General features: G+C 65.5%; 48 protein-coding genes and 1 pseudogene (2 of these 49 running past the window's edge). 25 read left to right on the top strand and 24 right to left on the bottom strand.

What is annotated here, in order from left to right:
* A protein-coding gene (locus CIT37_RS12485; RefSeq protein WP_028143740.1) for an ATP-binding protein crosses the window boundary here: on the bottom strand, positions 1-2635 show its 5' portion. Its footprint begins 224 nt before the window's first position; 2635 of the gene's 2859 nt are visible here — the first part of the coding sequence; it begins with the start codon at positions 2633-2635; its stop codon lies off the left edge, out of view.
* 327 nt (positions 2636-2962) lie between these two features.
* Here CIT37_RS12485 and CIT37_RS12490 point away from each other — a divergent pair, with 327 nt between their 5' ends.
* The 7 genes from CIT37_RS12490 (at position 2963) to msrA (ending at position 8461) form a co-directional block, all read left to right on the top strand.
* Positions 2963-3634 carry a sensor histidine kinase gene (locus CIT37_RS12490; protein WP_028143739.1) on the top strand — a complete coding sequence of 224 codons (672 nt, stop codon included), beginning with the start codon at positions 2963-2965 and terminating at the stop codon, positions 3632-3634.
* Between the two features lie 145 nt (positions 3635-3779).
* On the top strand, positions 3780-4469 hold the full coding sequence (locus CIT37_RS12495) for a VOC family protein (RefSeq protein ID WP_028143738.1): 690 nt from the start codon (positions 3780-3782) through the stop codon (positions 4467-4469).
* Positions 4470-4713: 244 nt separating this feature from the next.
* Positions 4714-6027, top strand: coding sequence for an epoxide hydrolase family protein (locus tag CIT37_RS12500; RefSeq protein ID WP_095427004.1), 1314 nt, complete (start codon positions 4714-4716; stop codon positions 6025-6027).
* A 31-nt stretch (positions 6028-6058) separates the two neighbouring features.
* A complete protein-coding gene (locus CIT37_RS12505) occupies positions 6059-6907 on the top strand; it encodes an enoyl-CoA hydratase/isomerase family protein (RefSeq protein ID WP_038949638.1) in 849 nt (282 codons plus the stop codon).
* A gap of 109 nt (positions 6908-7016) precedes the next feature.
* Positions 7017-7439, top strand: coding sequence for an OsmC family protein (locus CIT37_RS12510; protein ID WP_028143735.1), 423 nt, complete (start codon positions 7017-7019; stop codon positions 7437-7439).
* A gap of 21 nt (positions 7440-7460) precedes the next feature.
* Positions 7461-7916, top strand: coding sequence for a cupin domain-containing protein (locus CIT37_RS12515; protein ID WP_028143734.1), 456 nt, complete (start codon positions 7461-7463; stop codon positions 7914-7916).
* A 29-nt stretch (positions 7917-7945) separates the two neighbouring features.
* Positions 7946-8461, top strand: a complete 516-nt coding sequence (gene msrA, locus CIT37_RS12520) for a peptide-methionine (S)-S-oxide reductase MsrA (protein WP_038973227.1) — start codon at positions 7946-7948, stop codon at positions 8459-8461.
* Positions 8462-8478: 17 nt separating this feature from the next.
* Here the strand turns inward: msrA and CIT37_RS12525 are convergent, their stop codons facing one another.
* From CIT37_RS12525 to CIT37_RS12555, 7 genes are all read right to left on the bottom strand, one after another.
* Complete coding sequence (locus CIT37_RS12525; protein WP_095427005.1) at positions 8479-11325, bottom strand: ATP-binding protein; 2847 nt, start codon at positions 11323-11325, stop codon at positions 8479-8481.
* Positions 11326-11485: 160 nt separating this feature from the next.
* On the bottom strand, positions 11486-12640 hold the full coding sequence (locus CIT37_RS12530) for an MFS transporter (protein WP_038949633.1): 1155 nt from the start codon (positions 12638-12640) through the stop codon (positions 11486-11488).
* 57 nt (positions 12641-12697) lie between these two features.
* A complete protein-coding gene (locus CIT37_RS12535; RefSeq protein WP_095427006.1) occupies positions 12698-14029 on the bottom strand; it encodes an ATP-binding protein in 1332 nt (443 codons plus the stop codon).
* The gene (locus CIT37_RS12540) at positions 14026-14736 is read right to left on the bottom strand and encodes a response regulator (protein WP_038949631.1); all 711 of its coding nucleotides are present in this window, start codon (positions 14734-14736) and stop codon (positions 14026-14028) included. Before CIT37_RS12540 ends, CIT37_RS12535 begins: the two co-directional genes overlap by 4 nt.
* Positions 14737-14826: 90 nt before the next feature.
* Positions 14827-16788: a MacB family efflux pump subunit gene (locus CIT37_RS12545; protein ID WP_095427039.1), complete on the bottom strand. Its 1962-nt coding sequence runs from the start codon at positions 16786-16788 to the stop codon at positions 14827-14829.
* A 13-nt stretch (positions 16789-16801) separates the two neighbouring features.
* Entirely contained in the window at positions 16802-18037 is a 1236-nt protein-coding gene (locus CIT37_RS12550) for an efflux RND transporter periplasmic adaptor subunit (protein WP_028143727.1), read from the bottom strand.
* Positions 18034-19476, bottom strand: a complete 1443-nt coding sequence (locus CIT37_RS12555; RefSeq protein ID WP_244611231.1) for an efflux transporter outer membrane subunit — start codon at positions 19474-19476, stop codon at positions 18034-18036. Before CIT37_RS12555 ends, CIT37_RS12550 begins: the two co-directional genes overlap by 4 nt.
* Positions 19477-20925: 1449 nt before the next feature.
* Here CIT37_RS12555 and bamA point away from each other — a divergent pair.
* Complete coding sequence (bamA, locus tag CIT37_RS12560; RefSeq protein WP_028142741.1) at positions 20926-23439, top strand: outer membrane protein assembly factor BamA; 2514 nt, start codon at positions 20926-20928, stop codon at positions 23437-23439.
* A 58-nt stretch (positions 23440-23497) separates the two neighbouring features.
* Here bamA and CIT37_RS12565 read toward each other — a convergent pair whose 3' ends face one another.
* From CIT37_RS12565 to CIT37_RS12590, 6 genes are all read right to left on the bottom strand, one after another.
* Positions 23498-24730, bottom strand: coding sequence for a Zn-dependent hydrolase (locus CIT37_RS12565; RefSeq protein WP_028142740.1), 1233 nt, complete (start codon positions 24728-24730; stop codon positions 23498-23500).
* Positions 24723-25508 carry an ABC transporter ATP-binding protein gene (locus tag CIT37_RS12570; RefSeq protein WP_161966381.1) on the bottom strand — a complete coding sequence of 262 codons (786 nt, stop codon included), beginning with the start codon at positions 25506-25508 and terminating at the stop codon, positions 24723-24725. The genes CIT37_RS12565 and CIT37_RS12570 overlap by 8 nt, the downstream gene beginning before the upstream one ends.
* Positions 25505-26278, bottom strand: coding sequence for an ABC transporter permease (locus CIT37_RS12575; RefSeq protein WP_095427009.1), 774 nt, complete (start codon positions 26276-26278; stop codon positions 25505-25507). The genes CIT37_RS12570 and CIT37_RS12575 overlap by 4 nt, the downstream gene beginning before the upstream one ends.
* A 73-nt stretch (positions 26279-26351) precedes the next feature.
* The gene (locus tag CIT37_RS12580; protein ID WP_095427040.1) at positions 26352-27296 is read right to left on the bottom strand and encodes an ABC transporter substrate-binding protein; all 945 of its coding nucleotides are present in this window, start codon (positions 27294-27296) and stop codon (positions 26352-26354) included.
* 105 nt (positions 27297-27401) lie between these two features.
* A complete protein-coding gene (gene hutC / locus CIT37_RS12585) occupies positions 27402-28130 on the bottom strand; it encodes a histidine utilization transcriptional repressor HutC (protein WP_028142736.1) in 729 nt (242 codons plus the stop codon).
* Positions 28127-29485, bottom strand: a complete 1359-nt coding sequence (locus tag CIT37_RS12590) for a formimidoylglutamate deiminase (RefSeq protein ID WP_095427010.1) — start codon at positions 29483-29485, stop codon at positions 28127-28129. The genes hutC and CIT37_RS12590 overlap by 4 nt, the downstream gene beginning before the upstream one ends.
* A gap of 84 nt (positions 29486-29569) precedes the next feature.
* Between CIT37_RS12590 and hutI the strand changes: the two genes are divergently transcribed.
* The 3 genes from hutI to hutU are packed head-to-tail and all read left to right on the top strand — an operon-like array spanning position 29570 to position 34023.
* Positions 29570-30784: an imidazolonepropionase gene (hutI, locus tag CIT37_RS12595; protein WP_095427011.1), complete on the top strand. Its 1215-nt coding sequence runs from the start codon at positions 29570-29572 to the stop codon at positions 30782-30784.
* Positions 30781-32340 (top strand): histidine ammonia-lyase, encoded by a 1560-nt coding sequence (hutH, locus tag CIT37_RS12600; protein ID WP_095427012.1) that lies wholly within the window; start codon positions 30781-30783, stop codon positions 32338-32340. Before hutI ends, hutH begins: the two co-directional genes overlap by 4 nt.
* A gap of 12 nt (positions 32341-32352) precedes the next feature.
* Complete coding sequence (gene hutU / locus CIT37_RS12605) at positions 32353-34023, top strand: urocanate hydratase (RefSeq protein WP_028142732.1); 1671 nt, start codon at positions 32353-32355, stop codon at positions 34021-34023.
* Positions 34024-34190: 167 nt separating this feature from the next.
* On the opposite strand, the gene CIT37_RS12610 is transcribed toward hutU, so the two are convergent.
* Entirely contained in the window at positions 34191-34811 is a 621-nt protein-coding gene (locus tag CIT37_RS12610; protein ID WP_161966382.1) for a TetR/AcrR family transcriptional regulator, read from the bottom strand.
* Between the two features lie 254 nt (positions 34812-35065).
* Between CIT37_RS12610 and CIT37_RS12615 the strand changes: the two genes are divergently transcribed.
* From CIT37_RS12615 to CIT37_RS12650, 8 genes are read left to right on the top strand one after another with little or no spacing between them, the layout of a single operon-like run.
* The gene (locus CIT37_RS12615; protein WP_095427041.1) at positions 35066-35926 is read left to right on the top strand and encodes an FAD binding domain-containing protein; all 861 of its coding nucleotides are present in this window, start codon (positions 35066-35068) and stop codon (positions 35924-35926) included.
* Complete coding sequence (locus CIT37_RS12620) at positions 35923-36447, top strand: (2Fe-2S)-binding protein (RefSeq protein WP_095427014.1); 525 nt, start codon at positions 35923-35925, stop codon at positions 36445-36447. Before CIT37_RS12615 ends, CIT37_RS12620 begins: the two co-directional genes overlap by 4 nt.
* The gene (locus tag CIT37_RS12625; protein ID WP_095427015.1) at positions 36444-38819 is read left to right on the top strand and encodes a xanthine dehydrogenase family protein molybdopterin-binding subunit; all 2376 of its coding nucleotides are present in this window, start codon (positions 36444-36446) and stop codon (positions 38817-38819) included. The genes CIT37_RS12620 and CIT37_RS12625 overlap by 4 nt, the downstream gene beginning before the upstream one ends.
* Before the next feature lie 23 nt (positions 38820-38842).
* Entirely contained in the window at positions 38843-40084 is a 1242-nt protein-coding gene (locus CIT37_RS12630; RefSeq protein WP_038973422.1) for an ABC transporter substrate-binding protein, read from the top strand.
* An 11-nt stretch (positions 40085-40095) separates the two neighbouring features.
* Positions 40096-40971, top strand: coding sequence for a branched-chain amino acid ABC transporter permease (locus tag CIT37_RS12635; RefSeq protein ID WP_161966383.1), 876 nt, complete (start codon positions 40096-40098; stop codon positions 40969-40971).
* The gene (locus CIT37_RS12640; RefSeq protein ID WP_038949238.1) at positions 40968-41966 is read left to right on the top strand and encodes a branched-chain amino acid ABC transporter permease; all 999 of its coding nucleotides are present in this window, start codon (positions 40968-40970) and stop codon (positions 41964-41966) included. Before CIT37_RS12635 ends, CIT37_RS12640 begins: the two co-directional genes overlap by 4 nt.
* Complete coding sequence (locus CIT37_RS12645) at positions 41963-42718, top strand: ABC transporter ATP-binding protein (RefSeq protein ID WP_095427017.1); 756 nt, start codon at positions 41963-41965, stop codon at positions 42716-42718. Before CIT37_RS12640 ends, CIT37_RS12645 begins: the two co-directional genes overlap by 4 nt.
* Positions 42711-43430: an ABC transporter ATP-binding protein gene (locus CIT37_RS12650; RefSeq protein WP_049801795.1), complete on the top strand. Its 720-nt coding sequence runs from the start codon at positions 42711-42713 to the stop codon at positions 43428-43430. The genes CIT37_RS12645 and CIT37_RS12650 overlap by 8 nt, the downstream gene beginning before the upstream one ends.
* 11 nt (positions 43431-43441) lie before the next feature.
* Here the strand turns inward: CIT37_RS12650 and CIT37_RS12655 are convergent.
* The 3 genes and pseudogenes from CIT37_RS12655 to CIT37_RS12670 form a co-directional block, all read right to left on the bottom strand.
* Positions 43442-45444 (bottom strand): annotated as a pseudogene (locus CIT37_RS12655) (putative bifunctional diguanylate cyclase/phosphodiesterase).
* 537 nt (positions 45445-45981) lie between these two features.
* Complete coding sequence (locus CIT37_RS12665) at positions 45982-46254, bottom strand: TonB-dependent receptor plug domain-containing protein (RefSeq protein ID WP_028142721.1); 273 nt, start codon at positions 46252-46254, stop codon at positions 45982-45984.
* Between the two features lie 64 nt (positions 46255-46318).
* The gene (locus CIT37_RS12670; RefSeq protein ID WP_028142720.1) at positions 46319-47563 is read right to left on the bottom strand and encodes a hypothetical protein; all 1245 of its coding nucleotides are present in this window, start codon (positions 47561-47563) and stop codon (positions 46319-46321) included.
* A gap of 168 nt (positions 47564-47731) precedes the next feature.
* On the opposite strand from CIT37_RS12670, the gene CIT37_RS12675 reads away from it, so the two are divergent.
* Positions 47732-48196: a hypothetical protein gene (locus CIT37_RS12675; protein ID WP_152036331.1), complete on the top strand. Its 465-nt coding sequence runs from the start codon at positions 47732-47734 to the stop codon at positions 48194-48196.
* A gap of 61 nt (positions 48197-48257) precedes the next feature.
* Here the strand turns inward: CIT37_RS12675 and CIT37_RS12680 are convergent, their stop codons facing one another.
* Entirely contained in the window at positions 48258-48545 is a 288-nt protein-coding gene (locus CIT37_RS12680) for a hypothetical protein (protein WP_028142718.1), read from the bottom strand.
* 162 nt (positions 48546-48707) lie between these two features.
* On the opposite strand from CIT37_RS12680, the gene CIT37_RS12685 reads away from it, so the two are divergent.
* A complete protein-coding gene (locus tag CIT37_RS12685) occupies positions 48708-49517 on the top strand; it encodes an ABC transporter substrate-binding protein (protein ID WP_028142717.1) in 810 nt (269 codons plus the stop codon).
* Here the strand turns inward: CIT37_RS12685 and CIT37_RS12690 are convergent.
* From CIT37_RS12690 to pstS, 3 genes are all read right to left on the bottom strand, one after another.
* On the bottom strand, positions 49491-50189 hold the full coding sequence (locus tag CIT37_RS12690) for an ABC transporter permease (RefSeq protein WP_028142716.1): 699 nt from the start codon (positions 50187-50189) through the stop codon (positions 49491-49493). The two genes, CIT37_RS12685 and CIT37_RS12690, sit on opposite strands and share 27 nt — an antisense overlap.
* A complete protein-coding gene (gene arsC / locus CIT37_RS12695; RefSeq protein WP_049801793.1) occupies positions 50186-50557 on the bottom strand; it encodes an arsenate reductase (glutaredoxin) in 372 nt (123 codons plus the stop codon). Before arsC ends, CIT37_RS12690 begins: the two co-directional genes overlap by 4 nt.
* A gap of 236 nt (positions 50558-50793) precedes the next feature.
* The gene (pstS, locus tag CIT37_RS12700) at positions 50794-51849 is read right to left on the bottom strand and encodes a phosphate ABC transporter substrate-binding protein PstS (protein WP_038973414.1); all 1056 of its coding nucleotides are present in this window, start codon (positions 51847-51849) and stop codon (positions 50794-50796) included.
* 357 nt (positions 51850-52206) lie between these two features.
* On the opposite strand from pstS, the gene CIT37_RS12705 reads away from it, so the two are divergent.
* From CIT37_RS12705 to CIT37_RS12720, 4 genes are all read left to right on the top strand, one after another.
* On the top strand, positions 52207-53058 hold the full coding sequence (locus CIT37_RS12705) for a 3-hydroxybutyryl-CoA dehydrogenase (protein ID WP_095427042.1): 852 nt from the start codon (positions 52207-52209) through the stop codon (positions 53056-53058).
* A gap of 237 nt (positions 53059-53295) precedes the next feature.
* Positions 53296-53760 carry a group III truncated hemoglobin gene (locus tag CIT37_RS12710; RefSeq protein WP_038973413.1) on the top strand — a complete coding sequence of 155 codons (465 nt, stop codon included), beginning with the start codon at positions 53296-53298 and terminating at the stop codon, positions 53758-53760.
* Between the two features lie 265 nt (positions 53761-54025).
* Entirely contained in the window at positions 54026-54679 is a 654-nt protein-coding gene (locus CIT37_RS12715) for a QcrA and Rieske domain-containing protein (RefSeq protein WP_028142713.1), read from the top strand.
* A 117-nt stretch (positions 54680-54796) separates the two neighbouring features.
* On the top strand, positions 54797-56524 hold the full coding sequence (locus CIT37_RS12720) for a methanol/ethanol family PQQ-dependent dehydrogenase (protein ID WP_028142712.1): 1728 nt from the start codon (positions 54797-54799) through the stop codon (positions 56522-56524).
* Between the two features lie 232 nt (positions 56525-56756).
* On the opposite strand, the gene CIT37_RS12725 is transcribed toward CIT37_RS12720, so the two are convergent.
* Positions 56757-57017, bottom strand: a complete 261-nt coding sequence (locus CIT37_RS12725; RefSeq protein WP_028142711.1) for a hypothetical protein — start codon at positions 57015-57017, stop codon at positions 56757-56759.
* Positions 57018-57071: 54 nt separating this feature from the next.
* Positions 57072-57508 carry the end of a xanthine dehydrogenase family protein molybdopterin-binding subunit gene (locus CIT37_RS12730; protein WP_095427019.1) on the bottom strand. Its footprint extends 1876 nt past the window's final position, so 437 of the gene's 2313 nt are visible here — the last part of the coding sequence; its start codon lies beyond the right edge, outside the window; the stop codon is at positions 57072-57074.

Raw genomic sequence — 57508 nt, forward strand, 5'->3', positions numbered from 1 at the left:
CAGCGTTGCCCGACCCGGCGAGGATGTCACCCTTGATCCTGAGCATCTCTGGCATGTCGAAGGATTCGCCATGATCGGGAATCTGGGCGATCGCCTCGTTGATCGTCTGCAAGGCCTCGTCGGGCTGGTTCTGGGAGGCGAGACCCTCCGCGAGCGCCGTCGCGAACACCGTTGTCATGATGCGGTGCCGTGTGGCGTACAACGTAGCCTGACTGCGGCGGAGGTGCTCGATACCCCCCGCGACGTCGCCCCGGCGCAGCAGCAGCTCGCCCTTCTGGCCGATGCCGACCGCGTGATAGGGGCCGAGGAAGTGCCGCGCGGAATGGTCGATCAGCCGCTCGATCAGGATTTCGGCACTGGCCCAGTCGCCGACCCAGAGGAACACATAGATCGTCCAGATCAGGGAGATGCCGAGGGTGAGCGGCTGCTCGAGCAACTCGGCCTCGCGAACGGTGTATCTGGCCACCTCGACCGCTCGCTCGGGCCGGCCCGTGAGCCAGAGCCCGCGCGCCAGCGCAACCAGCGCGACGATGCGGTCGTCATAGCCGAGATGCCCGATATTCAGCCGTTGCGAGCCGGGATTGTGCACCATCGCGCTTTCGCAGAACCGAACCGCCTTGTCCTGGTTGCCGATCAGATGATGCGCGACGCCGAGCATCCAATCCACGTTCAGCGTGGCGGCGGAATCATTCAGTTTGCGCGCAACGTCCTCGCCCTGTTCGCCGGTCCCGAGCGCACCGTGGAAATCTCCGACCCTGGTCAGGTAGATGTGCAATCCGCGCAGCAGCCAGAGCTGCCAGTGCAGGTCATTGAGCTGCCGGGCGAGCTCGAGACTGCGCGTGAAGGCCGACCGGACCGCTTCCGTATTGCCTCGCGTGAACATCACGGAGACGCCGAGCGCGGCCTGCAAGGTCATTTCCTGACGGCTGTCCACCGCGCTGGTGTCGAGGGACGCCAGCGCCTGCTGGGTCCATCGGTAGCATTCCGTCAGCAATGTCAGTTCGAGGAAGAACTGCGCCGCCGAGGCCGCCAGATCCACGCCGATCGTCCGGTCGCCGCCGTCCGAAAAGCTGAAGGTCAGCGCGGCCCGGACATTGGGCACATGGTCGGCATAGGGAAGGAAGCCGCCCGCGCTCTGCATGCCCGTGGATTTCAGCGCAATGTCGCGCAGGAAATCGCGGAAATATTCGGCGTGGGCGCGCGCGACGCGGTCCGCTTCGCCATTCTCGACGAGCTTGTCCGCCATGAAGGCCCGGGTGGTGTCGAGCAGGCGATAGCGCAACCGCCGCTCCGCCGGCGAGGTCGCGATCAGGGATTTAGAGAGCAGGTTCGAAATGGCTTCCACACCTTCGCCCTCGCTGATGCCCTGGCAGGATGCGACCGCAAGCGCGGCTTCCAGCGTGAACGGCCCGACGAATACCGACAAGCCGCGCAGGGTCGCGCTCTCGGCCGGCGGCAGCAAATCGTAGCTCCAGGCAAGCGCTGCGCTCAGGGTCTGGTGCCGCGGAATCGCGGTGCGCCGTCCCCGCCACAGCAGCGAGAAGCGGCTGTCCAGCAGCGATGCGGTCCCGGCAATGCCATAGGCGTTGACGCGTCCGGCCGCGAGCTCGATTGCCAGGGCAATGCCGTCCAGCCGCCGGCAGATCTCGGCAACGAGCGGCGCATCCTCCTCGGTGAGCTCGAATTCGCTCAGGCTCTCGGCAATGCGTTCCACGAAGAGCTGGCTTGCGGGATAGGCAAGGATGTCGGCGATGCCGAGGCCTTCGCGCTGCGGCGGGCAATCCAGCGGAAACAGCCGGTGGACGCGCTCACCTTCGGTGCGAAAGGATTCGCGGCTGGTGGCCAGAATATGCAGCTTCGGCGCCTCGCGGACCATGCGCTCGGCCAGAGGGGCGAGCTCATCGAGGATATGCTCGCAACTGTCGAACACCAGCAGCATGCGCCGGCTGCGCAGGACCGTCAGCAGGCTCGGCACGGGATCGTCGGCGTTGACGGTCAGGCCCAGTGCGGCCGCAATCGTGCCGGGAACCAGCCGGACATCCGTCAACGCGCCGAAATCGACGAAGCACACCTGGTCATCGAAGCCGGCAAGCTCGCGATGCGCGACGGCAAGTGCCACCGACGTCTTGCCGATCCCGCCCGGGCCGACGATTGTGACGAAGCGATGCTGGGCAAGCTCGGCCGAGATCTTCTCGACCGCATCGTCCCGCCCGATCATCTTCGCGAGCGGCGCGGGCAGCGAGCGGAGCGAAGCGTCGGGCGGGCTGGTCCGGCTCTCCGAAGGCGCAGCCCGGAGCAGCGGGGCCGCGAAGCAATAGCCGCGTCCGGGGACGTTGATCACGTAGCGGGAGCCTTCGCCGGCATCGTTCAAGGCCTTGTCGTTCAAGGCCTTGCGCAACGTCGTGATGTGGAAACGCAGGCTGCCTTCGTCGACATTCACGTCGGCCCAGATGCGCTTGATCAGCTCCCGCTTGTCAACGACCTCACCCGCACGCTCGGCGAGAAAAATGAGGATGTCGAGCGCACGGCCGCCGAGGTGAAGCGGGACGCCGTCCTTCTCGAGCAGCCGCGACTTCGCGAACAAGCGGAATGGTCCGAAGGCAATGACCGAATCTTGCTCGTTAGTGTCCGGCACGGGCCAATAATTCCAGTGAAAATGCTGAAGTGCAGTCTTGGTCTAACAGAACGAGACGTCCAGTAAACTGGCTGAAAGTGGCGAAATCGCGTGGCGATCATCGCAATCGGCCGATGCGCGAGGAGCGTCGCAAATCTAACTTAAACGCGAATGGTCTAGCGAGCGATCGGGACAATCCGGCAATGCGCTGGACCGCGATGGCGGATCTGGATCTCGGTCGTCGCGACGGTGATCATAACAGAATCTTGCAACGTCTAACGAGCAACGGGCGCAAACAGCATCCAGTATGGCCTTCGAGTTAGACGCAATTTTCAACGGGAGGCTATGATGTCCGCGATCGGCGCTCGGCCGAACGACCACGTCGTTCGATCTCAATTTGTACCTGGTCTCGATGATCAGTCGCGTGATTGGGAGCTCGTGCTGCGGGAATCCCACCATCGCATGAAGAACACGCTGACGCTGCTGGGTGCGTCAGTCCGTCGCGATTTCACGCGCGCGGGCAGGGGCGATATGTCGCTGGCGGTGGACCGGCTCGAGCGGCGCATCGTCGCCTTCGGCAGGCTCTATCAACTCTTGTCTGATCATGACGATCTGCCGGTCGTCTCCACAGCGGCCTTCTTCGAAAGCCTGTGCGAGGCGATCTCCGAGGCTGTGCTGGAACCGGCAGGTATCCGCTGCGAGGCTGCGATCGAAAGCGGCTCATTGCCGGCGGCGCAGCGTCATCGGCTCGCGCTGATGCTGACGGAGCTGGTCACGAATGCGGCAAAGCATGCTTTCCCGAGCAAGAATGGTGCGTTGATCCGCATCGGCCTGGCCCGGCGCGGCGGCGCCTGGCTCTGCACGGTGGCCGACAACGGCATCGGCGCGACCGGTCCGCTCCAGGGCACCGGTAGCCGGATTCTCGAAGGGCTCGCACGCAGCATCCATGCGCGGCTGCAGGGCGAGGCGGGGGAGGGCGGCACCCGGGTCACGATCGTGATGCCGATTGCTGCGGCGTGACCGCGGGGGAAGCTTCCCCCTGCCTCACAACGGCTAGCGGACCCTAACACTCCATAACGGGCAAAGGTCTGTCGTTTGCGCGACAGTCCTGACGTTCAGAGCGGGTGTCGATTCCGGGCCCGCGGCTTGAAACAAGGAGTTGGACATGGCTGTGATCGAGATCAATCGCGAAGCTGAAACCAAGCCCTCGACATCTCGCGGCGTCGATATGAAGCTCGAGGTCCTCGTGATCCCGGTGTCCGATGTCGACCGCGCCAAGGCGTTCTATGCGCGACTCGGCTGGCGACTGGATGCCGATTTCACGTCAGGCGACGACTGGCGCGTGATCCAGTTCACGCCGCCGGGCTCGGCCTGTTCGGTGATCTTCGGCAGGAACGTCACGGCGGCAGCGCCCGGCTCGGCGCGCGGCCTGTATCTGGTCGTCTCCGATCTCGAGGCGGCACGACAGGATCTGCTCGACCGCGGCGTCGAAGTCAGCGCGCCGTTCCACGGTGCCGGCGACGTTCATGCCGGGCCTGACGAGCCCTATCTGTTCGGCAGCGTTCGAGTCAGTGGTGCTGACCCGAAGCGCGGCAGCTATGCTTCATTCGCCGCGTTCAGCGATCCCGACGGCAATGGCTGGCTGTTCCAGGAAGTCACGACACGATTGCCCGGACGCATCGCAGGCGACGGTACGGCATTCGCCTCAGCGACCGATCTGGCCGCAGCGCTGCGTCGCGCGGCGCTGGCGCATGGCGAGCATGAGGCGCGGACCGGCGGGCACGACGAGAACTGGGCGGAATGGTACGCCGACTACATCGTCCGCGAGCAGGCCGGCCAGCCGTTGCCGACTTGAGCTGCCGCGAAAGGCATCTCCGACTTTAGCCGACACGGCGCGCGATGACATGGTCATCGCGCGCCGTGTCGCATCGCGCGCATGTCATCGTCCTCTTGCGGTGCGCGGACTCGCAACGGCTAACGCAGGCTAACAATCCATAACGAGCAAATTTCCGGGGCCCGCGCCAATCTCTCTGCACACTAACCGACGCGTTGATTTCGAACTCGGTCAGCGTCACCGACCAAAGCAAGGGAGATCCAACATGACCGCGCAAGCACGAACCGAGAGCCTCAATCCCGATCGCCGTCAATTGCTGAGCCAGGCCGCGATGACCGCGGTTGCCGCCAGCGTATCGAGCCTGTTGCCGCTGCATCCGGCCAGGGCCGCCGCAGGCGGCGCCATCCGCCCCTTCCAGATCAACGTGCCCGAGCAGGATCTGCTCGACCTGCGCCGGCGCCTGGCTGCCACGCGCTGGCCGGATCGCGAGATCGTCAATGATCAGTCGCAGGGCGTGCAGCTGACGACGGTGCAACAGCTCGTGCGCTACTGGCAGAGCGACTACGACTGGCGCAAGCTGGAAGCGCGGTTGAACGCCTTGCCGCAATTCGTCACCGAAATCGACGGCGTCGACATTCACTTCATTCACGTCCGCTCGCGGCACGAGAATGCACTGCCGATGATCGTCACGCATGGCTGGCCCGGCTCGATCATCGAGCAGATGAAGATCGTCGGTCCGCTCACCGATCCGACCGCACACGGTGCCAAGGCCGCGGACGCGTTCGACCTTGTGATTCCCTCGCTCCCCGGCCACGGCTTCTCGGGCAAGCCGGCGGTTCTCGGCTGGGATCCCCAGCGCATCGCGCGGGCCTGGGTCGTGTTGATGAAGCGGCTCGGCTACAGCCGCTACGTCGCGCAAGGCGGCGATTGGGGTAATGCCGTGACGGAGCAGATGGCGCTGATCGCGCCGCCGGAATTGCTCGGCATCCACACCAACATGCCCGCGACCGTCCCCGACGACATCGCCAAGGCGCTTCAACCCGGCGGAACGCGCCCGGCGAACCTTTCGGCCGACGAGCGCCTTGCCTACGACCAGCTCGATGATTTCTACAAGCACGGTCTCGGCTACGCGATCGAGATGTCGAACCGGCCGCAGACGCTCAATGGCCTCGTGGATTCGCCCGCGGGCCTCGCGTCCTGGATGCTCGATCACGATGCGCGCAGCGCCGCGATGATCGCGCGCGTGTTCGACGGTCGGACGGAAGGGCTGTCGCGCGACGACGTGGTCGACAATATCACGCTCTATTGGCTCACCAACACCGCGGTCTCCTCGGCCCGCCTGTACTGGGAGAACAAGCTGGTGTTCTTCGCGCCCAAGCACGTGACGATTCCGGTCGCCGTCAGCGTCTTTCCGGACGAGATCTACGCCGCGCCGCGGAGCTGGGCCGAGAGGGCCTACCCCAAGCTGATCCACTACAACCGTCTCGACAAGGGCGGACACTTCGCGGCCTGGGAGCAGCCGGCGCTGTTCTCCGCGGAAGTGCGCACCGCGTTCCGCCCGCTGCGGCAATCGATCTGAGATGCGAACCCACACATCAGGAGTGCAAGACATGAACCGTCCCGAACCCACCTTCACGACCGAACAGATCCACCTCGAGCGCCGCCTGCCGTCCTACTGGCGTGTCACCTTCGACATGCCGCCGGTGAATATTTTCGGCCCGAAGCAGCTGCCGCTGCTGGGCGACATCGTCACCAGGATCGAGACCGATCCGGACGTGAAGGTCGTGGTGTTCGACAGTGCCGTCGAAGGCTTCTTCATCACCCATTACGACTTCCTCGCGCCGCTGGAGGATTCGCTTCGTATTCCGCCGGGGCCGACCGGCCTCGAGGCGCTGCCCGACATGCTGGTGCGCCTCAGCCGCGCGCCGGTCGTCTCCATCGCCTCGATCCGGGGCCGCGCGACCGGTGTCGGCAGCGAGCTCGCGCTCGCGAGCGACATGCGCTTTGCCAGCCGCGAGAAGGCGATCCTGTCGCAATGGGAGGTCGGGGCGGGCCTCGTGCCCGGTGGCGGGCCGATGGCGCGATTGCCGCGCCTGATGGGCCGCGGCCGTGCGCTCGAAGTGCTGCTCGGCGCCGACGACATCCATGGCGATCTCGCCGAACGCTACGGTTACGTCAACCGGTCGTTGCCGGACGCCGAGCTCGATGGTTTCGTCGAGGCACTCGCCATGCGCATCGCCTCATTCGACAAGGAGGCGATCGCCGAGACCAAGCGTCTTGTCGATGTCGCAAGCCTGCCGCCGGACGCCGAAATCAAGCCGGAGTGGGACGCGTTCCTGGCCTCGCTCGGCCGCCCCGCGAGCCAGACCAGGATCAAGGCGCTGATGGCGCGCGGCTTCCACCGCTCCGGGGACGTCGAGAACCGGCTCGGCTTCCACGTCGGACAGATCGGCAGCTAACGGAACCGTTGCGACGCGCGGCCGGTTGGAGCGGCGGCAGGCGGTCACGCCGATGCCGCCTTCCACCGGTACGGAGTAGCGGTGCTGAAATCAAACAAGGAGAATTGAGATGATCCGCAAGGCAACGGCAGTCTGGAAAGGCACCGGTCGCGATGGGACCGGTCATCTGACGAGCGAATCCGGCGTGCTCGCGCAGACACCCTATTCGTTCAAGACCCGCTTCGAGAACGAGAAGGGTACCAATCCCGAGGAGTTGATCGCGGCGGCCCATGCCGGCTGTTTTACGATGGCGCTGGCCTTTGGCCTTCAGATGGCCGGTTTCACGCCGGACGAGCTCTCGACCGAAGCCGCCGTCACGCTCGAGCCCGAAGGCAAGGGCTTCAAGATCAGCAAGTCCGCGCTGACCTTGCGTGCCAAGGTGCCGAACCTCGACGACGCAGGTTTTGCCAAGATCGCCGGCGAGGCCGAGAAGAACTGCCCGGTCTCGAAGGTGCTCAACGCCGCGATCACGCTCGACGCCAAGCTGGGCTGACTGAACGCAGGGAGTGTTGCCATGTCTCGCCAAAATCCGTCTCGCCAACATCAGCCGGATGAGGACAGGTTCCGGGCAATCCTGCCCGAGGATATCGCATGGCAGCCCTTCCCGGCATTTCCGCCGGGTGCGCGATTGGCCGTCATGGTCGGACATCCCGCCGAGCCCGGACCTTACGTGGTCCGGGTCAAGGTGCCCGGCGGCACGAGGTTGATGCCGCACAAGCATCCGGAGGACCGCATCTACACGGTCATGTCGGGCGTGTTCTACATCGGGCTCGGCGAGAGTTTTGACGGCGATAAAGTCAGCGCCTATCCGCCGGGGAGTGTTATCGTGCTGCCTGGCGAGACCTGGCATTTCCATTGGGCGAAGGCCGGCGAGTATGTCACGCAGGTGAGTGCGATCGGGCCGCTGGGCCTCGAATATCACGACGACAAGGATGACCCGCGCTTGCGTGCAGTTGCAGAGCAAAGGTAAGCATCTCGACGAAACCAAGGGAGCATCAAATGACGACGGAGCGCGCAGTTTTGGCCGGAGGCTGCTTCTGGGGCATGCAGGATCTGATCCGCAAGCAACCGGGCGTGATCTCGACACGCGTCGGCTACACCGGCGGTAAGGTGAAGAACGCGACCTACCGCAACCACGAAGGCCACGCCGAGGCGATCGAGATCATGTTCGATCCCGCCAAGACCAGCTACCGGACCATGCTCGAGTTCTTCTTCCAGATCCACGATCCCACCACGCTCGATCGCCAGGGCAATGATCGGGGCACCAGCTATCGCTCCGCGATCTTCTACGCGAGCGACGAGCAGAAGAAGATCGCCGAAGACACCATTGCCGACGTCGAGGCGTCCGGCCTGTGGCCCGGCAAGGTGGTGACCGAGGTCGCGCCCGCAGGCGAGTTCTGGCAGGCCGAGCCCGAGCATCAGGACTATCTCGAACGTTATCCCGACGGCTACACCTGCCACTTCATCCGGCCCGGCTGGAAGCTGCCGCGCCGCGCTGCTGCCGTCGGAGGCTAGATCAAGACGCCGTGCCGTCAGGCCCGCGATCGCGCGATCAGATCGCGGGCCATGCGCATGTCGGCGATATCGGAGCCTTCGGCAAACGTCCCGCAGACGTTGTCGAGAACCACCCGGGCTTCCGCGCCCCGGCCGGCTCCGATCATGGCCCGCGCGAGGCTGGTCGCGCAGCGGAGCTCCCAGAAGCGCGCGCCCTGCTGGGCGGCAATGTCGATGGCCTCGCGAAAGTGCACCTCGGCCTGCTCCGCATGCCGCGCGCTCCTGAGCATCAATTCTCCCTTGATGCGGAGCAGCTCCGGCAGATACCAGCGCTCCTGCCGGTCGTTGCAACGGGTCAGGACGTCTTCGATCACGTCGAGGCCACGGTCGACCTGGTCGGCTTCGAGGAAGCACGCGGCGAGCTCGCCGAGCAGCGGCAGAAAGCGCGGCAGGAAGCGCGCATCGCCGGCGCGGTTGAGCTCTTCCCGCAAAAGCGGCAGGCCGGTGGCGATGTCGCCGCGCCTGGCCACGACCGCGGCGTTGAAGGCGCGTGCCCATAGGCCCCACAGCCGGATCCCGTGGCGCTCGGTGTGTTCGAGCAGTTCGGTGCCGTGGCGCTCGGCGGCATCGAAATCGCCGGACCAGAACGCGATCGGGCAGGCGGCCTGTCCCAGCACGCTGCAGAAGGTCAGCGCATGGCCGTTGGCGCGGCCTTCCTCGATGTTCGTGGCGGCGAGCGCCTGGGCCTGATCGGCGAGCCCCTGAAGCCACAGGATGCGGGCCCGGAAATATTGCGTCGATATCCTGAGATCGAGCGGGAAGATTTTCGGCTTCGCCACCAGCACATGCAGCGAGGCGTTCACCCGGTCGATGCGTTGCCGCGCGTCGTTCTGATCACCCAGATAATGCAACGCGACGGCCATCAGGCGGTCGCCCAGCATGAGATCGGTGCTGTCAGGCGAATTCGCAGCCGCGTTCGCAAAGCGCTCGGCGAGCACGCGGGCCTTGCCGAACTGCCCGTTGTTGAACTGGTCGATGCACAGGCCCCAGAGCGCCCGCAGCCGGAAGTCCTTGTCGTCGAGGCTCTCGGCCAGCTCCAGCGTCGTCTCGAGGATCGGGCGCGCCTCGCGCGCGCGGCCCTCGCCATACATCAGCGACCAGCCGAGTGCCGACAGGAGCTGCATGCGGACGCGGTCGTTGTCGCCGTCGTCTCCGAGCGCCGCCAGTGCCGTTCTGCTGCGCTCGCGGCATTCGGCGAACAGCGACAGACGCACCCACAGGGTGACCGCGGCCGCCGTCAGCGCAACGCCGAGCCGGGTGTCGCCGTCGGGCGCGAAGGCCCAGTCCAGCGCCGCGCGCACATTGTCGAGCTCCCCACCATAGGTGCTGAGCCATTCGGGCAGCGGCGTCGACGCGTCGGCCCCCGCGCGCTCGAAGAAATCGCGAAAATGCTCCGCATGACGCCGCGCGAACTGCCTGGCTTCGCCGAGCTCGTTCAGTTTCCCGAGCGCGTAGGTGCGCGTGGTGTCGAGCAGGCGATAGCGCAGCGTCCGCGAGCCGGATGGCGAGATCAGCGATTTGGTGACCAGGCTGTCGATCGCCTCCAGCGTCTCCGAGGTGCTGAGGCCATCGCCGGACGCGACCGCGGCAGCCGCCTCCGGCGCGAAGGGTCCTGCGAACACCGACAATCGCCGCAAGGTGGCGCTTTCCGCCGGAGGCAGCAGGTCGTAGCTCCAGTCGAGGGCGGCGGCGAGCGTCTGGTGCCGCGGGACGGCCGTGCGCCGTCCCCGCCATTGCAGCGAGAAGCGGCTGTCGAGCAGGGAGGCGGTGCCGGCGATGCCATACGCATTGACACGGCCTGCCGCAAGCTCGATCGCCAGCGCAATGCCGTCGAGGCGCCGGCAGATGCTGGCGACAAGCGGCGCCTCTTCGGCGCTGAGCTGGAACGGCCCGGAGCTCTGCGCGATGCGCTCGACGAAGAGCTGGGCCGCGGGGTAGGCGAGAACCTCGGCGACGTCGAGGCCGTCGCGCTCGGGCGGACAATCCAGCGGAAACAGCCGGAAGATCCGCTCGCCTTCGCTTCGGAACGACTCGCGGCTGGTGGCGAGAACACGAAGCTGCGGCGCTTCGCGAACGATGCGCTCGACGAGAGGCGCCAGATTATCCAGCACATGCTCGCAGCTGTCGAAGATCAGCAGGGCCGGCCCGGTCTTCAGAAACGTCAGCAGGGCCGGCGTCGGATCCTCCGCGCTGACGGTCAGTCCGAGGACGGCGGCGATGCTGGTTGGGACATGGCTCGCATCCCGCAGCGGACCGAAATCGACGAAGAAGACGCGGCCGTCGAAATCCGCCGAGCGGCGATGCCCGACCGTGACGGCGACGGCGGTCTTGCCGATGCCGCCGGGACCGACCAGGGTCATGAAGCGATAGAGCGTCAGGCCGTTCGAAATCTTCTCGATGACCTCCTCGCGTCCGACCATCTTCGCAAGCTGGGCGGGCAGGGAGCGGGAAGGAATGATTTCGGCGGCGGCTGGCGCGACCTGCGAGGGCGCTTGAGCGAACGGGGCGACAAAGCAATAGCCACGGCCGGGTACATTGAGGACATAACGGGCCGATTTTCCGGTATCGCCGAGCACCTTGCGGAGCGCTGCGACATGGAAGCGCAGACTGCCCTCGTCGACATTCACCTCGGCCCAGATGCGCTTGACCAGCTCTCTCTTGTCGACGACTTCTCCGGGGCGCTCGGCAAGCAGGATGAGAATATCGAGCGCGCGGCCGCCGACGTGAAGCGGCTCCCCTTCCTTTTCCAGGAGCCGGGACTTGGGAAACAGCCGAAATGGTCCGAATGAAATGGCCGAGTCTTGGTTGTTATTGTGAGCTGGCACGTGCCATTGCCCCCCGCAACGGGAGTCAAAAAGTATTTTGTTGTGGTCTAGCAGAACGAGGCGTCCAGTAAACTGGCCGAAAGCAGCATGGCTGGCAGACCGCCGCAGATGGCTTCGGTCGGCTTCGGCCCCGCCTGAATCATGCTGGAAATGGAAGGGGTTAGGTCGCCGTGGTCTTACCCTTGTCCTTTGTGACGATGTGTGCCGACAGCGTGACCAGACCCATCAGCGCAGCCAGCAGCCAGAACGCCATGGGCAATCCGCCAAAACGCGCGACGAAGCCGACGCCGGCGGGGCCGATGAGGATTCCTGCGTAGCCCGCGGTCGTGATCGCCGCAACCGCAAGCCCCGTGGGCATCACCGTCTGCCGCGCCGCCCGACGGAACAGCACCGGCACGAGATTCGACGCGCCGAGCCCGATCAGCAGGAATCCGCCGATGGCGACCGCTGCAATGGGCGCCGTGAGCAGGACCACGAAACCGGCGATCGCAATCAGGCTGCCCCAGAGCAATGTCGTGCGGTCGCCGATCCGCGCGACGACGGCGTCGCCGCCGAGCCGACCCGCAGTCATCGCGATCGAGAACACGATATAGCCGGCGCCGCCTTGCGCCTCGGTGACGAGACCTGCACCGATGACGAGCAGGGCGCCCCAATCGAGCATCGCACCTTCGACCAGGAAGGTGATGGCGCCGAGCAGCGCGAGTAGCAGCACCGATCCGTGCGGCAGCACGAACAGCGGGCCCTCCTGCACCTGCACCGAGCGAAGCAGGCGCGGCGAGGTCAGGGCCATCGCGAGCAGCATCAGGGCGGAGCAGACCAGCGTGCAGGCGAGCGTTCCGAATTGCAGCGAGAGCAGCGCCGTCATCAGCGCGGATCCGGCAAAACCCCCGATGCTGAACAGGGCGTGGAAGCCGGACATCAGCGGGCGGTGCGCGGCGCGCTCCACCTCCACGGCGTGGATGTTCATGGCGACGTCGATCGAGCCGAGCGCGGCGCCGAATGCGAAAAGCGCCAGCGCCAGCGTTGCGGGCGAAGCCGCAATGGCGAGCAGGGGCAGGACCAGCGCCAGGCCGAACCCGCCGGCAATGATGATCGGCCTGCTGCCGTAGCGCGCGCTCACGATTCCGGTCACCAGCATCGCGATGACCGAGCCGATGCCGAGGCTGAGCAGCAGCAGTCCGAGCACGCCGTCATCGACGCCGAGCCGCGTCTTCGCGAACGGCACCAGCGGCGCCCAGCACGAGATGCCGAAACCCGCGACGAGGAAGGCAAGCCGGGTCGCAAGGCGCGTCGCAGGCCGGTCGGCGGAAGACATGGGAACTCCGGAGAAGCAGAGGCAGGGCGATCGACAAGCCCGAGAAATGCCGCGGCTTTATGTCCGAGGCGCTCCCAAATCGTCGCGGGCAGCCCGCGCGAGCTGCAAGCGGACGCGCAGGCCCTGTGGCGCGTTGTCGAGCAGCTGAAGCGTTCCGTCATGCGCGGTCACGATCGCCTGCGCGATCGACAGACCGAGACCAAATCCTGATGTCTCGTCCATGGTGCGGGCTTCCTCTCCGCGCACAAAGGGCTCCAGCATCGCGGCCTTGCTTTCGTCGGGAATGCCCGGCCCGTCGTCGCAGACGTCGATGACGAGCCGGTCCTCGGCGGTCAACAGCGCGACGTCGATTTGGGTTCCGAATCGCGTTGCGTTCTCGATGAGGTTGGTGACCGCGCGAATGATTTCGTCGGGCCGCAGGACGAAGGCGGCCCTGTCGGGGCCGGAATAGGTCACGGCAAATCCGGAATCCGAAAACTGCTCGCAAACCATCTGAAGCAGCGCCGCGACGTCCACCAGCGTCGGCTTGACCGGGCTTTCGCTGCGCAGGAGCGACAGCACCGATTCGAGCATCGACTGCATCTGGTCGAGGTCGCGCACGGTCTGCGTGCGTTGTGCCGGATCCTCGATATATTCCGAACGCAGCCGCAGACGCGTGATCGGCGTGCGCAGGTCATGACTGATGGCCGCGAGCATGCGGGTTCTGTCGTTCATCAGCGTGGTGATGCGATCGCGCATCCGGTTCAGCGCCCTTGCCGCGGACCTGATCTCCTCCGGTCCGTTTTCCGGCAGCGGCGCGGAGGACCGGCTCAGGCTGAAATCCTCCGCCGCGCGCGCGAAGGCCGACAGCGGCGAGGAGAGCGCGCGGCCGGCCCAGACGCCGAGCAGCGTCAGGCTTGCCACGAGGAACAGCAGCGTCGAGGTCCAGAGGCCGCTGACGAAGGCCGGCATCTTGGGCGATCCGATCGTGGCTTCGAGCACGTCGTCGCCCGGAAGGTAGAACCAGACGCGCTCGCCGTCCGCGCCGCTGCCGCGAACGAGCTCGGCCCTGACACCAAGCGCAGAGGGGATGGTCAGTGAGGTCCGCATCGACTGCGGCGTGGCGGCGGCGGATACGCTGTCCCGCAATTGGAGCTTGAGCGGCGGAAAGGTCCGGCTGACGCTGTCGAGGACGATGGCGCGCTCGGCCTTCGGCGTGTTGGCGATGATCCGCACGATCAGCTCGATCTGCTCCAGCGGCGTGTCCGCCAGCAGCTTCGGCTGGTTGAGGAGAAAATAGCCGGCGATCAGGACATGGATCAGGACCAGCGATCCCAGGATCAAGGCGGCGATCTGGCCGCTGATCCGCCTGAAGCTGAAGAGCGCGACGAGGTCGGCGGTGCGGCTCATGCTTCCTCCACCCTTGGGGTGAAGACATACCCGCCGATGCGGACGGTCTTGATCACGGATGCGCCTTCCGCCCGGTCGAGCTTGCGGCGCAGCCGGCTGACCAGCACGTCGATGCTGCGGCCGAAGCTTGCTCCGGCACGACCGCGCGTCATGCTCAGGAGGTTGTCGCGGGTGAGGATGCGGCCGGCCCGCTCGCAGAAGGCCTGCAGCAGATCGAACTCGGCACTGGTCAGGGGCACCTGCGCGCCCTCGGGATCGCGCAATTCGCGCAGGCGAAGATCGATGGTCCAGCCCTGGAACTTGAGACGCGCCGCGGTGGGGCCCGTGAGGCTGCTCGATCGCCGCCGCAGCACGGCGTTGATCCTGGCGAGGAGCTCGCGCGGGTTGAACGGCTTTGGCAGATAGTCGTCGGCGCCCATCTCGAGGCCGAGGATACGGTCGAGATCCTCGCCCTTCGCGGTGAGGATGATGATCGGCGTCGTGGACTCCATCCGCAGCCGGCGGCAGAGGCTGAGGCCGTCCTCGCCCGGCAGCATCAGGTCGAGCACGATCAGGTCGACCCGCTCGCGGGAGAGATGGCGGTCCATCTCCCTGCCGTTCGCGACCGCGTCGACCGAGAAGTTGTGATCAAGCAGATAACGCGAGATGAGGTCGCGGGTCTGCTTGTCGTCCTCGACGATCAGGATGTTCTGGGGGCCGCTGGTCATGATTGAAATCGCATCGGGGTTGCCGATCGTTGGTCGATTTGCGGACGAATGTCTCGCCCGAAGAACTACGGTCATCGTGCAATCCTAAGGTCAGTCGCGGCTCAGTGCCACCACGGGGTCGAGGAAGGCGGCGCGGCGGGCGGGGAAGAAGCCGAAGGCAACCCCGATCCCGGTCGAGGTCAGGAACGCCGCGCCGATCGAGAACGTCGAATAGCTGACCTCGAATCCGGGCACCGCGACGTTGATGGCGACGCCGAGCAGCATCGCGACGAGAATGCCGGCGATGCCGCCGATCGACGAGATCAGGGTCGCTTCCACCAGGAATTGCTGGAGGATGTCGCTGCGCCTGGCGCCGACCGCCATGCGCACGCCGATCTCACTGATCCGCTCCGATACGGACACCAGCATGATGTTCATGACACCGATGCCGCCGACGACCAGCGAGATCACCGCGATCGCCGCCACCAGGAACGCCAGCGTCTGTGTCGTGCTGGTGATGGTGCGGCGGATATCGTCGGTGTTGAGGATGACGAAATCCCGGCTGTTGTGCCGCTGTGTCAGTAGCGTGGTCACCGCGTCCTGCGCCAGCGCAGTCGAAACGTCGTCGCTGATCCGCAGCAGGATGCTGCGCAGCGCGCGATCGCCCGTGAACTGGGCCTGCACGGTGGTGTAGGGCAGGTAGACCGACAGGTTCTGGTTCGAGCCGAACCCGCCCTGCTGCTGGGCGATGACGCCGACGATGCGACAGGGCACCTTGCCGAGCCAGATCACGCGGCCGATCCCGGAGGTCTGGTCGTCGGCGAAGAAGGTCTTGCGGGTATTGTCGTCGATGACGGCCTGCCGCTCGATGTTGCGGATCGCATCGGTATCGAACAGGCGTCCTTTCGCGAGCTTGGCGCCCTTGACCTGGAAATAGCTCTCGCCGACGCCGTTCACCAGCACGTTGGACTCGTTGCCGCGATATCGCACCGTCGTGCTGGTCGACACCGTCGGAGTGACCCCGGCAATGAAATCCTGCCGGCCGAGCGCGCGGGCGTCGCCCAGTACCAGCGTCTTGATCTTGCCGGCGCGGGCGTCGCCAAAGTCCTTGCCCGGAAATACCTCGATCGTGTTGGTGCCGAGGCTCGAAATGTCGGACAGCACCTTGCGCTGGGACGCGTTGCCGAGCGCGACCACCGACGACACCGCGGCGATGCCGATGATGATGCCGAGCATGGTCAGGAAGGCGCGCAGCCGGTGCGCGGCCATCGCAACCAGCGCCATCCGCGAGGCCTCCCGCAGGCGCCGCAAGGCGCCGGACCAGCCGGTGCCGCTGCTCCATGACGTCCGCGACACCGGAACCGCCGGCTCCGACGCGCTTGTCGTCTCCGCGCGGCGATCGGAGGCGATCCTGCCGTCGCGCAGCTCGATGATGCGTTCGGCCCGCGCGGCGACATCGGCATCGTGGGTGACGATGATGATCGTCCGCCCCTCGCGGTGCAGCTCTTTCAGGATCTTCAGGACCTCCTCGCCGCTGCGCCGGTCGAGCGCGCCGGTGGGCTCGTCCGCCAGGATGACCTCGGCGCCGTTGATCAGCGCGCGTGCGATCGAGACACGCTGCTGCTGGCCGCCCGATAGCTGGTTCGGGCGATGGCCGCGCCGGTCGTTGACGCCGAGCCTTGCGAGAAGCTGCTCTGCGCGCGTGCGGCGCTCGCGGGCCTTCATCCCGGCATAGATCGCGGGGATCTCGACATTCTCGCCGGCCGAGAGGTCGCCGAGCAGATGATAGCGCTGGAAGATGAAGCCGAAATGCTCGCGGCGCAGCGCCGCCAGCGCATCGGCATCGAGCTCGGAGACGTTCTTGCCGGCGACGCGATAGGTGCCGGAGGTCGGGCGGTCGAGACAGCCGAGGATGTTGAGCAGCGTCGATTTGCCCGATCCGGACGAGCCGATGATCGCCACCATCTCGCCGGGCTGGATGCTCAGCGAGAAATCGTCGAGCGCGACCACGCTGGTGTCGCCGGCCATGAACTCCCGCCGAACCTTCTCGATCGCGATGATCGGATCGGCCAAATGAGGGATCATGTCAGGGACCTCCGCCTCCCGGCGGGCCGCCGGGCATGCCGCGTGATGCGGTCTGCTCGTTCGCCTCGCCGGTCACGACACGTTCGCCCTCGTCGAGGCCGGACTTGATCTCGACAATGGTGCGATCGTTGAGGCCGGTCTTGACCTCGCGCTCGCGGATGTCACCGGACGCGGCGAGCGTGCGCACCGTGCTGCGGCCGTCGGACTTTCGCATCACCGCGAGCGCCGGGATCACCTTCACGCGCTTGGCCTCGCCGGTGACGATGTGCACCTCCGCGGTCATGTAGGTCCGCAGCGAGAGCTCCTTGTTCGGCACGTTGAAGACGCCGATGTAGTAGATCGCCGTGCTGGTCGAGCTCGACGAGCTCGTGCTCGAAGTCGAGCTGGTGGTGGTCGAGGAGAAGCTGGCGTCGTTCTTGATCGATTCGGGCGCCGGCTCGATCTGCTCGAGCCGGGCCTCATAGCGATGGTCCTGGTCGCCGAGGATGGTGAAGTAGAGCGATTGCCCCGGTCTGACCTTGACGATGTCGGCCTCGGAGATCTCCGCCCGCACCGTCATCGTCGCGAGTTGGCCGAGCACGACGATGGTCGGCGCGGACTGCACCGCGTTGACCGTCTGTCCTTCCTGCACCACGGTGGCGAGGACCGTGCCGTCGATCGGCGCGGTGATGCGGGTGTATTCGAGGTTCACGCGTGACGTCTCGACGCTGGCTTCCGCCCCCACGATCAGGGCTTCGAGGGCGGCGATCTGGGCGCGGGTCTGCCGCACGGTCGAATCCGCGCTGTCGAAGTCGCTTCGCGACGTCGCGCGTTGCGCCAGGGTCGCCTGCTGGCGCGCGAGATTGGCCTCGGCCAGCACCAGCGCGGCCTCCTTCTCGACCTTCTGCGCCCGGTAGTTCTTCAGCGACGCCTCGGAGCTGCGCAGATCGTTCTGCCTGGTGACGGGATCGATCTGAGCGATGACGTCGCCGGCCTTCACCGTGTCGCCGACGCGGACGTTGAGGGCGGTGATCCGGCCTGACACCTGCGCGCCGACCGCGGTCAGCCGCGCCGGCTTCAGCGTGCCGCTGGCGAGCACCTCCTCGCGCAAATCGCTGACGGTGACCGGCGCCGTGATGTAGGACTGCGCCTTGCTCGACGTTCCCGGAAAGCGCGTGGCCGCGACCACGCCGGTCGCCACGACGGCAATAATCGCTGCGGCGATCTTCAGGCGTCTGGCGGTGATGATCTCGGTCACTTCTGCGCCTCCCGGAAGTGAGGTCCCGTGTTGGTGTCCACGATAACAGGCGTCGATACGTCGACCGGATCGGACCAGCCGCCGCCGAGCGCCTTTGCCAGCGCGATGTAATCCTTGGCAGCCGACACCTTGCTCTGGATCAGCGAATCCTCGGCCGAATAGAGCGAACGTTCGGCGTCCAGCACGTCGATGAAGCTGGCGCTGCCGGTCTCGAACAGCGATCGCGACAGCCGTGCGGCTTCGCGGTAGTTCCTGGCCGCCTCCGTCAGCTTGGTGGCGCGCACGCGTTCGCGCGACAACGAGACCAGGGCATTCTCGACGTCCTCGAGCGCGGTGAGCAGGGTCGAATGGAACGTGGCGAACGCCTGGTCGCGTTGCGCCTCCGCAATCCTGACCGTGGCCAGGCGCTTGCCCGCGTCGAACACCGGTACGGTGATCGAGGGGCCGACCGACCAGCTGACGCTCGAATATTTGGCGAGATCGCCGGCCCGCAGCGCAGAGGTGCCGACCGAGCCGGTCAACGACACCGCCGGATAGCGGTCGGCCTCCGCGGCGCCGATCTTGGCGGTCGCCTGCGCCAGCTTGCGCTCGGCACTGGCAATATCGGGACGGCTCATGAGGAGATCGGCGGGCAGTCCCATGGGAAGCGGCATACGCGGCGCCGGCACGGGCGCGGACTGCGCCATCGACGAGGCGACGCCGCCGGGCGGCCGCCCGAGCAGGATTCCGAGCCGGTGAACGTCGGCCGCAAGCGCCGCCTGATAGGTCGGAACGTTGGCTTCTGTGCTTGCGGCCTGCGCGGTGGCCTTGGCGAGATCGACGGCGTTGCCGCTGCCGGCCTCGTATTTGCTGCGGGTGAGCTTTTCGGTGTCGCGCTGCGAGACCGCGGTCCGCTGCGCCAGCGCGATCCGGGCCTGATAGCCGCGCGCCTCGACGTAATAGGCGGCGACGTCGCCGAGCAGCGTGACGAGGCTGTCGCGTAGATCCTCCTCGGCGGATTGCGCACCATGCGCCGCGGCCTCGATGCTCCGCTGCGTGCCGCCGAACAGGTCGAGCTCCCAGCTCGAATCGAAGCTTGCCTGGTGAAGTGAGTAGGGCGCACTGTCGACGAGGACGGACGAGGAGCCGGCACTGGACTTGTTGCTGGTCACCGAGGCCGTGCCGCTCACGGACGGAAACAGGCCTGCCGTCGTCTGTTGCAGCGTGGCGCGCGCCTCGCGCACGGCCGCTTTCGCCTTCGCGACATCAGGGTTGGCTTCGATGGCCTCCTCGATCAGCCGGCTGAGCAGGGGATCGCGCAAGCGCAGCCACCAGCGGTCGAGCTTGCCGGCGTCCCGATGCGGGGCGGTGTTGGTGCTCCAGTGCGAGGGCAAGGCGAGCTTGGGCGGGCCGGCATAATCCGGGCCGACCGCGCAGCCGGCCAGGGCGCTGCCCAGCATCAGCGCAACGCAGGCTGATCCGGCGCGCGACATGGGGCTGCGCAACGGGGCGGGCTTCGGACGATGCGTCTCCTTGGCCGTTGGCAGGGGACTTGCGGCGAACGAGTACGACGGCATCAAATCGGCTGAAATCCACTGACCTCGGCTCGGAGGGAGCTCATGGCCCTCAGGGGCAGGACGAGGCAGCCGCCACTAGCCGGCCGATCGTGGCCTTTCGGCAGCGGGAATGTTGCTGAATGTAAACAGGTATTGCAGGACGTCTCGGCGCTGCCGAAGCGGTGATGTCCCGCAGCCCGGATGGAGCGAAAGCGTAAATCCGGACTGCTCGCCCGGCATTTTGCACCGTCCCGGATTCCGCTAGCGCTCCATCCGGGTTACGCGACCCGCCTGTGTCGCCGCGTGTCAATCCGCTCCGTTAAAAATATTCCACTTTACCGAAATTCGGTTTCGACGTATGTGTCGTCCATCCCGGCTTGACCTTGAGGGGCGATCGCGCGTCGTCACGTTTCGCGAGCCGGGTTGCGGTGGACGCGGCAGCGTCGGCACGAAAAGGTAGCGGGCAGGGCGGGTCGTCCCTGTGAGCCCGAAACCGCGTGCGGACGAGCGACGCTGAACGCGTACGGCAAAACCGTGTGGTCCTGGCCGTCGTTGCTACGGTCAAGCTTCCGCGGAGGTGCGAGCGAGCCCAACCGGGCAGACTGCATCATCCAATTCGCGGGGCGAGGGAGGCCAGAAGGAAAGTTCGGCTCCCGGGAGAGCACGGCATAAGCCGTCCGACCACCGCGCAGGGAAGGCCGAGTGTTCGGCACCACCTGTATGCTGCTGTGCGGTTCTTTCTGCGTGTGCATTTCGCGCAGCGGACCGCGGGTGCGAGCTGGCACCCGGCCTTCCCTGCGCCCTCTTGGATTGGAGGGTGGAGAGTTGAAGCAAAGCTCGGGCGAAATCCGCCGCGAGGCCGCGAAGGTGTGTTTGCGAGCTGAGCTGCGTGCCACAAACTCGATATCGTAGGGTGGGCAAAGCGCAGCGTGCCCACCATCCTCGCACCGCAATTGAATTGGTGGGCACGGCGCTGTGCGCCTTTGCCCACCCTACGACACTGCACGCTGGGATGTGCATTGGAGCATCGCAATGACGGTGGAGAGACCGGGCGCCGCACTCCGCTCTCGTGCCCCGGCTCTGCAGCGCAGCGCTCCCGGCGATGCGAAGCATCGTCCGGTGCGGTGCGCTGCAGAGCCGGGGCCCATCTCGCCGCGTCTCGCCGTGTTGCCCTGGGTCCCGGCGCTGCGCCGCAACGCTGCGCGTTGCAGCTTGTCCGGGACATGAACGCCGCGGCGCGACCGGCCGCCCGCACGAAATTCAACGCGTAGAAACAATGCGGAAATCTCAAAGCCACACCGCGGCCACAGGGCTCCCGTCTTCAGGGCATGTGAAGTGCTGCTGAGGTGTGGAATGCCGTTTTTGCGGACCTGGCTGATCGCCGTGGCGATGAGTGCTGTATCGATTGCGAGTTCGCTTCCGCTTGCACTGCTGCCGCAGCCGGCGGCCGCGCAGGCGGCGGAGACGATCGTCGTCGAAGGCAATCGCCGGGTGGAGGCCGAGACGGTCCGCTCCTACTTCAGGCCGGGCCCCGGCGGGCGTCTCGATCAATCCGCCATCGACGACGGGCTCAAGGCGCTCATCACGACGGGCCTGTTTCAGGATGTGAAGATCAGCCAGGCGGGCGGCCGCATCGTGGTGTCGGTGGTGGAGAATGCCGTGATCGGCCGCATCGCCTTCGAGGGCAACAAGAAGATCAAGGACGAGCAGCTCTCGGCGGAAATCCAGTCCAAGCCGCGCGGGACGTTCTCGCGCGCGCTGGTGCAATCCGACACCCTGCGCATTGCCGAAATCTACCGGCGCTCCGGCCGCTACGACGTCCGCGTTACCCCTGAAATCATCGAGCTGCCGAACAACCGTGTCGATCTCGTCTTCACGGTCGAGGAGGGCGCCAAGACCTCGGTGAAGTCGGTCGAGTTCGTCGGCAACAGCGCCTTCTCGGCCTCCCGCCTGCGCGACGTCATCAAGACGCGCGAGAGCAATTTGCTCAGCTTCCTCGGCAGCAACGACATCTACGACCCCGATCGCGTCGAGGCCGACCGCGACCTGATTCGCCGCTTCTACCTCAAGAACGGATTCGCCGACGTCCAGGTCGTGGCCGCGCTCACCGAATACGATCCGGATAAGAAGGGCTTTCTGGTCACCTTCAAGATCGAGGAAGGTGCCCAATATCGCATCGGCTCCGTCGATTTCCGCTCCGGCATTCCCAATTTCGACGCGGGCTCGCTCCGCAGCTATTCGCGCGTCAGTGCCGGCTCGCTCTACAACGTCGAATTGGTCGAGAAGTCGACCGAAGAGATGCAGATCGAGGCCTCGCGCCGCGGCTATGCCTTTGCCGTGGTCCGGCCCGGCGGCGACCGCAATTTCGAGGCGCACACCGTCTCCGTCGTGTTCAACGTCGACGAAGGCCCGCGGAGCTATATCGAGCGCATCAACCTGCGCGGCAACACCCGCACGCGCGATTACGTGATCCGCCGCGAATTCGATCTCTCCGAGGGCGATGCCTACAACCGCGCGCTGGTCGACCGCGCCGAGCGGCGGCTGAAGAACCTCGACTACTTCAAGAGCGTCAAGATCGTCACCGAGCCCGGCTCCTCCAGCGACCGCGTGGTCCTGATCGTCGACATGGAGGAGAAATCGACCGGCGACTTCTCGATCTCGGGCGGCTACTCCACCACCGACGGAGCACTCGCCGAAGTCTCGATCTCCGAGCGCAACCTGCTCGGCCGCGGTCTCTACGGCAAGGCCTCGGTCAGCTATGGCCAGTATTCACGCGGCATATCGCTGTCCTTCGTCGAGCCCTATCTGCTCGACTACCGGATGGCGCTGGGGTTCGACACATATTGGAAGCAGCAGAAGTCGAACAGCTATACGAGCTACGGCGTGACCACGCTCGGCTTCTCTCCGCGCATTGGCCTTGCATTGCGCGAGGACCTTTCGCTCCAGCTCCGCTATTCGCTCTATCAGCAGAGCATCACGCTCGCCAGCGCCTACAACAATTGCAACAACAACGCGTCCAACGCCTCGCTGGCCTACAACCCGACGCCGTCCTACATCCAGAACGTCCTGGGCGGCGTCGACCCGACCAACTCCACGAGCTCGGGGGTCTATGGCTACGGCTGCTACGGCGACGGCGAGTCGAGCCTGCCGGTCCGGAAAGAACTGGCGAACGGCGCGACCTGGACCTCCGCGCTCGGCTACACGTTGAGCTACAACACACTCGACAACACCAAGAACCCGACGGACGGATTGCTGGTCGACTTCCGGCAGGATTTCGCCGGGGTCGGCGGCGACGTCACCTATTTGAAGACCGCGCTGGACGCCAAATACTACACGCCGCTCGTCTCCGAGATCGTCAGCGTGATCCATCTCCAGGGCGGCCTCCTCGGCAAGCTCGGCGATCAGGACCTGCGCATGCTGGATCACTTCCAGATGGGCCCGAGCCTGGTGCGCGGCTTCGCTTCGAACGGTATCGGTCCACGCGACATCACCTATTGGAGCCTCGGCGCCAGTGGCGATGCGCTCGGTGGCACGAAATATTGGGGCGCGTCCGCGGAATTGCAGATGCCGTTCTGGTTCCTGCCGAAGGAGGTCGGCCTGAAGGGCGCGGTCTATGCCGACGCCGGATCGCTCTGGGGCTATCAGGGGCCGACCTCGTGGTCGGCCACGGGCGAAGTCAACACCAAGGCGTGCCCGACCTGCGGATTGCAATATGACGACGGCAACACGGTGCGGTCGTCGGTCGGCGTCGGCCTGATCTGGGCCTCCCCGTTCGGGCCGCTGCGCTTCGACTACGCCGTGCCGATCACGAAGGGCAAATATGACGTCGTCCAGGAGTTCAGGTTCGGAGGAGGGACGTCGTTCTAGAGCATGATCCGGAAAAGTGTGGCGCGGTTTTCCGAAAGATCATGCCCAAAAAAGGGCGTCAGCCCGCAAGAATCCGCCGGCAGGCTTCGACGTACACCTCCGCGCCGGTGACGATATCGGCGTCGGCGGTGTCTTCAGTCCAGTGATGGCTGATGCCGCCGATCGAAGGCACGAACAGCATGGCGGCGGGCATGACGGTTGCCAGCATCTGCGCGTCGTGGCCGGCGCCGCTGGGCATGCGAATGGATCGTCCACCGGCCAGCGCCTTGCTCGCGGCGTCGATTGCGTCCTGAAAGCTGGGATTCATCATGGCAGGCGCACCGGTGCGAATCTTCTCGACGGTCACGGTGCAGGGACCGTTCGCGCTGGCCTCGTCCGCCATTGTTCGCAGCAACTGCTCCAGCCGGGCAATGACGGCCGGATCGTCATCGCGAATCTGGAACAGCATCTCCGCTCCACCCGGAATGATGCTCGGCGCGCCGGGATCGAGCGTGATGCGCCCGGTGGTCCAGACCGTGCGCGGACCGCAGGTGTCAGGAAAACGCTGGTCGATCGCGACGCAGAATTTGGCCAGCGCCAGCCCGGCATCCTTGCGCACGGCCATGCGCGTGGTCCCGGCGTGATTCTGTTCACCGGTGAAATTGATACGGTATTGCCAGATGCCGACGATGGAGGTGACGACGCCGATCGCGAGCTTGCCGCTTTCGAGCGTGTCGCCCTGTTCGATATGGGCCTCGAGATATCCGACGTGGCGGCCCGGCTCGACGCCGAGGCGCTCGCGACCGGAGAGCCCGATCTCGGCGAGGGCATCGCGCATGGTGCGGCCGCTGGTGCGGTCGCGCGCGGCGTCGATCTCGGCTTCAGTCACCTGGCCGACATAGGAACGCGAGCCGAGGAAGCTGCCGAAATGCCCTTCCTCGTCGCACCAGGCGACGACTTCGACGGCGCCTTTGACGGTCGGATCGGCATTGAGCACGCGCGCCGCCTCGAGCGCATAGACGACGCCGAGCGGGCCATCGAGCCAGCCGGCGTAGTTCTGGCTCTCCAGATGCGAGCCAGCCAGCAGTTTCGGCCCGGACTTGGCGCTGGTGCCGAACACATTGCCGATGCCGTCGATCGCAGCGGTAAGACCGGCGCCGGGCAGCTTCTGAACCAGCCAATCCAGCGACTCCTTATGCGGCTCGGAGAAGGTCGGCTTGTGCACGCCGGTCTTGTAGGTGCCGATGGCACGGAGTGCGTTGAGGTCGGCGAGGACGCGCTGGCCATCGGCGCGCGGCTTGGTGTCAGGCATGCTCAGTAACCTTCAGCGCCTCGGTGCGGATCTCCTCGACCAGCCGTTCCTTGAGCTGGACGAATTCCGGCGTGGTCTTGATCTTGTAGGAGCGCGGATGGGGCAGGTCCACTGTGATCTCGACCTTGATACGGCCGGGGCGCGCGCTCATGACGATGACGCGGCTGCCGAGGAAGATGGCTTCCTCGATGTCGTGGGTCACGAACAACACGGTCTTCTGGTCGCGCTCCCAGATCCCGAGCAGCATCTCCTGCATCAATGCGCGGGTCTGGTTGTCCAGCGCGCCGAAGGGCTCGTCGAGCAGCAGGATCTTGGGATCGTTGGCAAGCGCGCGGGCAATCGCCGTGCGCTGCTGCATGCCGCCGGAGAGTTGCTTGGGCCAGTGATTCTCGAAGCCGGACAATCCGACCTGGCGGATGAAGGCGTCGGCGATCCTGTAGCGTTCGTCCTGCGACACGCCGCGCTCGCGCAGGCCGAAGGCGATGTTCTCGCGCACGGTGAGCCAGGGAAACAGCGTGTAGGATTGGAACACCATGCCCCGATCCGCGCCGGGGCCGGTGACCTCGCGCCCGTCGAGCGTGACGCGGCCGCTGGTCGGACGGTCGAGGCCCGCGACGATGCGCAGCAGCGTGGACTTGCCGCAGCCGGAAGGGCCGAGGATGGTGACGAAATCGTTGTTGCCGATGACGAGATCGGTCGGCTCCAGCGCCCTGGTCGGCGCGTTGCCGTGGCGCGCGGGGAAGGTGCGCGAGACCTGTTCGACCTTGAGGATCGTCATGCGAGCCTCCACGGAAACAGCCAGGCGTTGAACGCCTTGAACATGAAGTCCGAGAGCAGGCCGATCAGCCCGATCACGATGATGCCGAAGATGATCTGTCCGGTGTTGAGCAGCGCCTGGCTGTCGGTGATCATGTGACCGATGCCCGAAGACGAGCCGATCAGCTCGGCGACGATGACATAGGTCCAGGCCCAGCCGAGCACCAGCCGCAGGATCTCTGCGATCTCGGGTGCGGAGGAGGGCAGCAGCACGCGGCGGATGATGCCGCGGTCGCGGGCTCCCAACGTATAGGCCGCCTCGACCAGATCGCGCCGCGTTGCGCCGACGGTCACGGCGACCATCAGGATGACCTGGAATACCGAGCCGATGAAGATGACGAGGAGCTTCTGCAGTTCGCCGATGCCGGCCCACAGGATCAGAAGCGGAATAAACGCGGAGGCGGGCAGATAGCGCGCGAAGGAGACGAACGGTTCGAGGAAGGCTTCGACCGGCTTGTAGGCGCCCATGAGAACGCCGAGCGGCACTGCGATGATCGCTGCGAGCGCAAAGCCGCCGACGACGCGCCAGATCGTCATGCCGATGTCGAACACAAACCCCTGCTTGGCCAAGAGGTCATAGCCTTCCTGCACCATGGTCAGCGGGTTGGCGAGAAAGGTCTTCGACACATAGCCGCCGAAGGTCGCCCACGACCAGAGGGCGACGAACACCACGAAGAACGCAAGGCCGTAGGCCATGCGCTGCTTCGATGTAACAGGGTCCAGGGGACGCATCAAACTGTCTATCCGGGCGATGAAGAGAAATGCCGGCCCCGCCGCAAGACGGGACCGGCAGCGCTAGAAGAAGTTACTTGATGAAGCTGGCGTCGAAGAGATCCTCGACCTTTGGTGCGGCCTTGATGATGCCGATCTCGAGCAGCAGCTCGGCAGCCTCCTTGTTGAAGGTCAGGAAGTCGCCGGCGAAGAACTTCTGGTTCGCGGCCTTGTCCTGCCAGCGCAGATATTTCGCCGAGTTGCCGAATTGCTCGCCGCTCTGCTTCACGTCCGCGCCCATGATCTCGTAGGCCTTGGCCTGGTCCTTGGCGATCATGTCGAGCGCCTCGAAATAGCTGTCGGCGAGCGCCTTGGCGGCCTTGGGATTCTCGGTCAGGAATTTCGGCGTGCAGCCGAAGGTGTCCATGACCATCGGATAGTCCAGCGTGGTGGCGATGATCTTGCCCTTGTCGGGCGCGGCGCGCACGGTCGAGAGGTAAGGCTCATAGGTCATCGCAGCATCGTTCTGGCCGGAGACGAAAGCCTGCGCGGCGGCGGCCGGCTCGAGGTTGACGACGGTGACGTCCTTCACGGTGAGGCCGTTCTTCTTGAGCATCCAGGCCAGCGCGAAATAAGGCGAGGTGCCGGGCGCCGAGGCGGCGACGGTCTTGCCCTTCAGGTCCTTGATCGCGGCGACGTCGTTGCGCACGGCCATGCCGTCGGCGCCAAAGCTCTTGTCGAGCTGGAAGATCTGCTTGGTCGCAACGCCGTTGGCGTTCCAGGAGATCCAGGTCTCGACCGTGGTCGCCGCACACTGGATGTCGCCGGACGCGATCGCGAGGTGGCGGTCCTTCTGCGGAATCTTCTTGATGGTGACGTCGAGACCATTCTTCTTGAAGATGCCAGCCTCCTTCGCCAGCGTCAGCGGCGCGAAGCCGGTCCACCCGGAGATGCCGATTCCGACCTTGACGTCGTCGGCGAGCACGGGAGTGGAGGCCGAAAGAGCAATGATTGTCGCAAATATCGTCGAACTACGCATGATTGTCGTCCTCTTGCCGATCGATGGATTGACGTCCTGTTGATCATTGTCGGTCCAGATGGACCGTTGCCCGAAGCGTTGCACGATTTGTGCCGACATATCCTCTCAGCCTCCCTTGAATCGCGCGACAAGGCGGTGAGAGTCACCGGGATAGAGCAGGCGCACGGCAGTGATGGTGCGAGCGCTGCGCCAAGTGTAGCGGTCGATCACGAGGCAGGGCGCGCCGACGGCGATCGCGAGCGCATCCGCCGTGCGATCGTCGGCGACGATGGCGCTGATGGTGTGCTCGGCCTCCGTCCACGGGACATGGTGAAGCAGCCACGACCCCGGCGGTTCGCGTGCGAAATCCGCGGTTGCGGCCTCCGGCACCGAGGACAGATCAATCAGCCTGTCCTCGACCGCAAAAGGCACTTTGTCGGCGCTGTGCCGGCAGGTAATCGCGACCACCTTGCCGGCCTTTTTCACGCCGAGACGGTCACGGTCGGCGGCAGTCGCAGCCCGCAGCTTGCGACCGATCAACTCGTAGCCGTAGCCGCGCCCCAGTGCGGTGATCTCGGCGCGGATGTCGGCGATCTTGAGCACCGCCGACTGATGCTGCGGCCGGCGCACGAAAGAGCCGGCCCGCCGCCGCCGCTCGATCAAATCGGCCTGCGCGAGCTCCGACAGCGCCTTGTTGACGGTCATGCGCGAGCAGCCGTAACGGGCCACCAGTTCATGCTCGAACGGAATGCGATGCCCCGGCGGCCATTCGCCGGTCAGGATGCGCGTCTCGATGTCGGCGCGGATGCGCTTATAGAGCGTCGGCTTGTCGGCGGCATCGGTCGCAAGGCTCATGCGAGGAGCCTCCGCACCGTCGCGTTGAAGCGTTCGCGCGCCCCCTGACGCAATTTGTGCCGGCCGCCTTCGACGACCTTGTGGCCGCCGGCCCAGACGCAATCGATCGCGCCACTGCTCGCGGCAAAGATCCAGCCGTCGATGGCTGCGTCGCCGGCGCGCCCCGATAGCGAAGGATGCGCCGTGTCGAGCGTGACGATGTCGGCCCGCGCGCCCGCGGCGAGGCCGACTGTCGGCTGTGCCAGCGCTTGCGCGCCGCCCGCAAGAGCATGGTCGAATAATGTGCGACCGGTGGAACGGCCCGCGCCGCTGGAGAGCACGTTGCGCTCGCGATGCTTCAGCCGCTGGCCATATTCGAGCTGGCGCAATTCGTCGGCGACCCCGACCAGGACGTTGGAATCAGTGCCCACGCCGAACGCACCGCCGGCGCCGAGAAATTCGCGCGCCGGGAAGGTGCCATCGCCGAGACTCGCTTCGGTGACAGGGCAGAGGCCCGCCACCGCCCCGGTCTTCGCGAACGCGGCGACTTCCTCGTCCGTCGTGTGAGTCGCGTGGATAAGGCACCAGCGCCGGTCGAGGGGCGCGTGCTCCAGCAGCCATTGCACCGGGCGCCGTCCCGACCAGGCGAGGCAGTCCTCGACTTCCTTCACCTGCTCGGCGGCGTGGATATGCACCGGCCCGCCGTCGGCAAGCGGAATGATCGCCGCAAGCTCGTGTGGCGTCACCGCGCGCAGGCTGTGCGGCGCGATGCCGATATTGGCGTCGGGCAATGCGCTGATCGCCTTGCGCGACGCAGCCATCAATGCCGCGAACTGATCGACCGAGCAGATGAAGCGGCGTTGGCCGTCATGAGGCGCTGCGCCGCCGAAGGAGCCGTGCGCATAGAAACTCGGCAGCAGCGTCAGGGCAATGCCGGAGGCTTCGGCTGCCTGCGCGATGCGCGCGGCCGTCTCGGCGGGATCGGCATAGTGCGAGCCGTCGCGATCGTGGTGCAGATAATGGAATTCGCCGACGCGGGTAAATCCCTGTTCGAGCATCTCGACATAGAGGAGAGTCGCAACGGCGGCGACGTCATCGGGCGTCATTGCGAGGGCGAAGCGATACATCGTCTTGCGCCAGGTCCAGAACGTGTCGGTGGAATTGCCGCGCAGCTCAGCAAGGCCCGCCATGCCGCGCTGGAACGCGTGGCTGTGCAGGCTCGCAAGTCCCGGAAGCGCGATGGCGTGGCGCTCGTCGCCGGCGGCCGGCTGCACACCCGCGGACACCGCCGCGATCGCGCCGGCGGTGATCACCACCTGCACGTCATTGGCCCAGCCCGAGGGCAGGAGCGCGGAGGCGAAATGCAGTCGGGTCATGATTACACGCCGGCTGGACAGAACGGTCCCACGATTATATGTCTAGACATATAAGTCAAGCATCCCACGCGAAGGGACCGTTGCATGGCAGAGCGCTTCGACCGGATCTGGCACAATGCCCGGCTTGCCACGATGCGGGCCGACCGGCCCGATCTCGGCGAGATCCGGCGGGGCCTGATCGCCGCGCGCGGCGGACGTATCGTCTATGCCGGTGCGCAGGCCGATTTTCCGGCGGATGCCGATGCGGCGGAACGGACCGATTGCGAGGGACGCTGGATCACGCCCGGCCTCGTCGACTGCCACACCCATCTCGTCTATGGCGGCAACCGCGCGCACGAGTTCGAGCTGCGCCTGAAGGGCGCGAGCTACGAGGAGATCGCGCGCGCCGGCGGCGGCATCGTCTCCACGGTGGCGGCGACCCGCAAGGCGAGCGAGGCCGATCTCGTCGCGAGTGCGTTGCCGCGGCTCGATGCGCTGATCGGCGAGGGCGCAACCACGGTCGAGGTCAAGTCGGGCTACGGCCTCGACACCGAGACCGAGATGCGACAGCTCGCGGCCGCGCGCAGCATCAGTCGCCAGCGGCCGGTTGCGATCCGCACCTCCTTCCTCGGGGCGCATGCCCTGCCGGTGGAGGCGGAGGGTGACAAGGATCGCTATATCGATCTCGTCTGCAAGGAGATGCTGCCGGCCGTTGCGAAGGCCGGTCTTGCCGACGCCGTCGATGCCTTCATGGAGGGCATCGCGTTCTCGGCGGAGCAGACTGCGCGGGTGTTCGAGACGGCGAGGGAGCTGGGGCTGCCGGTCAAGCTTCATGCCGACCAGCTGTCGAACCTCGGCGGTGCTGCGCTCGCTGCAAGATTCTCGGCGCTGTCGGCCGATCATCTCGAGCATACCGACGAAGCCGGCGCCGCCGCGATGGCGAAGGCCGGCACGGTGGCGGTGCTGCTGCCCGGCGCATTCTACTTCATCCGCGAGACGCAGAAGCCGCCGGTCGAGGCGTTCCGCAGCCACGGCGTTTCCATGGCGCTCGCGACCGATTGCAATCCCGGCAGCTCACCGCTGACCTCGCTCCTGCTCACGATGAACATGGGCGCGACCCTGTTCCGGATGACGGTCGCCGAATGCCTCGCCGGAATCACCCGTGAGGGCGCGCGGGCGCTGGGCGTGCTCGATGAAACCGGCACGCTGGAAGCCGGGAAATGGTGCGACCTCGCGATCTGGGACATCGAGCGTCCCGCCGAGCTTGTTTATCGCATCGGCTTCAATCCGCTGCATCGCCGGGTGTGGAGGGGCCAGTGACGGAGCAGGGCACCGCGATCGTCGTCAAGCCGGGAGCGGTCAGCCTCGACGATCTCGCGCGCGTGCTGGAAGGCGCTTCCGTCGTGCTCGATCCGTCGTTCTGGCCACGCGTCGAGGCGGCAGCCGAAATCGTTGCAAGGGCCGCGCAAGCCGACGCTCCCGTCTATGGCATCAACACCGGCTTCGGGAAGCTCGCCTCGAAGCGCATTCCGCCCGATCAGACCGCGCTGCTCCAGCGCAATCTGATCGTGTCGCATTGCTGCGGCGTCGGCCCGGCCACGCCCGAGCCGATCGTGCGGCTGATGATGGCGTTGAAGATCGTCTCGCTCGGGCGCGGCGCTTCCGGCGTGCGCCGCGCGGTAATCGAGCAGTTGCAGGCCATGCTGGCGCGGGGCGTCACGCCGCTGGTGCCGCAGCAGGGCTCGGTCGGCGCCTCCGGCGATCTTGCGCCGCTCGCGCACATGACGGCGGTGATGATCGGTGAGGGGCAGGCGATCGTCGACGGGAAAACCGTGTCCGGCGGTGAAGCGCTCGCCGCGGCCGGCCTCGCGCCGCTGACGCTCGGCCCCAAGGAGGGGCTCGCGCTGATCAACGGCACGCAATTCTCGACCGCCTACGCGATTGCCGGCGTGCTGCGCGCCTTCGGTCTGGCTCGCGCTGCGCTCGTCACCGGCGCATTGTCGGTCGATGCGGCGATGGCCTCGACGGCGCCGTTCCGTCCCGAAATCCAGGCGCTGCGCGGTCATGCCGGGCAGATCGCCGCGGCCGCAACGTTGATGGCGCTGCTGGATGGCAGCGACATTCGTCTGTCGCATCTCGAAGGCGACGAGCGCGTGCAGGACCCCTATTGCCTGCGCTGCCAGCCGCAGGTTGCAGGCGCCGCACTCGACCTGATCACGCAGGCCGCGCGCACATTGATTGTCGAAGCCAACGCCGTCACCGACAATCCGCTGGTGCTGGTCGAAACCGGCGAGATCGTTTCCGGCGGCAATTTTCACGCCGAGCCTGTGGCCTTTGCCGCCGACGCGCTCGCGCTGGCGCTGTCGGAAATCGGCGCGATCAGCGAGCGGCGCATTGCGACGCTGGTCGATCCCGCCCTGAATTTCGGCCTGCCGCCGTTCCTGACGCCAGATCCCGGCATCAATTCCGGCTTCATGATCGCCGAGGTGACGGCCGCCGCGCTCTATGCCGAGAACAAGCAGCGCGCGGCAGCCTGCTCGATCGATTCGACGCCGACCAGCGCCAACCAGGAAGATCACGTCTCGATGGCCGCACACGCCGCGCGGCGGCTGTGCGACATGGCCGACAATCTCGCCGCCATCCTCGGCATCGAGCTCCTGGTTGCCGCCCAAGGCATCACGCTGCGCGCGCCGCATGCGACCAGCGCGCCGCTCGTTGCCGTCATCGCCGCATTGCGCGAGCAGGTGCCGGCGCTCGGTGCGGACCGCTACATGGCCGGCGATCTCGCCAAGGCCGCTGCGCTGGTCGAGGCCGATGCGCTGCCGAGCGTGGCGCTCACCATGCTTCCAACTGACCCATTTCCGCGACTTGCCTAAAGAGGTGCCCGCATGAACCGCCGACTGGACAATGACCGCACCATCCGTGCGCCCCGCGGCAGCGACATCAGCGCCAAGAGCTGGCTGACGGAAGCGCCGCTGCGCATGCTCATGAACAATCTCGATCCTGATGTCGCGGAGCGCCCGAGCGAGCTCGTGGTCTATGGCGGCATCGGCCGCGCCGCGCGCGACTGGGAGAGCTTTGACCGGATCGTTGCGGCCTTGCGCAAGCTCGAAGCCGACCAGACGCTGCTGGTCCAGTCCGGCAAGCCGGTCGGCGTGTTCCGCACCCATGCCGATGCGCCGCGCGTGCTGATTGCGAACTCCAACATCGTGCCGCATTGGGCAACGCTCGACCATTTCAACGAGCTCGATCGCCAGGGCCTGATGATGTACGGCCAGATGACCGCGGGGTCCTGGATCTATATCGGCAGCCAGGGCATCGTGCAGGGCACCTACGAGACCTTCGTCGAGGTCGGCCGGCGCCATTATGGCGGCAGCCTTGCCGGCAAATGGATTCTCACCGCTGGCCTCGGTGGCATGGGCGGTGCGCAGCCGCTGGCCGCGACCATGGCCGGCGCTTCGATGCTCGCGGTGGAATGCCAGCCGAGCCGCATCGAGATGCGGCTGCGCACCGGCTATCTCGATCGCCAGGCCGCAACGCTCGACGAGGCGCTGGCGATCATGGCAGAGGCCGCCAAGACGAAGAAGGCGATCTCGGTCGGCCTGCTCGGCAATGCCGCGGAGATCTTCCCGGAGCTGGTGCGCCGCGGCGTCAAGCCCGACATCGTCACCGACCAGACCAGCGCGCATGATCCGATCAACGGGTATTTGCCGAAGGGCTGGACGCTCGCCGAGTGGGAAGCCAAGCGCGGCTCCGATCCGAAGGGGGTCGAGCGTGCATCGAAGACGTCGATGGTCGAGCATGTCCAGGCGATGCTGGATTTCCATGCGCAGGGCATTCCGACGCTCGATTACGGCAACAACATCCGCCAGATGGCGCAGGACATGGGCCTGAAGAACGCCTTCGATTTCCCCGGCTTCGTTCCCGCCTATATCCGTCCCTTGTTCTGCCGCGGTGTCGGGCCGTTCCGCTGGGCCGCGCTCTCGGGCGATCCCGAGGACATCTTCAAGACCGACGCCAAGGTGAAGGAGCTGATGCCCGACGACAAGCATCTGCACAATTGGCTCGACATGGCCAAGGAGCGCATCAAGTTCCAGGGTCTGCCGGCTCGGATCTGCTGGGTTGGCCTCGGTGACCGCCATCGCCTCGGCCTTGCGTTCAACGAGATGGTGGCACGCGGCGAGCTCAAGGCGCCGATCGTGATCGGCCGCGATCATCTCGACAGCGGCTCGGTGGCAAGCCCCAACCGCGAGACCGAAGCGATGAAGGACGGCTCGGACGCGGTGTCCGACTGGCCTCTGCTGAACGCGCTGCTCAATTGCGCCAGTGGCGCGACCTGGGTGTCGCTGCATCATGGCGGCGGCGTCGGCATCGGCTATTCCCAGCATGCCGGCATGGTGATCGTGGCCGACGGCACGCCGGAAGCGGCCAAGCGGATCGAGCGCGTGCTCTGGAACGATCCCGCCACCGGCGTCATGCGCCATGCCGACGCGGGTTACGAGACCGCGATCGACTGCGCCCGTGACAAGGGGCTCGATCTGCCGAGCCTTGCGAAGTAGCTAGCCGCGGGCTCGATCAACCTCTCCCGCTTGCGGGGGAGGTCGGCGCGGAGCGCCGGGTGGGGGCTCTCTCCAATCAGGGAGTCTCTCTGCGGAGGCACCCCCACCCCAGCCCTCCCCCGCAAGCGGGAGAGGGAGCGCACCTGCTTCGGGGCAGCGTCGCCGATTCAGCCGCTGACCAAGAGCCTCGGCATCGTCGTCTTCGCGCCGTCCATGAAGGTCTGGACGGCGTCACGGACGATGGCGTCGAGATCGGGCGGGATCGGCGTCTCGTAGATGAATTTTCGGATGGCGAGATAGAAGATGCGGCCGTGCAGGCCCCAGAACAGCTCGGTCTCGCGCTCACCCAATGAGTGAGCTTTCGAGTCGGGCAGTTTGAGCTCGTGGCGCAGTTCGGCCGCCGCCGGTTCGATGATCTCGCGGCGGACGATGTCGAGATAGCGGCTGGTGATGCCGAATGACTTCATGCCGGAGAACACGAAGATCCGTACCCAATTGTATTCGAACACGCGTTCGACATAGTCGAGATAAAAGCGCGTGAGCCTTGCTTCGAGTGACAACGAACGGTCGCGGATCATCGGTCCCCAATCAGGCGACCAGCGGCTGAGATAGACCTCCTGGTAGACCCGCTCGATCAGCGCTTCCTTGCTCGGGAAGTGGCGGTAGATCGCCGAATGCGTGATGCCCATGCGCTTGGCGAGCTCGCGGGTCTGACCCTCGAAGCCGCGCTCGGCGAAGAAGCGGATGGCCTCGTCCACGATCGCGCGCTCGCGGTCGGCCGCGCGCATGTTGCGACGCTTTGGCGCGGACTTGCTGCCTGTCTCGGTCCGCTTGCGGACCGGTCGCCTCAAAGTTTTCTGCGCTTTTCGGGCCATCTCGTCGCTGAATCAACGTAACCCTGTCTTCATAACCCAACGTGCTTTTGTGACCAAATGGTCATTTCCTGTTGACCGATCTCGGGAGCCGTGTCAGGATTTTGAGACCAGATGGTTACAAATCTGGCATCCCGGCTGATGAGCCGATGGATATCGAGGAAACGGCAGTGAAGGCGCGGGCTTTCAGCTATTTTCGGGCTGCGACGATCGACCAGGCGCTGGATGCTCACGCACGCGCCGGGGACGATGCGCGTTTCATCGCCGGCGGCCAGAGCCTGGTGCCGGCGCTGTCGCTGCGGCTGCAGGCGCCGCGGCTGCTGATCGACATTACGCATATCGACGAACTGTGCGGCGTCAGGCGTGAAGGTGACAGCTTGCGCATCGGTGCGCTGACGCGCCACTGCGAAATGCTGAGCGAGCCGCTGATCGCCGAGTTCGCGCCGCTGCTGCACGCTGCGGCACCGTTCGTCGCCCATCCCGCGATCCGCAACCGCGGCACGCTCGGCGGCAGCGTCGCACTGGCCGACCCGGCCTCCGAATTTCCGGCGATGACCTTGGCGCTGGACGCCGAGATCGAGATCGCCGGGCCGTCATGCCGGCGGCGCGTCAAGGCCGACGACTTCTTCATCGACCTGTTCGAGACGGCGCTACAGCCCGGCGAGCTGATCACGGCAATCTACGTTCCGCTGTTCAGGGTCGATCAGCGCTTTGCGTTCGACGAGCTGGCGCGGCGGCGCGGGGATTACGCGCTGGTCGGTTGCGGCATCCTCGCGACCTGCACCGGGGAGCGCATTGACGACATCCGCATCTCCTTCTTCTCCGTCGGTAACACGCCGACACGGGTCAAAGGGGCGGAAACAATTTTGATCGGCGCGAGCCTGGATGCGGCACGCATCGCTGCCGCGCAAGGCGCGCTCGAAGGCGATCTCGCGCCGCCCGAGAGCGACGAGGTGCCGCCGGCGATGCGGTTGCATCTCGCCCGCGTGCTGCTTGGCCGCCTGCTCGGACGTCTCGGTGAGGGAGCATGAGCGGCTTCGACGACAGCCTGCTGAACGAGGTGGACGAGACGGTGCGGGTTCGCCTCATTGTCAACGGCCGCAAGGTCGCCTGCGAGGTCGCGCCGCGTGACACGCTGGTCGATTGTCTGCGCGACAGGCTCGAGCTGACGGGCACGCATGCCGGCTGCGAGATGGGCGCTTGCGGTGCCTGCCTGGTGCAGCTCGACGGCCGCGCCGTGCATTCCTGCCTGATGTTTGCGGTGCAGGCCGATGGCGGCAGGATCGACACGATCGAGGGGCTCAGCGAGAGCGGCCTGCTCGCCGATCTCCAGGCCGAATTCCACCGTCGCAATGCGCTGCAATGTGGCTTCTGCACCTCGGGCATGCTGATCAACGCTCACGAGCTGCTCTCGCAGAGTGCGCAGCCGAGCCGCGACGAGATCCGCGACGCGCTGTCGGGCAATTACTGCCGCTGCACCGGCTATGAAGCGATCGTCGATGCCATCGACGCGGTGGCCAAAGCGCGCAGCGCACGCGGAGGCGCAGCATGAGCGCGCCGCTGACCTCGCTCGATCGGCCCAACTCCTATATCGGCCGTTCCGTGCCGCGGCCGAACGCCAAGCGGCTGTTGGCCGGGCGGGGACGTTATGTCAGCGACCTCCGTCTGCCGCGTATGCTCTTCGCCGCGTTCCTGCGTAGCCCGCATGCGCATGCGAAGATCGTCGCGATCAAGACCGAGCAGGCGCGTGCAATCGAAGGCGTGCATCTCGTCGCCACCGGCGCCGATCTCGCCAGGATCTGCACGCCCTGGACTGGCACGCTCGATCATTTCAAGGGCATGACCTCCGCACCGCAATTGCCGCTGCCGCTCGATCGCGTGGTCTGGGCCGGACAGGCGGTGGTCGCCGTCGTTGCCGAGAGCCGGACGATCGCCGAAGATGCGCTGGAGCTGATCGAGGTCGACTACGAGGACCTTCCCGTCGTCGTCGACATCGACGGCGCACGCGAGGCCGGCGGGCCGGTGATTAATCCCGGCAGCGCCAACAACACCTGCTTCCGCAGCCAGCTCGACAACGGCGCCGTCGATGACGCCTTTGTGCATGCGGCCCATGTGGTGGAGGAGGAGTTCTCCTTCGGCCGCCATACCGCAGTGACGCTGGAGCCGCGTGCCATCGTTGCGGATTACGATCCGTCCGCGGGCACGCTCACCGTGCATCACGGCACGCAGACGCCGTACCAGTTCCAGGATCTCTACTCCCGCCACTACGGGATCCCGGAGGCGGGCGTCCGCGTCATCGCGACGGACATCGGCGGCTCCTTCGGGATGAAGCTGCATGTCTATCACGAGGACATGGCGGTGGTCGGTCTCTCGATCCTGCTCGGCCGTCCCGTGAAGTACGTTGCCGATCGCATGGAGTCCTTCGTCTCCGACATCCACGCGCGCGACCACCGCGTCCGCGCCCGCATGGCGCTCGATGCCAGGGGCGAGATCCTGGCGATGGACGTGCTGGATCTGACCGCGATCGGCGCGTTCTCGACCTATCCGCGCACCAGCGTGGTCGAGGGCAACCAGGTCATTCGCCTGATCGGCGCGCCCTATCGCTTCAAGAATTACCGCGCCACGCTGGAGGTGATCTTCCAGAACAAGGTGCAGACCAGCCAGTATCGCGCCGTCGGCCATCCCATCGCCTGCGCCGTCACGGAGCGGCTGGTCGATATGGCAGCAAGCAAGATCGGCCTCGATCCCTTCGCCATCCGTGCGCGGAACGTCATCCCCGATAATGCCTATCCGCAGACCTCACCTACCGGCTACCGCTTCGAGGCGCTGTCGCATCAGGCGTGCCTGAAGCGCCTGCACGAGATGATGGACTATGACGGCTTGCGTGCCGAGCAGGCGGATTTGCACAAGCGCGGCGTCTATCGCGGCATCGGCATCGCCGCCTTCGTCGAGATCACCAATCCCAGTCCGGCGTTCTATGGCGTCGGCGGTGCGCGCATCTCCTCGCAGGACGGCGCCACTCTCAGCCTGACGCCGTCTGGGGAGGTGCGCTGCCTGATCTCGGTCACCGAGCAGGGGCAGGGCACCGAGGCGATCATCAGCCAGATCGTGGCCGACCAGCTCGGCCTTGCCCAGGAGCACGTCAAGGTCATCACCGGGGATACCGAGGTGACGCCGCATGGCGGGGCGACCTGGGCCTGCCGCGGCGCCGGCATCGGCGGCGAGACCGCGCTGCAGGCGACGCGCGCGCTCAAGCGCAACATCCTGGAGATCGCCGCGCTGATCCTCCAGGAGCAACCGTCGGCGCTCGACATCGTCGATGGCGAAATCGTCGACGCAGGCACGCGGAACCAACGGATGCCGATCTCCGAGATCGCACGCATTGCCTATTTCCGTTCCGATACGCTGCCGCCGGGCACGCAGGCGCAGCTCACGGTGAGCCATCATTTCGCGCCGCAGGGCTATCCCTTTGCCTTCACCAACGGCATCCAGGGCTGCTCGCTGGAGGTCGATGTCGAGACCGGTTTCATCAAGCTCCTGAAGCATTTTATCGTCGAGGATTGCGGACGCGTCATCAATCCGATGCTGGTCGACGAACAGCTCCGCGGCGGCATCGTGCAGGGGCTGGGTGCTGCGCTGTTCGAGGAATGCCGCTACAGCGACACCGGTCAGCTCATGAACGGCTCGCTCGCCGATTACCTCGTGCCGATGCCGATGGAGATGCCCGATATCGTCATCGCCCACGTCGAGACGCCGACCGCCGACACCGAGCTCGGCGCCAAGGGGGTCGGCGAGGCCGGCACGGCGGCGGCGTCGGCTTGCGTGCTCAATGCGGTCAACGACGCGCTCGCGCCGTTTGGTGCCACGATCAATTCGATCCCGATCACGCCTGCCAAAGTCCTGAAAGCCCTGAAGCGTTTCTAGAAAAAAGACAATTGGAGGAAATCATGCCCAAATCCGGTTCGACGTCGAAGATAACTCGCCGTACCGCACTCGCCGGCCTCTCGGCCGGCGCGGCGCTACTTGCCATGCCCCGGCTCGGCCGCGCCGCGGACGAGACGATCCGCATCGGCTTTCCGACGCCGCTGACCGGCCCGTTCGCGGCGGAAGCGCGCGATCAGGTCAAATGCGCCGAGCTCGCGGTGAAGCTCGTCAACGACAAGGGCGGCATCGGCGGCCGCAAGGTCGAGCTGCTGGTGCGCGACGACAAGCTCAACGCCGGTGAGGCCGCGACGCGTACGCTCGAGCTGATCGAGAAGGACAAGGTTCATGCCGTGGTCGGCGCGCTCTCCAGCGCCGTGCAGCTCGCGGTCAACGAGGTTACCCGCGCCCGCGGCGTGATCTACGTCTCGATCAGCCAGTCGGACACCATCAACGAAGCCAAGGATTTCAGCAAATACACCTTCCATGAAGCGCTGAACCCACACATGACGACAGCCGCGGTGGCGCGGCAGACGCTGAAGAAGGGTATGAAAGTCGCCCATCTCGTCGCCGATTATGCGTATGGCCATGAGATGCTGCGCGGCTTCAAGCGCGCGCAGGCGGCGATCGGTGCGGACAATGTCGGCGAGATCCTGCATCCGTTCGGTGCTGCCGACTATTCGACCTTCATGCCGCGCCTGATGTCGATGCGGCCGGACGTGCTCTGCATCTCCAATTTCGGCCGCGACCAGGCCAATGCGATCAAGCAGGCCGTGGATTTCGGCGTCAAGCAGCAGATGAAGATCGTCGTCCCCGTCATCCTGCACAACCAGCGCCTCGCGGTCGGCCCCGACGTGTTCGAGGGCGTCGTCGGCGGCGCCAACTACTATTGGGGCCTGGAGACGCAGAGCAAGTCGGCGGCCGCCTTCAATGCCGCGTTCAAGGCTGCCAATGGCGGCGCGATCCCGACCGACTACGGCGCCTATGGCTATTCCGGCGTCGGATCGTTGCTGGCTGCGATGCAGGCCGCCGGCGGCACCGACACCGATAAGGTGGTCGATGCGCTGGAGAAGCTGCAATATGATCTGACCAAGGGGCCGCAGCATTACCGCAAATGCGACCATCAGTCGGTTCAGTCGGTGCTGGTGCTGGAGTCCAAGAAGAAGTCCGCCATGGCGGGCGACAACGATCTGTTCGCCATTCTCGCCAACGACACCGGCTCGGACGACATGCTGCGCAGCTGCAGCGAGCTCGGCCACGCCACCTGAAGCCTGTGACGATGGACCTGTCGCTGATCATCATGCAGCTTCTCTCCGGGATCGCCCTTGGGGCGGTCCTGGTGATCACTGCGCTTGGACTGACGATCGTGTTCGGCATGCTCGGGGTGGTCAATTTCGCCCATGGCGCGCTGTTCATGATCGGGGCCTATGCCGGGCTGTATCTGGCCTCGCTCACCGGAAGCTTCTGGTGGGGGCTGCTGCTCGCGCCCATCCTGATCGGCGCCTTCGGCATGCTGATCGAGTTCGTGCTGATCCGCAGGCTGTATGGACGCTCGATCGACGATCCGCTGCTGCTCACCTTCGGCCTCAGCTACGTCCTGGTCGAGGGCGTGCGCATCGTGTTCGGCAGCGACGGCATTCCGTTTCCGACCCCGCCCCAGCTGATCGGCGTGCTCGATCTCGGCATCGGCTTCTTCCCGCGCTACCGCCTGTTCGTCATCGCGCTGGTGGCGGTGGTGCTGCTGGCGCTCTGGCTGGCGCTGGAGAAGACCCGTGTCGGCCTGATCGTGCGCGCAGGTGCGCGCGATCCCACCATCATGCAGGTGCTCGGCGTCGACATCGGCCGGGTGTGGCTCGCGATCTTCGGTCTCGGTGTCGGTCTCGCCGCGCTGGGTGGCGTGCTCGCCGGGCCCATGCGCAGCGTCAATCCGGAGATGGGCTCGCTGGTACTGGCCGAAGCCTTTGTCGTCACGGTGATTGGCGGTCTCGGCTCGATCGTCGGCGCGGTCGTGGCCGGCCTCATGGTCGGCATTTCCATCAGCCTGGTGGCGCTGTTCGCGCCTGAAATGGCGACCATCGTCATGTTCGCGCTGATGGCGGTGGTGCTGCTGATCCGCCCGCAAGGCCTGTTCGGCGTGAGAGGGAGGACGGCGTGACGCACCCTTCGAGCGGCGAGGCTCTCGCCAAGCCTGCGCCGAGCGGGCTCGGCCGGCTTCTCGACCACCGCGTGCTGCTCTCCATCGCCGTGCTGGCGATATTGCCCTGGCTGCTGCCGTCCAAGGCGCTGGCCGTCAACGTCCTGATCTACGGCGTCGTGGTGATGGGCTACAATCTGCTGTTCGGCTACACCGGGCTGTTGTCGTTCGGGCAGGCCGCGTTCTTCGGGGCGGGTGCATACTTTACCGGCATTGCGATCGGCCGCTATGGCGTGCCGTGGTTTGCCGCGGTCGCGCTCGCCGTGGGTCTCAGCACCTGCCTGGCGGCCCTGATCGGCATTGTCTCGACGCGCACCCGCGGCATCTATTTCTCCATGGTGACGCTCGCTTTGGCGCAGCTCGTCTACTACGTCGCGCTCCAGGCGTCCTCCTTCACCGGCGGCGAGAACGGCCTGCGCGGCTTCACCGTCGACCGCATCAGCCTGTTCGGCCTCCAGGTCAATTTCCTCGATCCCATCAACAAATATTACGTGCTGATGGCCTTCGCGGCGCTGGCGATGTGGTTCCAGTCGCGCATCCTGAACTCGCCGTTCGGGGCCGTCATCGAGGCGATCCGCGAGAACGAGCAGCGCGCGCGGGCCTGCGGCTACGACGTCGAGCGCAGCAAGCTGGTCGTGTTCATGCTGTCGGGCGCGATCTCCTCGCTCGGCGGTTGCATGCTGGCGCTGCATCTGTCGATCGTGCCGCTCGACATCCTGCACTACCAGACCTCGGGTATGATCGTGATGATGGTGCTGCTCGGCGGTGCCCGCAGCTTTTTCGGACCCTTCGTCGGCGCGGCGAGCTTCCTGATCCTGGAGGATGTCATCTCGCTCTGGACGCCGCATTGGCAGATCTTCGTCGGCGCAATCTTCGTGCTGTTCGTGCTGTTCCTGCCCAAGGGCATCTGGGGCACGCTGCTGGATGCCCTTCGCATCGGAAAGGCGCGGCGATGAGCGGCGAACTGCTTCGCGCCGAGGGAATCGGCAAGCGCTTCGGCGGCTTTGTCGCGCTCGAGGATATTACCTTGTCCTTTGCGGCGGGGCAGCTCACCTCGATCATCGGGCCGAACGGTGCCGGCAAGAGCACGTTCTTCAACATCCTCTCAGGTGCACTGACGCCGACCTCCGGCAAGCTCCATTTCCGGGGGCGTGAGCTGAACGGCCTGCCGCAGCACCGCTTCGTGCACCAGGGCATTTCACGGTCCTACCAGATCACCAACATCTTTCCGGACCTGTCGGTGCACGAAAACGTCCGCGTCGCCGCCCAGGCGCTGACCGTGAGCTATGACATCTGGCGGAATCGCGCGCGGCTGACCGAATTGCATGCGCGTGCCGATGCGGCACTCGACGCGGTGGGGCTTCTCGGCAGGCGAAGCGAATTTGCAAAGTTCCTCTCGCACGGCCAGCAGCGCGCGCTGGAGATCGCGATCGCGCTGGTCTCCGAGCCCGAGTTGCTGCTGCTCGACGAGCCGACCGCCGGCATGGGTCCCGAAGAGACCAAGGACATGGTCGCGCTGCTGGAACGGCTCGCCGACAAGCGCACGGTACTGCTGGTGGAGCACAAGATGAAGATGGTGCTGGGCCTGTCCAAGCGCGTCGTGGTGCTGCACCACGGCCGCCTGCTCGCGGACGGCGCGCCGGACGAGATCAGGAGCAATCCGGAAGTCCGCCGGGTCTATCTCGGACAGAGTGAAGGTTATGGCTGAGACAGCGCTGCTCGAAATCGAAGATCTCCACGCCTGGTATGGCGCGAGCCACATCCTCCACGGCATTTCGCTGCACGTGAAGGAGGGCGAGGTGGTTGCCCTCGTCGGTCGCAACGGCGCCGGCAAGACCACGACCTTGCGAACCATGATGGGCCTGATGCCGAAGGCGACCGGCCGCGTGCGCTTTGCTGGCATGGAGCTCCTGCCGTTGCGCGCCCATCAGCGCTTCCACCTTGGCCTCGCTTACGTGCCCGAGGAGCGGCGCATCGTTCCCGGGCTGTCGGTGCGCGAGAACCTCCGGCTCGGTCTCGTCGCGGCCGGCAGCGGCATCGAGGAGCGGGCCGCGATCGACGAAATCGCCGCGACCTTTCCGCGCCTGAAGGAGCGCCTCGAGCAGGAGGGCGTGACGCTCTCCGGTGGAGAGCAGCAGATGCTGGCGATCGCGCGCGCACTGATCGGCAAGCCCAAGATGATCCTGCTCGATGAACCCTCGGAGGGCATCATGCCCGTCCTCGTCGAGGAGATGGGCGTGCTGTTCCGCCGCCTGCGTGACGAGGGCAAGACGCTGCTGTTGGTCGAGCAGAACGTCGAATGGGCGCTGCGGCTGGCCGACCGCGCCGTGATCATCGACCAGGGCGAGGTCGTGCACGAGAGCAGCGCTGCGGCGCTGCTCGCGGACAAGGACATCCAGGAACGCTACTGCGCGGTCTGACGTTTAGCCCGCTAGGCCACGACCTTGGCGCCGTCGAGGCGCTGGCGTTCGTTCGCGAGATAGTCGCCGATCGCATCGGCTGACATGGGTCTTGCGAAATAATAGCCCTGGATGAAGTCGCAGCCGAGCCGGCGCAGGGTGTCGAGCTGGGCGCGGGTCTCGACGCCCTCGACGACGCAGGCGATCTCCATGTCGTCGCAGAGGCCCGTCAAAGACTTGATGATCTTGTGACTGACCGGGTTCTCGTTGATGTCGGCGACGAAGCTGCGGTCGACCTTGATCTTGTCGAGCGGCAGCCGGTGCACGTGGCTCAACGAGGAATAGCCGGTGCCGAAATCGTCCAGCGAGATGCCGCAGCCCATCGCCTTCAGCGTCGAGATGGACTGCTGCGCGCGCACGAAATCGAAGGTGACGGCGGTCTCGGTGATCTCGAAGTCGATCCGACGCGGCGACAGGCCGCTCTTCTCGATGATGGAGATCAGCGGCAGGATGCCTTCGGCGGCACAGACGTCGTGAGCGGACAGGTTGAACGACAGGCGGATGTCGTCGGGCCAGGTCTTGGCCGTCGCGAGCGCCCGCGCCACAGCGTCTGCGTCAGTGGGCGGATCAGGCCGATGCGCTCGGCCGCCGGAATGAAGTCGGCGGGGGAAACCCAGCCGAGACGGGGGCTGTGCCAGCGCGCCAGCGTCTCGAAACCCGCAGCGTGCTCGCTCATGGCATCGACGATCGGCTGGAACACCAGCTCCATCTCGGCGCCAAAATCGGAGGTGCGCAGCAAATTCTCGATCACGCCGCGGCTGCGGATCTCGGCCTCGAGCTCGCCCGAGAAGATCACGGTGCGTCCGCGCAGTTGGCGCTTGGCATGATAGAGCGAATAGTCGGCGCATTCATAGAGAGCTTCCGATGTCGTCGCGGAGTCCGGAAACAGCGCAAATCCGATCGAGCAGGACAGGCCGGTGTGGGCGGTGTCGAGCTGGTAAGGCAGCTTGACCTGCCCGCCGATACGTTCGCCGAGCCGTGCCAGATCGGCATCGTCGGGATCGCCGCAGACGACGAGGCCAAACTCGTCGCCGCCGAGCCGGGCGAATTCCACGCGTTGCGGGCCGAAGCCCTCGCAGACCTCGCGGATGCGGCGGCCCGCCTCGATCAGGACGCGGTCGCCGACGCTGTGGCCGTAATTGTCGTTGATCGGCTTGAAGCCGTCGAGGTCGATGATGCCGACCGCGACGCGAACGTTTCTGCGCTCGGCGTCGGCAAAGGCGCTCGACAGTTCGGCGAAGAAGCGGCGGCGGTTCGGCAGCTCGGTGAGGGAATCGAGATTGGCGAGGCGGAAGTTCTCGTCCGAGAGTGCCTGGGTCGCCGCCTGCTGTGCCAGCAGCGACTTGCGGCTGGCGACGAGATCGGCGAAGTCCCGGTAGTAGATGGTCAGCACCGTCACCATCGCGCCGGTGACCAGCAAATTGTTGACGGCCATCGCCTCCAGCGTCGGCTCGCCCGTGGCGAAGTAGAACACGACGTAGGGCACGTCGACGACGAGAGTCACGATCAGCGCGGCCGAACGCAGATGCATCAGCGAGAAAATGCAGCCGATCACGGTCACCGCCATGTAGAAGGCCACCTGGCTCTTGGCAAAGGGATCGCCATAGGGATAGAGGGCGAACGACCAGACGGTGAAGCCCGCCGCGATCGGTGCCGCGATCCAGTTGGTGAGACGCAGATTGCGCAGGATGTCGGCGTCGCTGCGGACGACGTGGCGCTGCCGCAGCCACCAGAAGGTCCGATAGCCCGCCACCGCGATCAATACGCCGGGCACGATCATGCTGAGTGAGGCCGGCGCCAGCGGCACATAGGTATATGCGACCGCGATCGTGTTGGTGATCAGGATGAAGTAGAGCAGCGGGATCTGCTTGGAGAAGGCGTCGAACTGCGCGCGCGTCAGCTCGGGATTGTCGGCCGGCACGCGAAACAGCCGCATTGCGGCGGCGAAGTAAGACTTCAAATCGGCAACAGGCATTGAAATACGAGCCCCGGATCCTGAAAACGCCGGCGATCTTGCATAGCGTGGGTAAAGGGCCCGTTAGATCGGGTCCTGCGCGAAAGACCAGCGCAGGTTGCGCGCTACCGCTGCATTTCCGGAAGCGTGCAATGGTGAGGCTGTGTTAACGATACGGGGCTGCGGCAGCAGGCGTATCGCGGCGAAGTCCTGCAAAAACCGCCGTTACGCTCTGCTAACCATGCGCTTCGCCGCAACGTCTTGCCTCGAAGGATGGACACGGAGAGACCCTCCCAAATGCGATTGCGCTGCCCAGCGGGGGAGCCAAGGTCCTGGCGGAGAAGGGCTACCACTATCAGTACCTGTTCGTGCGCAACGCCAAGCACGTCGATCGGTCGACGATCGCACAGACGCTGCCGTCGGCGCTCGAGTGGATCTGGAAGGGCTATCCATCCCCTGAGCGAGGAGCAGCCCAAAGCGCGATGAGATTAGGTCTTTGGTTTATTGTTTGAGCATGATCTTCTCGGAAAACCGCTGCACACTTTTCCGGATCATGCTCTAGCGTCCGATCGTGACCCCTGCGGTCGAGCGCATCGCATCCCGGAGGCTCCGCGCGTTCATGTCGTCGAGGACTTCTCGCGTCAGCACGGTGGTCTGCCCGGGCGTGTTGAGGAGGGTCTCGCCGCGCGATGAGGAGAGCCGGTCGGCCTTGTAGGGCGCGGCGGGATCGGTGGCGGGCGTGTGGTGAGGCCGTTTGCCGGACGCCGCAAAGGCTCCTTGCGAGACGCAGAGGGCGGCGATCACGATCAGTCGCAACAGCTTCGCAGGCATGTGATCTCCCATGTCCGGGAAACCTCAGCCTAGCACGGCGTGACGACGCTTGCAGCGGAAAGGATCAGGCCAGAGCGGCCTGGCGTTCCCGCACCGGTTCGCGAACCCGGTCGAGCTTCCCTGGCTCGGCGAGCCGGGTGAAGCTGCGATGGCTCGCCTGCGCGGGGGCCTCGACGATGACGCCTTCGCAGACGATCTGTCCGCCGAGCATCTTGAATTCCAGCTTGTCGTAGCGCGGCATCGTCTCGCCGGGCGCAGGCGGCAGCAGCCCAACGCTGCCCTGGATGTTCAGCGTGGCTTCGCCGGTGCCGTGAAGGCGGGGATTCCACATCCTGATTCCGGTTTCCGCCCAGCGCTGCCGGATCAGCGCGGTGCGATCGGCAGGTTCCGTGGCCTTCGCGCGAAGTTTCGGCGCACTGCGAATCTCTTCACGTGGAGCCGCGAGAGCCGGAGCCGGCTCATCATGCGTGACCACGAGGGCGTCGGCGGAAGAGTCCTCCGCGGCGACAGGGGCAGGATCGCTTGCGACCGGCTCGGTTGCCACCGCAGTGCCGGAGGCGGAATCGCTGTCGATCTTGTCTTCAGCGACAGGCTCCGCCGGGACGTCGCGATCGGCAAGCGTGACATGGGTATCGTCTAGAACAGGCTCGACATCCACGACGGCAACGGTGGAGGGATCGTCGGCAACGACGAGCGCGGGGGCGTCAACCGAAGCGACATCAACCGGAGCGACATCAACCGAAGCGACCTGGAGATTGGACGAGGTCTCCTCGGCCACATCAGGCTCAACGCCTGCCGCGAACTCGGGAGGTGGATCGCTGCTGATGACGGGCTCGGCCGCTTTGGCCGGCTCGTCCTCGACGTCGATGGCCCCGACCGCTTCAATGGCGTCGGACTCGGGCTTCGTCGAAAGCTCCACAGGCGGATCATTGGCGATGACGGGTTCAGGAACATCGACTGGTTTGGGACCGTCGACCGTCTCGCCGGCGGCCTCGTCCGCGACCAAAACCTCTGCGACCAAGACCGGCTCGAATTCTGTCGGAGCCTGCTGCAGGGAATCGTCGCTGCCGGCGACATCGGCCGCTGCTTCCGCGATGACAGGGTGGGCGCTGCCGTTCTCGGCGACCGCGGCGTCGCTGCGCAGCGGATCAGTGCCGATGCCGGTGTCGAGAGCCGGAAGAGCTTCAGCGTTGTCGGCAACGATGACAGGCTGTTCGGCGACCACCGCCGCACCGTCGATGCTGCCGCCATGCGGCAAGGGCCGAAGCCGGGTGAACGCCCATTTCACCGCGGGGATGCGGCGCAGCAACGATATCAGTCTCGAAAGCACTGGGAGTTGTCCAAGAGGTACTCGGCGTGAGGCAATCGCTGATTCGCCAGCAATGTGAAAAACTGCCCCGGCCGTCACACCCCTGTCAATGTAGACGGGACCAATTGCAGAACATCCACGCATCCCGCGCGCGGGCGGCTGCATGATGTGTCAGGCATCATCGAGAAAGTGCGGTTGTCATCAGGCCGCCGTGCACCGGCTGCCAATGTGATCGCTTCCACAGAGCTGCGGCGCCGATCACGGATACGCTTCCTTCGAAAGCGAAGGAGAGAAGACGTGATCAGCAAGATATATCCGGCTGCGGTCCTCGCCGCATTGATCTGCGCACCTGCCTTGGCAAATGATCTCACGCCAAAGATCGCCGCTCATTTGATCCCGCCGAATGCGGAAATCCACATTTCCTGGACCAGCCCCGCATCCGACCCGCAGGGCCGCTCGATCGAGGTGGCCTGCGGCGAGGTCACGGTCCGCAATCCCAGAGGCTTCGACACCATGACGTTCGCCTATGTCATCGGCGACGACAAGCTTTGGCTGGCCAGGGAAATCGGATGGATGAAGGAACCGGAGCCACAGGGGATCCGCAGCGTGATGAGATATTGCCCCGGCCGTTGATCGACGCCGGTCGGCCTGCGGGAGGGGACGGTGATCCCCTCCGGGATTTTTCGATCTTCGGCTACTTGCCGGCGCCGGCGCTGCCGCCGCCCGCGCTGCCTCCGGCCTGGCTGCCCATGTTATTCGTGTTGGTGCCGCCCGCCGATGGCTGCTGCGCGCCCTTGCTGTCGCTGGCCTCGTTCTGCATGTTCGACGACTTGCCGGTCGTCATTCCCTTGGTCGCGGGGCCGCGCGAGGAGGGGCCGACGTCGCCCTGACCGGAGGCGCCTGGAGCGGGTTGTGTCTGCGCGAAGGCACCACCAGCCGCGAGCGCCATGATGCACGCCGATGCCAAGATGATCTTTTTCATGGGATTCTCCTTGACGTTACATCCCCATACAATCCGCCCGCGCCAACGCCGTTCCTGCCGATTTGACGCCACCGCTTCAACTCTCTGCGGCCGAATGTCGGGGTTCCCGTCGCCATCGCCAGAGGTTATTCAGGATCGTCATTGTTTGTTGGGGGACGACGCATGAGGAAGATTGTCACCATCGGAGCGGTTATGCTCTGGTCCACCATCGCGTTCGCGCAGGAGCGCACCATCACCGTGGCCTCGACCACCTCGACGGAACAGTCGGGCCTGTTCGGCCATCTGCTGCCGTTGTTCGAGAAGGCCGAGGGCATCAGCGTGAGGGTTGTTGCCGTCGGCACCGGCCAGGCGCTGGATATCGGGCGGCGCGGCGATGCCGACGTGGTGTTCGTCCACGACCGGGCTGCCGAGGACAAGTTCATGTCCGAAGGGCAGGGCGTGAAGCGCTTCGACGTCATGTACAACGACTTCGTTGTCGTCGGGCCCAAGAGCGATCCCGCAAAGATCGCCGGAGGCAAGGATGTCACCGATGCGCTGCGCAAGGTCGCGGCAGCGAAGGCACAGTTCATCTCGCGCGGCGACAAGTCCGGCACGCACGCGGCCGAGCTCCGGCTGTGGAAGGAGGCGGGCGTCGACATCAGTGCCGGCAAGGACAGCTGGTATCGTGAGATCGGCCAGGGCATGGGCCCGGCGCTGAACATGGCGTCGTCGTCGAACGCTTATGTTCTGTCGGACCGCGGCACCTGGCTGTCCTTCAAGAATCGCGGCGAGCTCGCCATCCTGACCGAGGGCGACAAGCGGCTGTTCAACCAGTACGGCGTCATGCTGGTCGATCCGGCAAAGCATGCGAACGTGAAGGCGAAGGATGGGCAAGCCTTCATCGACTGGCTGGTCTCGCCGAAGGGGCAGCAGGCGATCGCCGGCTACAAGGTGGGCGGTGAGCAGCTATTTTTCCCCAACGCGTCCCACTAGCAGGAAGGCGACGGTCGACACCGCGACGCTGAGCGCGAGCAGGATCAGTCCGAGTCCGAGTGCCAGCGGCAGGTCGCCCTTGCTGGTCTCCAGCGCGATCGCGGTCGTCATCGTGCGCGTGAAGCCGCGGATGTTGCCGCCGACGATGATGATGGCGCCGACCTCGGCGATGGCGCGCCCGAAGGCGGCGAGAAAGGCCGTCAGCAGCGAGGTCCGGCCGAGCGCGAACAGCAGCGCCATGCAGCGGAAGACCGACAGCCCGTCGATCCGTGCGAGGTCGCCATATTCCGCCCACAGCAGGCTCGCAGGCCGGTGCACCAGCGCCACCACGATCGGGGTGGCGAGCAGCGTCTGCGCGATCACCATGGCGGCCGGCGTGAACAACAGTCCGGCCACCCCGAGCGGGCCGGACCGCGAGAGCAGAAGATAGAGCGCGAGCCCGACCACGACCGGCGGAAGGCCGAGCAGCGCGTTGGTCAGCACGATGATCACCTGCCGCCCGCGGAAACGCGTGATCGCGAGCAAGGCCCCGATCGGCGCGCCGATCAGCAGGGCAAGGATGCTCGCGGTCAGGCTGACGCGCACCGACAATGCGACGATGCCGAGCAGCTCGGCGTCGGCTTCGCCGATCAGCGAGAGCGCCGCGCCAATGGATCGTGCGAAGTCGTTCATCCGGCCTGACGCTGTTGCGCCGGCAGCAGATCGAGCACCAGTTCGGAGGGACGGCAGAGCCTGACGCCCTTCGGCGTCACGACAATCGGCCTGTTGATCAGGATCGGATGCGCCATCATCGTATCGAGCAGCTGATCGTCGGTCAGCGCGGGGTTGGCGAGCCCGAGCTCCGCATAGGGGGCAGCCTTCTCGCGGACTGCCTCGCGCACCGAAATTCCCATGCGTGCGATGAGCTGCTGCAGCAGGGCTCGCGATGGCGGTGTCTTCAGATACTCGACCACATGCGGCTCGATGCCGGCGTTCCGGATCGTCGCCAGCGTCGTGCGCGACGTGCCGCATTCGGGATTGTGGTAGATGATCACGTCCATTCGAAAGTCCCCGGGGCTCTGCAGCGGTTCGGCCGCTCTCATGGACCCCCGCGTATTCTCACCGTGGCGAGCCGGCAACAGGCCTCCTGCCGACTAGATCACGATTCACTGCGGAATTTCCAGAAGGATCGGCGTGGCTGGCCCGAACCGGAAGCGGCGAACCGCTCCCGACCCTGTCGGAAGCGGTTCATCGAGCGAGGTATCCGGGATCGGCTCGGCCGCCCGCGGTTGCAGCCTCAGCGTTTGACGGTGGCCGACGCCGAAATCCTGGGGGCAGCGTCGATGCTCTGCTGCCAATAGCGTTCGATCTGGTCGATCAAGGCAGGCGGCAGCGGGACGTAGTTGAGCGTCTGGGCCTCGGACTTTCCGTTTTCCAGCGACCAGCGGACGAAATCGATGGCGGCTGCCGATCGTTCCGGTGATTTCGGCGCCTTCGGCATCAGCACGAAGGTCGTCGCTGTGATCGGGTAGGCGTCGTCACCGGGCGCGTTGGTGAGCACGAGATGGAAATCCTTTTCCGCCTTCCAGTCCGCGCTTGATGCGGCCGCCTGGAAAGATGCGGCGTCGGGCACGACGTAATTGCCGGCGCTGTTCTGCACGATTCCGAAGGAAATCCGGTCGAGACGTTGCAGCGCGTAAGTGTATTCGAGATAGCCGATCGCGCCGGGAATGAGACCGACGAGCGAGGCGACACCATCATTGCCCCGGCCGCCGAGGCCAAGCGGCCACTCGACGGAGGTGCCTTCGCCCACGCTGGCTTTCCACTGCGGGCTGACCTTCGCGAGGTAGTTCGACCAGTTGAACGTCGTGCCGGAGCCGTCGATGCGATGGACCACCGTGATCGCAGCGTTCGGCAATCTGACGTCGGGGTTGATCTCGGCGATCGCGGGATCGTTCCAGGATTTGAGCCTGCCGAGATAGATGTCGGCGAGCACTTGCCCGGTAAAGCGGATCTGGCCGGGCTTGACGCCGTCGATATTGACCACGGGAACGACGCCTCCGATCACGATCGGGAATTGCATCAGGCCGAGCCTGTCCAACTCCCTGGGGTCGAGCGGCATGTCGCTGGCGCCGAAATCGACGGCTTCTTTCTTGATCAGGCCGAGGCCGATGCCGGAGCCGACGGCTTGATAGCTGACGACGTTTCCGGTCTTGGCCTTGTACGCGTCGGTCCATCTCGCCATCACGGGGGAAACGAAGGTTGAGCCGGCGCCTTTGGTTTCGGCTGCCATGCCTTGTGTGGCGACGAGCAGAGCGGTGAGGATGATTGATAGCCCGATGTGGTTCTTCATTTGCGCGACGCTAACAGGTGGGGCACGAAGCCGATGTGTTCGATCTCACAATTGCGTCGCGAGGCATTCGCGGCGGCCATTGCGCGCCGACTACACCACGCCGTCAGCTCCGCCGCGTCGTCCGATTGAGGGAGATCGCTGGCCCGGCCGGGCAGGGACGCAATTTGAGGCAAATTGCGCGCCAGGCGGCCAAATCGTGCCCTTTCGCGACCGGCAGCGGCTTTATTCCCGCCATGGATGCTTTAAGGAAGGGGCAGGATCAGGGTCGCAGGCGCCCGCCGGCGGTGCTAGAGCCTGATGCAGGAACAATGGGCCGGCCGGGATTGGCTCGCCCGCAAGGATGAAGGATACGAGGCAATGATCCAGACGGTTGGCATCATCGGGGCAGGCACCATGGGGAATGGTATCGCGCAGGTCTGCGCGGCGGCCGGGCTCTCGGTCGTGATGGTCGACATTTCCGATGCGGCGGTGAACCGCGGGCTGTCGACCGTCGGCGGCAGCCTCGAGCGTCTGGTGAAGAAGGAGAAGATGTCGGCGGCCGATCGCGAGGCGGCGCTCAAGCGCATCACCGGCACCACCGACCGGGCGAAGCTTGCCGATTGCGATCTCGTCATCGAGGCAGCAACCGAGAACGAGGAGCTCAAGGTCAAGATCCTGAAGGATCTCTGCGCGACGTTGTCGCCGCGCACGCTGCTTGCGACCAACACCTCGTCGATCTCGATCACGAAGCTCGCTGCGGCGACCGATCGTCCCGACCGCTTCATCGGCATGCACTTCTTCAACCCGGTGCCGGTGATGGCGCTGCTGGAGCTGATCCGCGGCCTGCAGACCTCCGACGACACCCACGCCAAGGCCCTCGATTTCGCCAAGCGCGTCGGCAAGGTGGCGATCACCGCCAAGAACAGCCCGGGCTTTGCCGTCAATCGCATCCTGTGCCCGATGATCAACGAGGCGATCTTCGCGCTCCAGGAGGGGATCGCGACGGCGGAAGAGATCGACGCCGGCATGAAGCTCGGTTGCAACCATCCGATCGGGCCGCTGGCTCTGGCCGATCTCGTCGGGCTCGACACCATGCTTTCGGTGATGGAGGTCTTTTACAAGGGCTTCAACGATCCTAAATACAGGCCGGCGCCGCTGCTCAAAGAGATGGTCGATGCAGGCCATCTCGGCCGCAAGACCGGGCAGGGCTTCTACATCTATAGCGCCTGATCCTCGCAATTTGCGCTGCGACAAAGACGGACGTCGCGAATTGCGCCAGCATGGATGCGGGCGTTCCCTTCTCCCCTTGTGGGAGAAGGTGGCGCGAAGCGCCGGATGAGGGGTTGTTGCCGTAGACTCACTCGCTGAGGAGCACGCGGAGGCAGACCCCTCACCCGTCTCGCCGCTGTGCGGCGAGCCACCCTCTCCCACAGGGGGAGAGGGAAAGACGAAACGGACGAAGCAAAGATGTCGGATCGACTGAAGGCCGAGCGCGAGGCGGCGGCCGCGCGGCGGAACCTGTTGACCCAGGATGCGATCGAGCGCACCGGGATTACCGAAGAGATGATCGGGGAACTCGTCACCCGCTTCTATGGGCGCGTGCGCGAAGATGCACGGCTGGGGCCGGTGTTCGGGATCGTGCAGAATTGGGACGAACATCTCGCCAAGCTCAGGGATTTCTGGTCCTCGGTCGTGCTGATGAGCGGCCGCTATCACGGCTCGCCGATGCGGGCGCATTTGCCGCTGAGCCTGGTGGGCGATCATTTCGACCGCTGGCTCGATCTGTTCGAGCAGACCGCGCGCGAGGTCTGCCCGCCGCCGGCGGCTGCACTCTTCATCGACAAGGCGCGCCGCATCGCCGACAGTTTTGAGATGGCATCGGCCACCGTCGCCGGTTCTATCGCCGCGCCGCGCCACGTGCTCAGGTCCTGACGACGACCCGGCTGCCTGCAAAACATGCAGGGGGCGTCGCGCTGCGTTTGCGCAGCGCGACGAATAGCGCGCCGCACCAATACCAACATCATCGGTCTGATCTGCAAAATCATCATGCCGCTCGCGCGGCGCGACGTTGAAATTGTGAAAACGCGCTTGAATGCGTTCATCGTCGCTCAATCAACGCGAGCAAAGCCATATTGATGCACTGCGGTGCCAATTCTTCGCCTTGTTTTCGGCAGAGTTCCAGCGCCTGCTTGTGGACATGTCCCGCGCATCCCTGACCGCCAATTCCACATCGTCCGAAAACTCCGGGGAGCCCGAAGCCGACGCTTGCGCCGACCAAACGCGGCGCACGGTCCTGCTCGGTGCGCTCGCCACCACCGCTTGCCTCGGTTGTTCCGGGCACGCGCGCGCAGATGAGGATCCGCCCGGCTCCGACGAACGGCCCCAGAAAGGCGATGTGCTCGTCTTCTCCGAAGGCGACAAGGAGGGAAAGCTGATCACCGCGGCCGACCTGCCGGCCGGCGGACCGCCGGTGCATGCCTGGCCGAAGGATCCCAAGACATCGGTGGTGCGCAGCGCCTCCCGGCTCAACGAGATCCTGATCATCAAGCTCGATCCCGCCGAGCTCGACGAGAAGACGGCCGCGCGTGCCGTCGACGGCATCATCGCCTATTCGGCGATCTGCTCGCATGCCGGTTGTCCCGTGACCGCCTGGGTGAAGAGCGATGTCGGCGACAAGGAGGTGTTCAAGTGCATGTGTCACAACTCCGAATACGATCCTCGTGCGGGCGCACAGGTCGTGTTCGGCCCGGCGCCGCGACGGCTCGCGGCGCTGCCGGTGGCGCTCGCTGACGGCTCGCTCAGCGTCGCCGGAAATTTCATCGGAAAGGTAGGTGGCGCGCAGCCAGGATGATGAACGGTGCGGGCCCGCGCCCGCGTCACGAGAGGCCGTATCCGCCGTTGGGCGGACGGCGGGACGAACGACAAGAATTCAACACAAGAATTCAAACGGATGAAAAGGGGAACGTCCATGACCAGGAAGCAATGGTACCTGTCCGGCTTCGTCGCCTTCACCTGCCTCGCCTCGACCGCCGCCGTGTCAGGTCCGATCGAGAATTACGCGCCGGTCACAGCGCAGCGGCTGGAAAATCCAGAGCCAAGCAACTGGATGCTCTATCGGCGCACCTATGACGGGCACGGCTATAGCCCGCTCGATCAGATCAACACCTCCAACGTGAAGAACCTCACGCCGGTCTGGACCTTTGCCACCGGCGTCGTCGAAGGTCACGAGGCGCCGCCGATCGTCAACAACGGCGTGATGTTCGTGGCGACCCCGATGGGGCAGGTGATCGCGCTCAACGCCAAGACCGGCGACGAATACTGGCGCTACAAGCGGCAGCTCCCCGACGATCTGTTCCAGCTGCACCCGACCAGCCGCGGCGTCGGCCTCTGGGAGGACAAGCTCTACCTCGCCACCACGGACGACCATGTCGTCGCGCTCGATGCCAAGACCGGCAAGGTGGTGTGGGACACCAAGGTGCAGGACTACAAGAAGGGCCAGTACATGACCCTGATGCCGCTGATCGTCGACGGCAAGGTCATTGTCGGCGGCTCCGGCGGCGAGTTCGGCGTGCGCGGCTATATCGCGGCCTATGATGCCAAGGACGGCAAGGAGCTGTGGCGGACCTTCACCATTCCGGGCGAAGGCGAGCCGGGCCATGACACCTGGCAGGGCGACGACTGGAAGAACGGCGGCGGCTCGGCCTGGATGACCGGCAATTACGACAAGGAGACCAAGACGATCTATTGGGGCGTCGGCAACGCCGCGCCATGGCCCGGCGAGACCCATCCCGGCGACAATCTCTACACCTCCTCGGTACTTGCGCTGGATCCGAGCACCGGCAAGATCAAGACCTATCACCAGTACCACCAGAACGATTCCTGGGACTGGGACGAGGTCGATGCGCCGATGCTGATCGACCTGCAGCGCGATGGCCGCAACATCAAGAGCCTGGTCCATCCGGGCCGCGACGCGATCTTCTGGGTGCTCGAGCGCACGCCGACCAAGATCAACTATGTCGCCGGCTGGCCGTTCGTCTCGACCGACGTCTGGAAGGGCATCGAGCCCGAGAGCGGCAAGCCGATCGTCGACCCCGCGCACAAGCCGGTGATCGGCAAGCGCGTCGAGTTCTGTCCGTCGCTGTGGGGCGGCAAGGACTGGCCGTCGGCGGCCTACAGCCAGAAGACCGGCCTCGTCTACGTGCCCGCCAACGAGAACTTCTGCGGCGGGTTCACCGGCGAGAAAGTCGCGCTCAAGCCGGGCGAGCTCTGGCTCGGCACCAAGCCGGAAGACATCGGCCTGAAGACGAAGCCGGGCGCGGATCATTTCGGCGAGCTGCAGGCCTGGGATCCCACCACGGGCAAGAAGGTGTGGCAACACAACTTCCCGAAGTCGCAGCTGTTCGGCTCGGTGACGGCGACCGCGGGCGATCTCATCTTCGTCGGCGGCACCAATGACCGCAACTTCCGAGCCTTCAACGCCAAGACCGGCGAGCTCCTGTGGGAGCAGAAGACCAACTCCGGCATCATGGGCATGCCGGTGTCCTATGAGATCGACGGCACCCAATACATCGCGATCCAGTCGGGATGGGGCGTCGACGCGCAACGCATCCAGGACGCGCTGGTGACCAACAACATCGGCATCGAAGCCAATGTGCCGCAAGGCGGCGTGATCTGGGTGTTCGCGCTGAAGAAGTAGCTCCGCGGCGGATCGAAAGAAGCGGAGCAGCAGGGGGGTGGCGAATGCGGCGGACGGCAACGTCCGCCGCATTTTTGCGTGTATGATGACGCGCCCTTGCCGCACACGATCGTCATGCCCCGGCTTGTCCCGGGCATCCACGTTCTCTGTGCCGCGGTAAAGGTCGTGGATGGCCGGGACAAGCCCGGCCCTGACGGTGTGGCACGTCAGTATGCAACACCTCAGAGCAGCACTACTTCCCCAAACGCTCCACCTTGTCCTTTTCCTTCTGGTTCATCTCGCGAACCTTGGGATCCGGGTTGTGTTGTCCGGTGGTCTGGGTGGTCGAGGGAGGCGGGGCGTTGGCGTTGGGCAGCGAGTTCTGGTCCGGCGTGGTGGGGCGCGTCGCGGTAGCCGGTGGCGTCGTGTTGCTCTGGGCGAATGCGCCGGAGGCGGTCACAAGAAAGGCGCCCGACAGCAACGAGACTGCGAGCGCCTTTGAGATATTTGTCATCGATCTGCTCCTGTCAGATCGATGGAAACGGCGCGAGACCGCTTGTGTTCCGTCTCACGCCTCCAATTGCTTGCCGATCGGAAGCGAGCGGATGCGTTTTCCGGTCGCCGCGAAGATCGCATTGATCAGCGCCGGTGCGAATGGCGGAACACCGGGCTCGCCGACGCCGCTCGGCGGCGTGTCGGGTCCGGGCGGCACGATGTAGACGTTGGTCACCACGGGAGATTCATCCATCCTGACGACCTGGAAGTCGTCAAAGTTCTTCTGCTGCACCTTGCCATCCTTGAAGGTGATCTCGCCGTATTTGGCGAGGCTCAGCCCCATGATCGCCGCGCCTTCGATCTGCGAGGCGATGCGCTCGGGGTTGACATAGGTGCCGCAATCGATCGCCGTGTCGACCCGTGGCACCGTCAGCTTGCCCTTGTCGTCGACGGCGACCTCGACGATGGTCGCGATGTAGCTGACGAAGCTGCGGTGCACTGCGATGCCAA

The organism is Bradyrhizobium ottawaense (genome assembly GCF_002278135.3).
Lineage (GTDB): Bacteria > Pseudomonadota > Alphaproteobacteria > Rhizobiales > Xanthobacteraceae > Bradyrhizobium > Bradyrhizobium ottawaense.

Bases quoted from the DNA above. Each gene is read 5' to 3' on its own strand.
- CIT37_RS12490 (WP_028143739.1), top strand. From the start codon at position 2,963: ATGTCCGCGATCGGCGCTCGGCCGAACGACCACGTCGTTCGATCTCAA.
- CIT37_RS12495 (WP_028143738.1), top strand. From the start codon at position 3,780: ATGGCTGTGATCGAGATCAATCGCGAAGCTGAAACCAAGCCCTCGACA.
- CIT37_RS12500 (WP_095427004.1), top strand. From the start codon at position 4,714: ATGACCGCGCAAGCACGAACCGAGAGCCTCAATCCCGATCGCCGTCAA.
- CIT37_RS12505 (WP_038949638.1), top strand. From the start codon at position 6,059: ATGAACCGTCCCGAACCCACCTTCACGACCGAACAGATCCACCTCGAG.
- CIT37_RS12510 (WP_028143735.1), top strand. From the start codon at position 7,017: ATGATCCGCAAGGCAACGGCAGTCTGGAAAGGCACCGGTCGCGATGGG.
- CIT37_RS12515 (WP_028143734.1), top strand. From the start codon at position 7,461: ATGTCTCGCCAAAATCCGTCTCGCCAACATCAGCCGGATGAGGACAGG.
- msrA (WP_038973227.1), top strand. From the start codon at position 7,946: ATGACGACGGAGCGCGCAGTTTTGGCCGGAGGCTGCTTCTGGGGCATG.
- CIT37_RS12530 (WP_038949633.1), bottom strand. From the start codon at position 12,640: ATGTCTTCCGCCGACCGGCCTGCGACGCGCCTTGCGACCCGGCTTGCC.
- CIT37_RS12535 (WP_095427006.1), bottom strand. From the start codon at position 14,029: ATGAGCCGCACCGCCGACCTCGTCGCGCTCTTCAGCTTCAGGCGGATC.
- CIT37_RS12540 (WP_038949631.1), bottom strand. From the start codon at position 14,736: ATGACCAGCGGCCCCCAGAACATCCTGATCGTCGAGGACGACAAGCAG.
- CIT37_RS12555 (WP_244611231.1), bottom strand. From the start codon at position 19,476: ATGCTGGGCAGCGCCCTGGCCGGCTGCGCGGTCGGCCCGGATTATGCC.
- bamA (WP_028142741.1), top strand. From the start codon at position 20,926: ATGCCGTTTTTGCGGACCTGGCTGATCGCCGTGGCGATGAGTGCTGTA.
- CIT37_RS12565 (WP_028142740.1), bottom strand. From the start codon at position 24,730: ATGCCTGACACCAAGCCGCGCGCCGATGGCCAGCGCGTCCTCGCCGAC.
- CIT37_RS12570 (WP_161966381.1), bottom strand. From the start codon at position 25,508: ATGACGATCCTCAAGGTCGAACAGGTCTCGCGCACCTTCCCCGCGCGC.
- CIT37_RS12575 (WP_095427009.1), bottom strand. From the start codon at position 26,278: ATGCGTCCCCTGGACCCTGTTACATCGAAGCAGCGCATGGCCTACGGC.
- CIT37_RS12580 (WP_095427040.1), bottom strand. From the start codon at position 27,296: ATGCGTAGTTCGACGATATTTGCGACAATCATTGCTCTTTCGGCCTCC.
- hutC (WP_028142736.1), bottom strand. From the start codon at position 28,130: ATGAGCCTTGCGACCGATGCCGCCGACAAGCCGACGCTCTATAAGCGC.
- CIT37_RS12590 (WP_095427010.1), bottom strand. From the start codon at position 29,485: ATGACCCGACTGCATTTCGCCTCCGCGCTCCTGCCCTCGGGCTGGGCC.
- hutI (WP_095427011.1), top strand. From the start codon at position 29,570: ATGGCAGAGCGCTTCGACCGGATCTGGCACAATGCCCGGCTTGCCACG.
- hutU (WP_028142732.1), top strand. From the start codon at position 32,353: ATGAACCGCCGACTGGACAATGACCGCACCATCCGTGCGCCCCGCGGC.
- CIT37_RS12610 (WP_161966382.1), bottom strand. From the start codon at position 34,811: ATGCGCGCGGCCGACCGCGAGCGCGCGATCGTGGACGAGGCCATCCGC.
- CIT37_RS12620 (WP_095427014.1), top strand. From the start codon at position 35,923: ATGAGCGGCTTCGACGACAGCCTGCTGAACGAGGTGGACGAGACGGTG.
- CIT37_RS12625 (WP_095427015.1), top strand. From the start codon at position 36,444: ATGAGCGCGCCGCTGACCTCGCTCGATCGGCCCAACTCCTATATCGGC.
- CIT37_RS12630 (WP_038973422.1), top strand. From the start codon at position 38,843: ATGCCCAAATCCGGTTCGACGTCGAAGATAACTCGCCGTACCGCACTC.
- CIT37_RS12635 (WP_161966383.1), top strand. From the start codon at position 40,096: ATGGACCTGTCGCTGATCATCATGCAGCTTCTCTCCGGGATCGCCCTT.
- CIT37_RS12645 (WP_095427017.1), top strand. From the start codon at position 41,963: ATGAGCGGCGAACTGCTTCGCGCCGAGGGAATCGGCAAGCGCTTCGGC.
- CIT37_RS12650 (WP_049801795.1), top strand. From the start codon at position 42,711: ATGGCTGAGACAGCGCTGCTCGAAATCGAAGATCTCCACGCCTGGTAT.
- CIT37_RS12665 (WP_028142721.1), bottom strand. From the start codon at position 46,254: ATGCCTGCGAAGCTGTTGCGACTGATCGTGATCGCCGCCCTCTGCGTC.
- CIT37_RS12680 (WP_028142718.1), bottom strand. From the start codon at position 48,545: ATGAAAAAGATCATCTTGGCATCGGCGTGCATCATGGCGCTCGCGGCT.
- CIT37_RS12685 (WP_028142717.1), top strand. From the start codon at position 48,708: ATGAGGAAGATTGTCACCATCGGAGCGGTTATGCTCTGGTCCACCATC.
- CIT37_RS12690 (WP_028142716.1), bottom strand. From the start codon at position 50,189: ATGAACGACTTCGCACGATCCATTGGCGCGGCGCTCTCGCTGATCGGC.
- arsC (WP_049801793.1), bottom strand. From the start codon at position 50,557: ATGGACGTGATCATCTACCACAATCCCGAATGCGGCACGTCGCGCACG.
- pstS (WP_038973414.1), bottom strand. From the start codon at position 51,849: ATGAAGAACCACATCGGGCTATCAATCATCCTCACCGCTCTGCTCGTC.
- CIT37_RS12705 (WP_095427042.1), top strand. From the start codon at position 52,207: ATGATCCAGACGGTTGGCATCATCGGGGCAGGCACCATGGGGAATGGT.
- CIT37_RS12710 (WP_038973413.1), top strand. From the start codon at position 53,296: ATGTCGGATCGACTGAAGGCCGAGCGCGAGGCGGCGGCCGCGCGGCGG.
- CIT37_RS12715 (WP_028142713.1), top strand. From the start codon at position 54,026: ATGTCCCGCGCATCCCTGACCGCCAATTCCACATCGTCCGAAAACTCC.
- CIT37_RS12720 (WP_028142712.1), top strand. From the start codon at position 54,797: ATGACCAGGAAGCAATGGTACCTGTCCGGCTTCGTCGCCTTCACCTGC.
- CIT37_RS12725 (WP_028142711.1), bottom strand. From the start codon at position 57,017: ATGACAAATATCTCAAAGGCGCTCGCAGTCTCGTTGCTGTCGGGCGCC.